The organism is Streptomyces sp. NPDC046349 (assembly GCF_055587885.1).
The window spans coordinates 360248-415484 of sequence record NZ_JBVJFK010000005.1 but is presented as its reverse complement, the minus strand read 5'-3'; the positions used below and the strand labels follow the sequence as shown (position 1 = coordinate 415484).

Sequence of the window (55237 nt, the reverse complement as noted above, 5' to 3'; positions counted from 1 at the left end):
GCCCTCCGGGCCAGGTACGCCGCGAAGTAGCGCCCCGGGGCCCGTGGCCTGGGCCCCCGGGATCTGCCGCGGCCCGAGGCTGGCGGCCTGGCGGCCTGGGGCCTGCCGCGGCCCGGCTCGCGGGGCTCCGCCGCCGCACCCCCGCGCCTCTAACGCCGGCGGTGCTGGTTCTGACGCGGTGCTGGTTCTGACGAGCCCTGGTCCTCCGCCTTGCGATGCACCGCACCGGACGCCGCGCCCCGGCAGGCCTTTCCGCCGCAGCACTAGAGGTAGAGGCCCGCCTCGGAGTGGGGCTGCGGGGGCAGGACCGCGGCCGGGCCCGTGCCGCGACGCAGGGCGAAGAGTTCGGCCAGGGTGGCGCCCTCGCGGGAGACGCCCTCTTCGGTGCCCAGCCAGTCCACCGCCTCCCGGTGGGTCAGCCGGCCGACCTCGATGCGGGCGAGGCAGCGTCCGGGGCGGACCACGGCGGGGTGGAGCCGTTCCAGGTCCTCGTTGGTCGTCACGCCGACCAGGACGTTGCGGCCCTGGCCGAGCAGGCCGTCCGTCAGGTTCAGCAGCCGCGACAACGCCTGGCCGGCCGTGTGCCGGGCCTCGCCGCGGATCAGTTCGTCGCAGTCCTCCAGCAGCAGGAGCCGCCAGCGGCCCTTCGCCGTGCCCTCGTCCTCGCCGATCGCGATGTCCATCAGGTAGCCGACGTCGTTGAACAGCCGCTCGGGGTCCAGGACGCAGTCCACCTGGCACCAGTCCCGCCAGGAGCGGGCCAGCGTGCGCAGGGCGGAGGTCTTGCCCGTGCCCGGCGGCCCGTGCAACAGGAGCAGCCGGCCCGCGATGTCGTCCGGGGTCACCTTCATCAGCCGGTCCATGGCCCCGGCGACCGGTGCGGTGTAGTTGGGCCGCACCTCCGCCCACGTCCCGGCCGCGATCTGACGAGTCGTCCGGTACGGGCCTCGGCGCGGGGAGACGTACCAGAAGCCCATCGTGACGTTCTCCGGCTGCGGTTCCGGCTCGTCCTGCACGCCCTCGGTGGCCTTGCCGAGCACACCGGCGGCGAGTTCGTCGCTGATGGCCGTCACGGTCACGTCCGCCCCCCGGCTCCACCGGGAGACGAGCATGGTCCAGCCCTCGCCCTCGGCGAGGGTGGCGCTGCGGTCGCTGTCGCGCGCCGAGCGCAACACCGTGGCCTCCGCAGGCAGGAGAGTCGCCTCCGCCTTGACCCGCTCGATCGACACGCTGTGCGAGTACGGCTGCTCGCCCGAGGCGAACCGGCCGAGGAACAGAGCGTCGACGACGTCCGACGGTGAATCGCTGTCGTCGACGTTGAGCCGGATCGGCAGCGCGTCATGCGGGTTGGCTGGCATGGCGCCCATGATCCGGCACGAGGTGCCCTCGTGCACCCGTGTTTCGCCGGATCGGGTGCCAAGTTCCCTCTTCAAACGCAGGGCGGGTGAAGATTCCGGCCGCAACTCTGCCCCGAACATTCTTGGCATGGACACTTCCGGCAACCCTCGGCTGCTTGTACCACGGACTCAGGAGTAACCCCCACAAGGAGCCGCACACATGAGCAACAGAATGTCGCGCTTCGCTGCCCTGACCTCCTCCCTCTTACTCGCCGCGGGCGCCGTGCTGTTCGGTGCCGGCCAGGCGGCCGCCACCCAGGCCGACTTCGGCTACGTCGCCCTCGGCGACTCGTATTCCTCCGGCCTCGGCGCCGGCAACTACGACGGCGCCAGCGGCAACTGCAAGCGCACGACCCGCGCCTACCCCGCCCTCTGGGCCGCGGCCCACTCCCCGCAGACCTTCGCCTTCACCGCCTGCTCCGGCGCCCGTACGGGTGACGTGCTCTCCGGCCAGCTCGGTCCCCTCAACTCCGGAACCGACCTGGTCAGCATCACCATCGGCGGCAACGACGCCGGGTTCGCCGACGTCATGACGACCTGTGTGCTCCAGTCCGAATCCACCTGTGTCAACCGCGTGAACCAGGCCAAGGCCTACGTGGACTCCACCCTCCCCGGCCTGCTCGACCAGGTCTACAGCGCCATCGACAGCCGGGCACCCGCCGCCCGCGTCGTCGTCCTCGGCTATCCCCGCTTCTACAAGCTGAACGGCACCTGCACGACGGGTCTGAGCGAGGCCGAGCGCGCCGCCATCAACGGCGCGGCCGACCACCTCAACGCCGCCATCGCCAAACGCGCCGCGAACCACGGCTTCACCTTCGCCTCGGTCGCCGGATCCTTCACGGGCCACGAGATCTGCTCCGGCAGCCCGTGGCTGCACAGCGTCAACTGGCTGAACATGGCCGAGTCCTACCACCCGACCGCCGCCGGGCAGTCCGGCGGCTACCTGCCCGTCCTCACCAACGCCGCCTGATCCGACCCGCCCGCCTCCGGGGTCGCCGCCGCACTCGCCGTCGGCGACACCGGGGACGCGCTCGCGCCGGGGGAGGAGGCCCCGCCCGACGGGGTCGCCCTCTCGCACGCGACGGAGGTCGCCACCCAGTCCGTGGCGGCCTCCGCCGGTCCCCGCACCTCCAGCCGGATCGCGTCCTCGAAGACCTCACCGGGGACGTGCGTGAACTCGGTGTGCTCCAGCCGCCGGCTCTTCGGCCCGGCCGCCTCGTACGTGACGGACTGCCAGCCGGGCCCGGACGTCCGACCGCTCCGCGTGGCCCAGCGGTACTCGAGCACCACCGGGACCCGCTCCACCTCGACCGTCGCGCTGAAGGCGGGCGCGTGCCCGGCGGGCGGCGGACAGCTACCGGTGTACCTGGTGCGCACCGCGTCGACGTACACCGAGACGTGTCGGCCCGCGGTGGGCGAGGTCGGAGCCGAGGGCGATGCGGGCGCGGACGTCGGCGCCCTCGCCGTGGTGGCGGCCGGTGTGGTGGCCGGGCCCGTCGGGGCGCCCCCGGTCCCGCTGCGGCCGCCCTCGTCCCCGAGATCCCTGAGCAGCACCCACCCCAGTACGCCCAGGGCGAGCAGCAGCACCACGATCCCGGCGAAGAGCACCGGCCCGGCCGCGCCCCGGCCCTGCCCGGGCCCGGCCCCCGGCACCGGCCCGCTCGCCGGAACCGGTTCGGGCGCCGGAGCCGGCGACGGCCCGTACGGCCCGCCGCCCCGCGGTTCGTGCCCGAGGCGTGCCGTCGGCATCGGTGCGCCCGGTCCCGACACCGTCCCGCCGGAGACCCGTACGGCACCGCCCGCGGCCACCACCCGCAGCATCCGGGCCGCCTCCGCCGCGTCCAGCCGCTCCGCGGGGTCCTTGCGCAGCAGCCCGGCCAGGGCGGGCTCCAGCGGGCCGGCCCGGCGCGCCGGGGGCGGCTCCTCGTCCACCACGGCCCGCAGCGTGTCCAGTGCGGTGGCCTGCCGGAACGGCGAGACCCCCTCGACGCAGGCGTAGAGCATGACCCCGAGCGACCACAGGTCCGACCCGGGGCCGGGTTCGCGCCCCAACGGCCGCTCAGGAGAGAGGAATTCAGGGGATCCGACGACCTCGCCCGTCATGGTGATGGCGGAGGAGCCCTCCAGACTCGCGATCCCGAAGTCGCTGAGCACCACCCGGCCGTCGTTGGCGATCAGCACGTTGGCCGGCTTCACGTCCCGGTGCAGCACCCCCGAATCGTGCGCGGAGCGCAGCGCGGCCAGCACCTGCTCCCCGATGTGCGCGGCGCGCTGCGGGGTCATCGGCCCCTCCGCCTCCAGCACGTCGGCGAGCGAGAGCCCGCGCACGAGCTCCATCACGATCCAGGGCCGGCCGTCCTCGGAGGCCACGTCGTACACGGTGACCACCCCGCGGTGCGAGACCCGGGCGGCGGCCCAGGCCTCCCGCTCCAGGCGTCGGTACATGCGCCCGAGTTCGGCGGGGTCCAGCCCGGCGGGTGCGCGCACCTCCTTGACGGCCACGTCGCGGGCCAGCACCTCGTCCCGGGCCCGCCACACCACGCCCATCCCGCCGCGGCCGATCTGCTCCAGCAGCCGGTAGCGGCCGGAGACGACACGATCGGAGTTGGATTCCTCACTCACGCGAGCCCCCCGAGTGCTTCCGTGCGCCCATGCGTCATCGACCGGTCACTCCAAGTTAGCGCAGTGGGCGTCGGGCGGCCCCTGTCGTGACGAGACTCGCGCCGAGCTCTTCCGGAGCGTGATGTCCGCGTTCGCTTCTGTGCGGAGAGTAACGGGCGACTCCGCTGAGTAATCGTCAACTCCCTGTCCCCGCAGGGGTAATTCACACCACCGGGATACCCGCGGGCAACGCGGGGGCGATAGGGTTAACCTGCCCGGGCCGGGTGCCCTCGTACGGGTGGGGAGAGATCATGGAACAGATAGCAATGCGCAGCAGGCCGCCTCGCGTGCCTGCCATCACTTGCGGCAGCAGTGCGACCAGCTCGCGCCTCGACCGCCACCTCGCCGTGCTGGGCGGACCCGCCGTCCCGCACCGGGAGACCGCGGAGGCGACGCTGCTGATGCGCGAGCTCACCTCCCGCGACCACACACACCGCCTGCGGAGCCGGAGCGCGCGCGTCTCGCTCTTCGCGCCGCTGCGCCGCCTGCGTCGCACGCTCTTCGGCAGCCGCCGCTCGTAACAGACCCCGCACCCGCGGCCGTTCGCCCTCCCGGCATCCGGCCACCCGGCCCTAAGCGATCACACCGTCCCGGCGCAGTTCCGAGATCCGTGCGCCCGCCATCCCCAGGGCGCGCAGGAGGTCATCGGTGTGCTCACCCAGCGCGGGCACCGCACCCATGTGCGGTGCCGCGCCGCCCGGCAGCCCGATCGGCGGCAGCAGGGCCCGCAGCGGACCGACCGGCGATCCCACCTCCCGCCACCGGTCCCGGGCTGCGAGCTGCGGGTGCCCGGCCAGTTGGGCCACCGAGTTCAGCCGCGCGCAGGCGATGCCCGCGGCCTCCAGTCGCGCGATCGCCTCGTCCGCGTCCAGCCCGCCCAGCGCCTCCGCCACGACCGCGTCGGTCCCCTCCCGGTTCATTGCCCGCGCCGTGTTCGTCGCGTACGCCGGATCCTCGGCCAACTCGGGCCGTTCCAGTACCTGTTGTGTGAGGCGCCGCCACTCGCGGTCGTTCTGCACCGACAGCAGCACCCGGTCCCCGTCCGCCGTCGCGTAGGCGTCGTACGGGGCGATCACCGCGTGTGCGAGCCCCGTGCGCACCGGCTGCTCCCCGCCGTGCATCGTGTGGTGCAGGGGGTGCCCCATCCATTCGGCGAGCGAGTCCAGCATGGACACCTCCACCCGGCCGCCGCGGCCGGTGACGCCGCGCCGCAGCAGCGCGGCCAGCACCCCGGAGAAGGCGTACATGGCCGCCGCGATGTCGGCCGCAGGGATCCCCGCCTTGACGGGCTGCTCCGGGGTGCCGGTCACCGACACCAGCCCCGCCTCGCACTGCACCAGCATGTCGTAGGCGCGCTTGTGGGCGTACGGGCCCTGCGCGCCGTACCCGGACACGTCCACGGCGACCAGCCGCGGGTAGCGGGCGCAGAGTGCGGCCGAGTCGAGCCCGAGGCGGGCGGCGGCCCCCTGGGCGAGGTTCTGTACGAAGACGTCCGCGTCGGCCAGCAGGCCGTGCAGCACCTCACGCCCGCGGGGGTCCTTCAGGTCGAGCGCGATCGACTCCTTGCCCCGGTTCGCCCACACGAAGTGCGAGGCGAGGCCGTGCGCGGCGGTGTCGTACCCACGGGCGAAGTCGCCGCCGTCGGGACGCTCGACCTTGATCACCCTGGCTCCGAGGTCGGCGAGCTGGCGGGTGGCGAAGGGGGCCGAGACGGCCTGTTCGACGGCGACGACGGTGATGCCGTCCAGGGGCAGCGGTTCGGTGGTCATGAAGCCCTGCCTACCGGGTCGGACGGGGGTCTGTCACCACTCGGCGGCCGATATGGGCCGTTGATCGCCTATGAGTACCGCTCTCGGGCCCCGCCGCGGGCGAACCGGCTGGTGGCCAGGGGCACGAACACCAGGAGGAGCAGCGCCGACCACAGCAGCGCCCCGGCCACCGGATGTGCGGCGGGCCAGGCGGCGTCCGCGCCGGCCCGCGCACCGGCGTTGCCGCACAGCTCGCGTACGGCGGTGGCGACGGCACTGATCGGGTTCCACTCGGCGACCGTGCGCACCCACCCCGGCAGGCCTGCGGTCGGCAGGTACGCGCTGGAGAGCATCGGCAGGACGAAGGTGACGCTGCCCAGCTGGCCCGCCGCCTCCTCGCTGCTGCTCAGCAGGCCCAGGTACGTGCCCGCCCAGGCGGTGGCGAAGCGGAAGAGCAGCAGCACCCCCAGGGCCCCCAGCCCGCCGTGCAGGCTCTCGATCCGCCAGCCCATCGCCAGCCCCACCAGCATCAGCGGCACCATCGAAACGGCCGTGGTGAGCAGGTCGGCCGCGGTCTGCCCGAGCGGCACGGCGCTGCGGCTCATCGGCAGGGTCCGAAAGCGGTCCATCACCCCGCGGTGGGCGTCCTGCGCAGCCGTGAACATGCCGGTCATCAGGCCGTTCGCGGCCGTGGCGGCGAGCAGCCCCGGTACCAGGAACTCCCGGTACTCGGCGCCCGGCACGGCGAGCGCGCTGCCGAATACGTAGCCGAAGAAGAGCAGCATCGTGATCGGCATGGTCTGGGTGAGGACCAGGAGCGCCGGTGCGTGCCGGGCCTTCTGCAACTGGCGGGTGAGGACGGCTCCGCCGTCCGACAGCAGCGTGCTCATGCGGCGGTCTCCTGCTCGTGGCCGGCGGTGCCCCTTGCGGTGTGCGCGCGGGTGAGGCGGAGGAACACCTCGTCGAGGGTGGGCGGGCGCAGGCGGGCGTCGGTGACCGGGACGCCGGCGGTGTCGAGCTCGCGGATGATCCGCGGCAGGGTGATCCCGGAGTCGAGGAACGTCACGCCGACGGTCAGCCGTTCCTCGTCGAGCACGGGCCGCCCGCCGGTGAGCCGGTCGAGTACGGCGGCCGCGCCCGCGAGTTCCCCCCGCGCGGTGACGGCGACCTCCGCGCGGGAGCCGATCCGGGCCTTGAGGCGGGCGGGGGTGCCGCCGGCGAGGACGCGGCCCTCGGAGACGACCACGACGTCGTCGGCCAACCGGTCCGCCTCCTCCAGGTACTGGGTGGTCAGCAGCACCGTGGTGCCGTCCGCCGAGAGCGTGCGCACCGCTGTCCAGATGTGCTCGCGGGCGGCCGGATCCAGGCCGGTGGTCGGCTCGTCGAGGAAGAGGACCCGGGGGCGGGTGACGAGTCCGGCGGCCAGGTCCAGGCGCCGGCGCATGCCGCCGGACCAGGTGGAGGCCACGCGGTCGGCGGCCTCGCCGAGTCCGAAGCGCTCCAGCAGTTCGTCGGCGCGGGTTCGGTCCGCGGAGCCCCGCAGTCCGGCGAGGCGCGCGAACAACCGGAGGTTCTGGCGGCCCGTCAGGTCCCCGTCCACGGAGGCGTACTGGCCGGTCACGCCGATGGCGCGGCGGACGGCCGCCGGGTCGCGGGTGACGTCGTGGCCGGCGACGAGGGCGTGGCCGCCGGTGGGCGCGGTGAGGGTGGTGAGGATCCGGACTGCGGTGGTCTTGCCCGCGCCGTTGGGCCCGAGGAGGCCGCAGACCGAACCCTCGGGGACGGCGAGGTCGAGGCCGCGCAGGGCGTGTACCTGCCCGAAACTCTTCTGCAGACCCTCACTAAGTACAGCGTACGTAGTCGTCATGCGTGCCACCGTAGCGCATTACGTACGGCGTACGTAACTAAGATGGTGTCGAGACGACGAGGTGATCTGAGCGATGACAGCCGGCGGGCGACCCGCTGAACCCGAAGTGATCTGGTCCCGCCCCCAGCGGGCCGGCCGAGGACCCAGGCCCGCGCACAGCCGCGAGTCGATCGCGGCCGAGGCCGTGCGGATCGCCGACGCGGAGGGGATCGAGGCCGTCTCCATGCGGCGCGTCGCCGCCGGGATCGGCGCGGGGACCATGTCCCTCTACAACTACGTGCCGCGCAAGGAGGAGCTCTACGAGCTCATGGTCGACGCGGTCGGCGGGGAGTACGACCTCACCGCGCCGACCGGCGACTGGCGGGCCGATCTGCTGGCCCTCGCCCGCCAGACACGGGCGCTGATGCACCGCCACCCGTGGCTGCCGCGCCTGCTGACCCCCGTGTACGGCTTCAGCCCGAACGCCCTGCGCTACCTGGAGCACAGCCTGGAGTGCCTGGCGCCGCTGGACGTGCCCGACGCCGAGAAGCTGGAACTCGTCGCCGCCGTCAACGGCACCGTCGCGACCTACGTGGCGGGCGAGCTGGCGCTGGCCGAGCGGGCCCGCGCGCTGCCCTGGAGCGAGGCCGAGGAGCAGAGCGTACGGACGGCCTGGCTCGGCTCCCGGCTGGCCACGGGGGAGTACCCGCGGCTTGCGGCGGCCGTGTCGGGCAGCGGGCCGGTCCCCGGGGCCGGCCTGGACATGGCCGCGGTCTTCGACCGCTCCGTGAGCCGGCTGCTCGGCGCCTGGGGGACGTGACGCCGGGTGCCGACCTGTACGGCGGCCTGTCCGCTGCCCTGAACGGCTGACGGCGCGACCGGCCGGCCGACGACCGGCAGCGGCGACCGGGGCGCGGCGCGGTGCCTCGGCGCACTGCCGGACGGCGCGTGTGCGTCCGGTGCGAGCCCTGGCGGCGCGGCCCTGCCTCGTACGGTGCGCCCGCCCCGGCGCCGCAACCCCGGCCCTCCCCGTCCTGTCTCGGATTCGCAGCAGGCCGCAGCAGGTCGCAGCAGGCCGCAGCAGGTGGCAGCAGGCTCACAGCAGGGCGAACTGGCCGCCGGGGCCCTCCTCCTGGTGGTCCAGAACGGAGGCCGGGCGCCGGCTCCAGGCCGGCGGCGGCAGCACCCCGGCCGTGCGCAGCTCCGCGGCCGAAAGGCCCGGACCGGGCTCGAACGCGGCCCGCTCCGGGGCCAGTTCCGCCAGCAGCGCCAGCGTCGTCACCAGCGCGAGCAGTTCCGAGGTCCAGCTCTGCGGCCACTCGGCGGGGCCCAGCGCCGCCAGCCCGTCGGCCTCCGGTCCGCGGTGCGCCGTGCGGGCCGCGAACCAGCCCTCCAGCACGCGCACGCCCTGCACCTCGTAATCCCACGCCCCGGCCGGCACGGGGGAGACCGTGCCGCTCCCCAGCCCGAGCGTCTCGGTCTCCGCGTCGTACGACAGCTCGCGGGGCCATCCCCCGACCGCGGAGCGGACGTACGGGCGGCGCCCGCCGGGCAGCCGGGGTGCCTCCCCGCCGCGCGCCCCGCGCAGTTGGACGGTGAGCAGTCGGTGTCCCAGCTCCAGCCCGGCCCGCCAGCGCCCGGGTTCGGCCGCGAGCGGCACCTCGTACCCCCGGGGACCGGGGCGTCCGGCCGCCAGGATCCAGCACAGGACGTCCTCGGGGGTCGCCCAGCCCCCGTGCCGCTCGCCCAGCAGCGTCAGCAGGCCGGGCGCGAGGTTCGGCTCGGTCCCGCCCGGGCGCCGGTGCAGGGGGCGGATCCGGCCGAGCCGGCCGGCCGGGAGGTGCGCGGTGACCAGCGGCTCCGCGGTCTCCAGGAGGAACAACTGGTGCTCGTCGCGGACCCGCCAGAGCTCCGGGCGGGCGGTGTCGATGAGCCGCTGGTCGGGCAGGAGCCACTGCTCGTCGAAGGGCTCACGCAGGACCCGTACGGGGTCGGGGCAGGGGCCGGGGGCGTCGGCGAAGCGGGCCGTGGCCGCCGAGCGCTGCCCGGGCAGCGCGGCCGCCGAGGCGGTGGGCGTGCGGCTGCGGCTCGGGCGGAACAGCCGGTCCTGCTCGGCGCCCTCGGAGCCCGCCAGGACGGCCCAGCGGGTGCGCAGGGCCGCCGGGTCGGGCGCGGCCACCCAGTCCCGGCCCAGGCGCAGGCCGCCCACGGCCCAAGGCATCAGATCATCCAGCAGCGGGCACGGCTGCGGTGTGTCAGCGCTCACGCCGCCGATGGTAGCGACGGGCTCCGATGGCCGGGCTGCGTCCAGGCCGAAGAGCTACGCTCCTTATGTATGGATACGTACGGTATCGACCGAGGAGACGGTCATGAGCCAGTACGACGAATACTCGACCCCGTCCCAGGCCGAGGGCGAACGCCTCGACGAGGACATGGACGAGGCGCAGCGCAGGGAGCGCCACCCCCAGACGATGCGGACCACGCCGTCCCAGGCGGAGGGCGAGCGCACCGCCGAAGACGAGAAGAAGTGACGGCGGGCGGCGGCGACGCCAGGGGTGACGCCGCCGGTCAGTGCGCGTCGACCGTCACCGTGAAGGAGAACCGGTCACCCCGGTAGCGGATCCGCGCGACGTCCACCACCCGGCCGTCCTCGGCGTAGGTCACGCCCGTGTAGTGCAGGATCGGGCTGAGGAGCGGGACCTGGAGCAGGTCGGCCGTCTCGGGGTCCGCGAGCCGGGCCTCCACGGTGTCCGTGATCCGGCTGATGCGCACCCCCACGACGTCCCGCAGCACCTTCGTCATGGGCCAGCGCTCCAGATCGGCGACGTCGACGGCCTCGGCGACCTCCGGCAGGACCGCGTTCTCCGCCCAGTTCGTCGGCTCGCCGCTCTCCCGGTCGCGCCGCAGACGCCGGTACGTGACCACTTCGGACGTGTCCGGGAAGTGGTCCAGCAGCTCCCCGGCCACAGGCGTGCGCCCGTGGCCGAGCACCGTGGTGCGCTCGCCCGACTGCTGGGCCACGATCGCGTCGACCGAGCCCAGCAACCGGACCGGGGTGCTGCGCAGCGCACCCGGCTCGATGAAGGTGCCGCGCCGCCGGTGCCGACTGATCAGACCCTCGCCCTCGAGCTCCTTGAGTGCCTGCCGCATGGTCAGCACGCTCACCCCGTAGTGCTCGGCGAGCTGCTCCTCGGTGGGCAGGCGCAGTGAGGCGTCCGGGGTGCGCCCCAGTATCGAGGCGCGCAGTGACTGCGAAACCTGATACCAGAGCGGGAGCTTCCGGTTCAGGACCAGCGAGTCGGGGGCGAAGGCGGTCACGGGTGGATCTCCGAACGGCTGGACGGGACTGACGTGCGGCGCATGCAGGGTATGCAGTGCAGGTCAGGCACGGAAGTGGCGCTGCAGACCCTGCCACACGTCGTCGTACCCGCGCTGGAGGTGCTCCGCGCCGGCCGCCTGGGCGGTGGCGGTGATCGGCCAGCGGGTCTCGAACATGAAGGCCAGGCCGTCGTCGATCTTCTGCGGCTTCAGCTCGGCGGCGCTGGCCTTGTCGAAGGTCTCGTGGTCGGGGCCGTGCGCGGACATCATGTTGTGGAGCGAGCCGCCGCCCGGGACGAAGCCCTCCGCCTTCGCGTCGTAGGCGCCCTCGATCAGGCCCATGTACTCGCTCATCACGTTGCGGTGGAAGTACGGCGGACGGAAGGTGTCCTCGCCGACCAGCCAGCGCGGCGCGAAGACCACGAAGTCCACGCCCGCCAGCCCCGGGGTGTCCGAGGGCGAGGTCAGGACGGTGAAGATCGACGGGTCCGGGTGGTCGTAGCTGATCGTGCCCAGGACGTTGAAGCGGCGCAGGTCGTACACGTACGGAACGTGTGTGCCGTACCAGGCGACCACGTCGAGCGGGGAGTGGCCGTAAGTGGCCGACCAGAGGTTCCCGCAGAACTTGTTGATCACTTCGGTGGGGCGCTCGACGTCCTCGTACGCGGCCACCGGGGCACGGAAGTCGCGGGCGGCGGCGAGGCCGTTGGCGCCGATCGGGCCGAGGTCCGGCAGGACGAAGGGCTGGCCGTAGTTCTCGCAGACGTAGCCGCGGGCGTCGGCACCCAGCAGCTCGACGCGGAAGCGGACGCCGCGCGGGATGAGCGCGACCTCGCCCGGGCCGGCGGAGAGCAGGCCCAGCTCGGTGCGCAGGAGCAGGCCGCCGCGCTCGGGGACGATCAGCAGTTCGCCGTCGGAGTCACTGAACACGCGGTCCGTCATCGACGCGTTGGCGGCGTAGAGGTGGACGGCCATGCCGGTGCGCTGGGCCGCGTCGCCGTTGCCGCCGAGGGTCCACAGGCCGGCCAGGAAGTCGGTGCCGGGGGCCGGGTCGGGCAGCGGGTTCCAGCGCAGCCGGTTCGGATCGGCGGGCGCCTCGGTGAAGGGGGCGGTGCGCAGCGCGCCGTTGTCGATCCGGGTGAAGGGCGGGTGCGCGGCCGAGGGGCGGATCCGGTAGAGCCAGGAGCGGCGGTTGTGGCTGCGGGGCTCGGTGAAGGCGCTGCCGCTGAGCTGCTCCGCGTAGAGGCCGAGGGGGGCCCGCTGGGGCGAGTTCCGGCCGAGCGGCAGTGCGCCGGGGACGGCCTCGGAGCTGTGTTCGTTGCCGAAGCCGGTGAGGTACTCCAGTGCCTCGGCCGTCTTCCTCGCCCGCTCGCTGCCGGCCTGCTCGCTCATGTGCTGCTCCCGCTCCGTCGAAGGAATCCTATGGTCGACAGTAGGATTCCGCGGCCCGCGCGTCAACGGCGGCGTCCTGGCGGCGCCGACCGCGAGTCCGCCGACGAGGCGGGAGGAAACAGCAGGATTCGGGAGGAAGGCCCGTGGGCGGGCGCGTGGGGCGCGGATCGGCTCGCGGATTCGCTCCCAGGGGGATCACAAAAGATGAACATTGCTCTACTCTCACGCGCATGTCGTGGACCCGCAGGTTCCCTGCCGTGCCGGCGGCGCTCCTAGCCGCCCTCCTCGCCCTCCTGTCCCTCTTCGCCGCCGCGCCCGCCGCCCGCGCGCACGAAGAGCGCCCGGTCACCTTCCCGGACGGATCCGGATCCGTGCCGGAGTACCGCAAGGCCGACCCCGACCTCATCGTCTGCAAGACGGACCGGCCGGCCTTCGAACGCCGGATATCCGCCTTCCCCGAGGAGCTCAGGCAGCGCAACCTCGCCCTGTACGAGCGATGCGAGAAGAGCGGCTACCGGCACCTGCAGGAAGCCGTCGACGCAGTGGACCGCCCCGGGATGAACATCGCCATCCTCCCCGGCCTCTACGAGGAGGAGCCCTCGCTGCCCAAGCCCACGGGCGAGTGCGCCGCGCTCGAGGCGCCCGACTCCGCACTCGGCTACCAGATCCTGTCGTACGAGCAGCAGGTGCGGTGCCGGCACAACCAGAACCTCGTCGCCATCCTCGGCAAGAAGAACCTGCAGATCGAGGGCACCGGCGCCTCCCGCCTTGACGTGGTGGTCGACGCCAAGTACCAGAAGCTGAACGCCATCCGCGCCGACAAGTCGGACGGCGTCTACTTCCGCAACTTCACCGCCCAGCGCACCACCTTCAACTCGCTGTACGTCCTCGCCGCCGACGGTTTCGTCATCGACGACGTGCTCACCCGGTGGAACGACGAGTACGGCTTCCTGACCTTCGCCAGCGACCACGGGCTCTACAAGAACTGCGAGTCCTACGGGAACGGCGACTCGGGCATCTATCCCGGCAGCGCGTCCGACATCAACGACGGCCGCGGCTACGAGGTTCCCCGCTACTCCATCGAGATCACCGGCTGCCGCAGCCACCACAACATGGTCGGCTACTCCGGCACCGCGGGCGACTCGGTGTGGGTGCACGACAACGAGTTCGACCAGAACATGGGCGGCGCCTCGATGGACAGTGCCTTCCCCGGCCACCCCGGACTCCCGCAGAACCATGCCAAGTTCGAGCGGAACCTGATCCACGACAACAACCAGGACTACTACCGTCACGTCGCCGACGGCACCTGCGCCAAGCCGCCGATCGAGCGCGGCTACGAGCGCGGCGTCGTCTGCCCGCAGATCTCCATGCCGCCCGGCACCGGCATCATCACCGCCGGAGGCAACTGGAACCTCTACGAGGGCAACTGGGTCTACGGGCACGAGCGCGCGGGCTTCTTCCTCAGCGCGGTCCCCGCCTTCATCCGCGGCGAGGAGGCCTGGTCGAAGCAGACGGACACCTCCCACCACAACCGCTACGCCGGCAACGTCCTCGGCAAGGACAGGTCCGGCGCCTCCCGCCCCAACGGCATGGACGTCTGGTGGGACGGCCAGGGCAGCGGCAACTGCTGGCAGGCCGGCCCCGACGGCTCCACCCCCGGCACCGTCCCCCGGTGCGGCGAGCGACGGGGCGACGTCACGGGGGCGTCGGCCCGCCTGGTCGGCGAGCCCGTCAAGCTGGTCCAGCTCCTCGTCTGCGCGGACTACAACGTCCAGGCGCGCAAACTCCCGGCCGGCTGCGACTGGTACGGCGCGCGCGGAGTGGAACGGGTGGAGACCCAGCTCGCCCTGGCCGTGGCCGCGGTGCTGCTGCTCGTCGGAGGGGTCCTGTGGTGGCGGCGCCTGCGCGGCTCCCGCCTGGGCACCGCCGCCACACTGGCCGGTCTGGCCGGCCTGGTCCTCGACGTCGCCGGCTCCACCATGGCGCTGAACGCCACCTTCGTCCCCGCCCTCGCCCTCCTGCTGCTCGGCCTGTGGTGGACGGGAGCCGGCCTGGTGCTGCGGCACGACCGCCCCTGGCTGGCGCGGCTGACCCTGCTGCTGGCCGGGCTCACCCTGCTGGACGCCTTCGACAAGGCAGTTCTGATGATCCCGTGGACCCCGCTGAGCCCCGCCTGGGTGCGGGCCCTGGTGGCCGTGGTCTGGGTCCTCTGGGCCGTCGTCGCCTCGGCCCGGCCAGGCGCCGCCCCGGCCCGCCCCGCCGGGCCGGGCGACGACCCCGAGGGCGACCGCGCCCCCGTCCCGCCGGCCCCGGCGCCGACCCTGCACGAGACCCGGGCAGCCGAGCCCGCCGAGGCGGCTCCGGGAGCCCGGGCGCCCCGAGCCGCAGGAGAGCAGACATGATCGAGCAGCGCGAAGCCCGGCCCCACGCGCAGCCCGACGACCGGCCCTGGGGCGGTACCGGTGGCCGGTCCGAAGACAAGGCCGACAACCTCACCCGCTGTGACGCCTGCCGTGCGCCGTCCTGCGCGGCCCGGACGACCCGCGCGGCGCCCGGGCACCCGCGCACCGCCCGCACCGCCCGCACCGCGGTCCTGCTCGCCCTCGCCCTGCTCCTCGCGGGCGGCGCGGCAACAGGCTGCGGCGGGCGGGCCACCACCCACCACAAGCCCGGCACCAGCCACGAGCAGGCCTCCGGCAGCGTCGGCACCCTGCTCGCCACCGCCGACGCGGCCGGCCACAAGCTCCGCGAAGTCCCGGCCGAGGGCGCCCCGCAGGTACGACTGGCCCTCCGCCCCGACGCCGAGGACGGCTGGAACCTACAGCTGAGCGTGGAGAACTTCCGCTTCACACCTGACAGCACCGGCGGCGCCGCCCTCCCGGGCGCCGGCCACGCCCACCTGGAACTCGACGGACGCAAGATCGCCAGGCTGTACGGCCCCTGGTTCCATCTGCCCGCGGCGCAGGTCCCCGAAGGCACGCACACCCTGACCGTCCGTCTCTACGCGGACGACCACACCGCCTGGGCGGTGTCCGGCAAACCCGTCGAGGGCGCGGCGCAGCTCACCGCGCCCGCGCCGGGCGCGTCCGGGGGCCACAGCCACGGCGAAGCCCCTGCGCAGCCGCCGCAGTCGCCGCCTCCGGGCCAGGAGCAGGCGGACCGCACGGTCGGCATCACGGTCCGGGACGGCAAGGTCAGCCCCGCCCCGGCCCGCACCGAACTGCGGCGCGGTGAACGCGTCGCCCTGCGCGTCACCAGCGACCGCGCGGACACCCTGCACGTCCACGGCTACGACAAGGAACTCGCCCTGCCCGCGGGCCAGGAGGCCACCCTGATCCTGACAGCCGACCGCACGGGCCTCTTCGAGGTGGAAACCCACGAGTCCGGCCTCGTCCTGACCCAACTCCTCGTCCGATGACGGCCCGCCACGCTCGGCCCGGCGCCAGCACTCCACCCGCCGCCGGCACTCCGCACGCCGCGAATCCCCCGCACGCCATCAACGCCCCACCCGTCACCGACGTCCCGGCCCGCCCGCCCGGGCTCGGGCCCGAGCCCGGGCGGGCGGGCCGGGACGTCGCAGGCGTGCGGTGCATGGCGGTCCGATGGTGAGCACGAGCCCCCTCGGCCAGGGTTACGGCAACGGTCATGACCCGGGCGTGGTCCTTCACCCGGCCGAACCGTTCACCGCGCTCGCGCACGGCATCGGATCCCAGCACGATCTGCCGATCTCTCCCTTCTACGCCTTCGCCGGCGCCTTCGCCGCGCTGTTCGTCTCCTTCCTCGCACTCGGCCTGCTCTGGTCCACCTCCCGCTTCCGCGGAGAGCACTCGGGCCTCGCCCTGCCCGCCGCCCTCCAGCGGGCGGCCGACGCGCCGGCCACTCGAACCACCCTGCGCGGACTCGGACTCGCCGCCGCGCTCGTCGTCCTCCTGTACCTCCTCCTCGGCCCCGACGACCCCGCGCACAACCCCGCTCCCGGCGCCGTCTACGTCCTCTTCTGGGTCGGACTCGTTCCCGCCTCCCTCCTCCTCGGCCCCGTCTGGCGCCTGCTCAACCCGCTGCGCACCCTGCACCACCTGCTCTCCCGCGCCCTGCACCGCCCCGGCACCGCCCACCACCCCCTTCCCGCCCGGCTGGGGCTGTGGCCCGCCGCCGCCGGACTCTTCGGCTTCACCTGGCTCGAACTCGTCTCTCCCGCTCCCGCATCCACCACCACCCTCCTGATCGCGATCGCCGCCTACACCACCGCCCAGCTGCTGCTCGCCGCCCGCTACGGCGAGAGCTGGTTCGCCGACGGAGACGCCTTCGAGGCGTACTCCGCCCTCCTCGCACGTCTCTCCCCCCTCGGCCGCCGCAGCGACGGCCGCCTCGTTCTCCGCAACCCCTTCCACGGACTCGACGCGACGCCTGAGCGGCCCGGACTCGTCGCCACCGTCTGCGTCCTGCTCGGCTCCACCGCCTACGACGGCTTCGCCGACAACCCCGCGTGGATCAACACCCTCCAGACCTCCCCCCTCGGCCGCACCCCCACGGCCACACTCGGACTGCTCGGCTCCATCGCCCTTGTCGCCACCCTCTACTGCCTGTGCGCCGTGGCCACCCGCCTCGTCGGCGGCCCGCACCCCGGCCCGCTGACCGCCTTCGCGCACTCACTCGTCCCGATCGCCCTCGGCTATCTCATCGCCCATTACTTCTCCCTCCTGGTAGTCGAAGGACCACGCACGGTAAGCATGGCATTCGGCACTGACAACGCCTCCGAACCCGCCCCACCGCTGGGGCCCGGCGGCCTCGCAACCCTCCAGGTGGTCGCCGTCGTGACCGGCCACGTCCTCGGCGTCATCGCCGCCCACGACCGCTCCGTACGGCTCTTCCCGCCCGCGAAAGCGGTGGCCGGACAGCTGCCGCTGCTCACCCTGATGATCATTTACACGATCGGGGGCCTCAGCCTCCTGCTGAACTGAGGCCCCCGCCGCATCCGGAAGCGAGGAGCGGCATGATGGACCCCGTGCCTCCCGCCCACTCCCTGCGCCGTGCGCCGATCCAGCAGCGCAGCGCCGACCGGCTCGCCCGGATCCTCGACGCCTGCGCCGAACTGCTGGACGAGACCGGGTACGAGAACCTCAGCACCCGCGCCGTCGCCCAGCGCGCCGGCGTGCCGATCGGATCCGTCTACCGCTTCTTCGGCAACAAGCGGGCCATGGCCATCGCCCTCGCCCACCGCAACCTGGACCGTTACGTCGAGGGCATCGCGGACCGCCTCGACAACCTCACGGCCGCCGACTGGCGGCCGGTCGTGGACGCCGTACTGGACGAGTACCTGGCGATGAAGCGCAGCGTGCCCGGCTTCGCCCTCGTCGACTTCGGTGTGCCCGCACCGCCGACCGGGGACGCCGAGGGCGACCCCAACCACCAGGTCGCGGCCCGCCTGACCGCCCTCCTCTCCGCGCACCTCGGTCTGACCCCCGACGCCGCGCTGGAGCGGGCCGTCCTCGTCGCCGTCGAGGCCACCGACGCGCTCATCCAACTGGCCTTCCGGACCGACCCGGCCGGGGACCCCGGCATCGTCGCCGAGACCCGCGCGATGATGCACGCCTACCTGGCCCGCGTACTGGACTGAGCCGCCCCTGCGCATCCGCCCGGCCCGCCCGTGTTCCCTGCGGCGCGCCCGCGGTTTCGCTCGACCCCGTGCGGCGCCCTCCCTCGCCACCGTGCCTACCGGTCGGTATGCTCAGGGCTCCCGCGTCTCCGTGCCGCAGCCTGCCGCCCTGGAGGGCCCATGCCCCGCACCGCCCTGCGCATCTGCCCCCTCTGCGAAGCCACCTGCGGCCTCACCCTCACCATCGAGGGCAGTGCGGTCACCGGCGCCCGCGGTGATCGCGACGACGTCTTCAGTCGCGGCTTCATCTGCCCCAAGGGTGCCGCCTTCGGGCAGATCGACGCCGACCCAGACCGTCTGCGCACCCCTCTCGTCCGCCGCGACGGACGGCTCCAGGAGGCCACATGGGACGAGGCCTACGACGTCGTCGCCGCCGCCGTGCCCGGCCTCGTCGGGGAGTACGGACCCCAGGCCGTCGGCGTGGTCCTCGGCAACCCGAACGTGCACACCATGGCCGGCGCCCTCTACCCGCCACTGCTCCTCAAGTCCCTCGGCACCCGAAACCTGTTCACCGCCAGCACGCTCGACCAGATGCCCAAGCACGTCTCCAGCGGATTCCTCTTCGGCGACCCCCTGGCCATCCCGGTCCCCGACCTCGACCGGACGGACTTCCTGCTGCTCCTCGGCGCCAACCCGGTCGAGTCCAACGGCTCACTCTGCACGGCCCCCGACTTCCCCGGCCGGCTCAAAGCCCTGCGCGCCCGGGGCGGCACCCTCGTCGTCGTCGACCCGCGCCGCACCCGGACCGCCGCACTCGCCGACCGCCACCTCGCGCCGCGCCCCGGCACCGACGCGCTCCTGCTCGCCGCCCTCGCGCACACCCTGCTCGCCGAGAAGCTCGCCGCCCCCGGGACGCTGGAGGAACACGTCGAAGGAATCGGGGAACTCGCCGCCGCCCTCGGGAGTTTCACACCCGAGGCCGTCGCACCCGCCTGCGACCTCACGGCCGACGAGATCCGCGGCCTCGCCCGGGACCTCGCCGCCGCACCCACCGCCGCCGTCTACGGACGGATCGGCAGCTGCACCGTCGAGCACGGCACGCTCGCCAGCTGGCTCGTCGACGTACTGAACATCCTCACCGGCAACCTCGACCGGCCCGGCGGAGCCCTCTTCCCGCTCTCCGCCACCGACCGCACCCCCCGGCCGGCCGGTCCCGGCCGGGGCTTCACGGTCGGCCGCTGGCACAGCCGGGTCGGTGGCCACCCCGAGGTCAAGAGCGAACTGCCCATCTCCGCCCTGGCCGAGGAGATCGAGACACCGGGGGAGGGGCGGATCCGCACCCTGATCGCCATCGCCGCCAATCCCGTCCTCTCCGCACCCGACGGTGACCGCCTCGACCGGGCTCTGGCCGGCCTCGACTTCATGGTCTCGGTCGACCCGTACCTGAACGAGACCTCCCGGCACGCCCACGTCGTGCTGCCGCCGCCCCCGCCCGCGCAGAGCGCCCACTTCGACTTCGCGTTCAACGCCTTCGCCGTACGCAACCAGGCCCGTTACTCACCGGCCGCCGTCCCCTTGGAGGCGGGGCGAATGGACGAATGCGAGATCCACGCGCGCCTGATCCTCGCGGTGTCGGGGCTGCACGGCGCCCCGGCCGAGGCCGTCGACGAACGCGTCATCGCGGACACCCTCACCCGGGCCGCCGCAGACGCGCACTCCCCGCTCCACGGCACCGACCCCTCCGCCCAGGCGCGCCGACTCACGGGCGGCAGCGGACCGGAGAGGCGGCTGGACATGATGCTGCGCCTCGGCCCGTACGACCTCGGCCTGGACGACCTGCTGGAGGCGCCGCACGGCATCGACCTCGGCCCCCTGCGGCCCCGGCTCCCGCAAGTGCTGAGGACGCGCAGCGGCAGGATCGAGCTGCTCCCGGACCCGATCGCGGCCGAGCTCCCCAGGCTGCGCGCTGCGCTCGCCGACCGCCCCGCAGCCCTGGTGCTCGTGGGCCGCCGCCATCTGCGGTCCAACAACAGCTGGTTGCACAACGTCCCGGCCCTCACCGGAGGTTCCAACCGCTGCACCCTCCAGGTCCACCCGCAGGATGCGGCCCGCCTGGGCCTCACCGACGGTGGACGGGCCAGGGTCGCCTCCGACGGCGGGAGCCTGGAGGTCCCCGTCGAGGTCACCGAGGCCGTCCGCACGGGAGTGGTGAGCCTCCCGCACGGCTGGGGCCACGACCGCGCCGACACCCGCCTGGGCGTCGCTTCCGCCACGCCGGGCGCCAACGTCAACCAGTTGCTCGACGGCACCCGGATCGACCGGCTCTCCGGCACCGCCGTGCTCAACGGCTTCCCCGTCGAGCTGACACCCCTGCCCTGAGCTGGGGTTTTGCTCGTATTGCTCACGCGCCGACGTCTTGTTGGCGAAAGGAGGCGGCACCTACCTTCCCTCCATGCTGACCTTCCTCGGCTTCGCCATGATCGCGACCTTCCTGGTCCTGATCATGATGAAGAAAATGTCGCCCATCGCGGCGCTCGTCCTCATACCCGCACTGTTCTGCGTGTTCGCAGGAAAGGGCGCACACCTCGGCGACTACGTCATCGAAGGCGTCGGCAAGCTCGCACCGACCGCCGCCATGTTGATGTTCGCCATCGTCTACTTCGGCCTGATGATCGACGTCGGCCTCTTCGATCCGATCGTCCGGGGCATCCTGCGCTTCTGCAAGGCCGACCCGATGCGCGTCGTGGTCGGCACGGCGGTCCTCGCCGCGATCGTCTCGCTCGACGGCGACGGATCGACCACCTTCATGATCACAGTCTCGGCGATGTACCCGCTCTACAAGCGGCTCGGTCTCAGCCTGGTGGTCATGACGGGCGTCGCGGCCACGGCCAACGGCGTGATGAACACCCTGCCCTGGGGCGGTCCCACGGCCCGCGCCGCCACCGCCCTCAAGCTCGACGCCGCCGACATCTTCGTCCCGATGATCCCGGCCCTCGCGGTGGGCCTGGTGTTCGTGTTCGCCCTGGCCTACGCACTCGGCCTGAGGGAACGGCGCCGCGTCGGAGTGCTGGCGCTCCCCGGCAGTAGGAGGCCCGACGGCGCCGAGGACGAGCAGGAGGACCTGGTCGTTGCCCCCGCCGGAAGCACCGCCCGGACGGACGCCGCCGGACCCGCGGTGCCAGGCCCGGCCGCCGGACAGGCGCCCGCCCCCGCCTCCGGTTCCACTTCCACCCCTGGACCCGACACGGGCCCCGGCTCCGACCCCGACCCCGACCCCGACCCCGACCCCGAGGAGGGATTCCAGGGTCTCGACCCCGACCGGCCCACCCTGCGCCCCCGCCTCTACTGGTTCAACGCCGGCCTCACCGTCGCCCTCCTCACCGCGATGATCATGGAGTGGCTGCCCATTCCGGTGTTGTTCCTGCTCGGAGCGGCCCTCGCCCTCACGGTCAACTTCCCGCACATGCCCGACCAGAAGGCCCGGATCGCCGCCCACGCCGACAACGTCCTGAACGTCGCCGGCATGGTCTTCGCCGCCGCCGTCTTCACCGGGGTCCTGACCGGCACCGGCATGGTCAAGCACATGGCCGACTGGCTGGTCGGCGCCATACCCGAGGGCATGGGTCCGCACATGGCGCTGGTCACCGGCCTGCTCAGCCTGCCGCTCACCTACTTCATGTCCAACGACGGCTTCTACTTCGGGGTCCTTCCCGTCCTGGCGGAGGCCGGCGCCGCCCACGGGGTCTCCCCGCTCGAGATCGCCCGCGCCTCCCTCGTGGGCCAGGCGCTGCACATGTCGAGCCCGCTGGTTCCGGCCGTCTACGTCCTGGTCGGCATGGCCAAGGTCGAGTTCGGCGACCACACCCGGTTCACCGTGAAGTGGGCGGCCCTCACCTCTCTCGTCGTCCTCGCGGCAGGGATGCTTTTCGGCATCATCTGACCGCGGCGGCCCCTGGCCGACGAAAACTACCGGCGCTAGTTTGTAGGGTGGCGGGGAGGTGGATCCACGCGCATGTGCGTACTCGGGAGGAATGCCATGAAGGCCCAGGACGGGATGTACATCGACGGCGCATGGCGGCCCGCCGTCGGAACCGGCCGGATCGAGGTCGTCAACCCGGCCGACGGCCAGGTCATCGCCCAGGTCCCGGCCGGCACCGAAGAGGACGTGGACGCGGCCGTACGCGCGGCCCGCGCGGCCCTGCCCGGCTGGTCGGCCACGCCCCCGGCGGAGCGGTCCGCCCGGATCGGTGCGCTTCGCGACGCGCTCGAGGCCCGCAAGGGCGAGCTGACCGAGACCGTCACCGCCGAACTCGGAGCCCCGCTCCCGTTCGCCAAGGCCGTCCACGTCGGCTCGTCGATCGCCGTTGTCTCCACCTACGTCGAGCTCGCCGCCTCCTACGCCTTCGAGGAGCGCATCGGCAACTCCACCGTCCTGCTGGAGCCGATCGGTGTCGTCGGGGCCATCACGCCGTGGAACTACCCGCTGTACCAGATCGTTGCAAAGGTGGCACCCGCTCTCGCCGCCGGCTGCACCCTCGTCCTGAAGCCGGCGGAGGACACCCCGCTGACCGCACAGCTCTTCGCCGAGGCCGTGCACGAGGCGGGTGTCCCGGCCGGAGTCTTCAACCTGGTGACCGGCACGGGGCCGGTCGCAGGCCAGGCCCTGGCCGCCCACGAGGGAGTCGACTTCGTCTCCTTCACCGGCTCTACCGCCGTCGGCAGGCAGGTCGGCGCCACGGCCGGCGCCGCCGTCAAGCGCGTCGCCCTGGAACTGGGCGGCAAGTCGGCGAACGTCATCCTGCCCGGGGCCGACCTGCCCAAGGCCGTCGCGGCGGGCGTCGGCCACGTCATGAACAACACCGGTCAGAGCTGCAACGCGCTCACCCGGATGCTCGTCCACCGGGACGAGTACGAGGAGGCCGTCTCGCTCGCGGTCGCCGCCGTCGCCGACCACCCCACCGGCGACCCCCGCACGGCGGGCACCCGCGTCGGCCCCGTCGTCAACGCCAAGCAGCACGAGCGCGTCCGCGGCTTCATCGCCAAGGGCGTGGAGGAGGGCGCGCGCCTGGTCGCCGGCGGACCGGACGCGCCCTACGAGAAGGGGTACTTCGTCTCCCCGACCGTTTTCGCCGACGTCACCCCCGACATGACCATCGCCCAGGAGGAGATCTTCGGCCCGGTGCTGTCGATCCTCGCGTACGAGGACGAGGAGGATGCCCTGCGGATCGCCAACGGCACCGTCTACGGCCTGGGCGGCGCCGTCTGGGCCGCGGACGAGGAGACCGCCGCGGCCTTCGCGCGCCGCATGGACACCGGCCAGGTGGACATCAACGGCGGCCGGTACAACATCCTCGCGCCCTTCGGCGGCCACAAGCAGTCGGGCGTCGGCCGAGAGCTGGGCCCGCACGGCCTGGCCGAGTACCTCCAGACCAAGTCCCTGCAGTTCTGACCCGCCGCAGCCCGGGCATCCGTACGCTCCCGCAGCCCCGCCCCCGCCCCACCACCGGAAAGACGAGACGACGCCCATGGTCCGCGCCGCCATCCTCCCCGCCGTCGGAGCACCCCTGGAGATACGGCACATCGTGCTGCCCGATCCCGGACCCGGGCAGGTCCGCGTCAGGCTGGCCGCAGCCGGCGTCTGCCACTCCGACCTCTCCCTCACCCACGGCACCATGCGGGTTCCCGTGCCCGCCGTCCTCGGCCACGAGGGCGCGGGCACGGTCCTCGCCGTGGGTGACGGCGTCACCCACGTCGCCCCCGGCGACGGCGTCGTACTGAACTGGGCACCGTCCTGCGGGAAGTGCCACCACTGCGTCATCGGCGAGGTCTGGCTCTGCACGACCGCCCTCGCCGGGGTGGGGAACGTCTACGCGCACGACGCCCAGGGCGCCGCGCTGCACCCCGGGCTGAACGTGGCCGCCTTCGCCGAGGAGACCGTCGTCGCGGCCGGCTGCGTGCTGCCCGCACCGGCGGGGATCCCGCTCGCCGAGGCCGCCCTGCTCGGATGCGCCGTCCTCACGGGCTACGGGGCCGTCCACCACAGTGCGCAGGTCCGCCCAGGCGAGTCGGTGGCCGTCTTCGGCGTCGGCGGGGTGGGGTTGGCCGCGCTCCAGGCCGCCCGGATCGCGCAGGCGGGGCCGATCATCGCCGTCGACGTGTCACCGGCCAAGGAGGAACTGGCGCGCGCGGCCGGAGCCACGGAGTTCGTGCTCGCCTCCGACGCCACCGCCAAGCAGATCCGTGCGCTCACCGGCGGGCAGGGCGCGGACGTCGCCGTCGAGTGCGTCGGCCGGGCCGAGACCATCCGGGGTGCCTGGGATTCGACCCGCCGCGGCGGCCGCACCACGGTCGTCGGCATCGGCGGCAAGGACCAGCAGGTCACCTTCCACGCCCTGGAGATCTTCCACTTCGCGCGCACCCTCACCGGCTGCGTCTACGGCAACAGCGATCCCGCCCGCGACCTCCCGGTCATCGCCGAGCACGTCCGGGCGGGCCGCCTCGACCTGGGCGCCCTGGTGACCGACCGGATCACCCTCGACGACATCCCGACGGCCTTCGACGCCATGCTCGCCGGCAAGGGCGGCCGCTCCCTCGTCGTCTTCCAGACCCAGGCCCGGCACCAACCCTGATCGCGCACCAAGCCTGATCGGGCGCCACCTGAGGGGACGCCGACCTGAGGGGATGCCGACCTGATCGGGCGCCACCCGGACCCGGCACCGAAGCGGACCCGGCACCAAAGCGGACCCGGCACCGATGCCGGGTCCGTCTCCGGGGCCATGTGCCGGATCCGTCTGCCAGGGCCGCGTGTGCGCCTCAGCCGCCCCGGTTCGCGTGCGTCAGCGCCTCGTACTGGAGGGCCAGTCCGTCCAGCAGCGCCTCCAGGCCCGTTTCGAACGCGCCCTCGTCCACCTCGCGCTGCCGTTCGGCCAGCAGGTGGGCCTGGCCCAGGTGCGGGTAGTCCGCCGGGTCGTAGGCCGCGCGGTCGTCGACGAAGCCCCGGGCGAAGGAGCCCACCGCCGAACCCAGGATGAAGTACCGCATGAGCGCACCGATCCGGGTCGCCTGCGACGCGGGCCACCCGGCCTCCGTCATCGCGCCGAACACCGCGTCCGCCACGCGCAGCCCGGCCGGGCGGCGCCCGGGCCCGCGCGCCAGCACCGGCACGATGTTGGGATGGTCCGCGAGGGCGTCCCGGTACGAGTGCGCCCACGCCTGCAGCGCTCCCCGCCAGTCCTGACCACCGTCGAACATCGACAGGTCGACGCGCGAGCTCACCGCGTCCGCCACCGCGTCCAGGATCTCGTCCTTCGTGCGGAAGTGGTTGTAGAGCGACGGCCCGCTGACCCCGAGCGCGGCAGCCAGCCGCCGGGTCGACACCGCCTCCAGGCCCTCCGCGTCGACCAGCGCCCCGGCCGCCTCGACGATGCGGTCCCGACTGAGAAGGGGCTTGCGCGGTCTGGCCATGCGCCACATAGTAAAGCCTGGCCCCAAAAACTACCGGTGCTAGTTAAAGTGAGCGCCGCCCCCCGCCACCCGCCTGGAGGAGGTCCCGGTGAATCTGGAGCTGAGCGAGGAGCAGAGCGCCGTACGCCGGCTCGCCCGCGAGTTCGCCGAGCGCGAGATCGTCCCCCATGCCGCCGAGTGGGACCGGGCCGAAAGCGTGGACCGGGCCATCGTGAAGAAGCTGGGCGCGCTGGGATTCCTCGGCCTGACCGTTCCCGAGGAGTACGGCGGCTCCGGCGGCGACCACCTCTCCTACGTCCTCGTCACCGAGGAGCTCGGCCGCGGCGACGCCGCCGTGCGCGGCATCGTCTCCGTCTCCCTCGGCCTGGTCGCCAAGACCATCGCCGCCTGGGGAACGGAGGAGCACAAGCGCACCTGGCTGCCCCGCCTGTGCTCCGGCGACGCGCTCGGCTGCTTCGGCCTGACCGAGCCCGGCACCGGCTCCGACGCCGCGAACCTCACCACCCGCGCCGCGCGCGAGGGGGACTCGTACGTCCTCCACGGGACCAAGATGTTCATCAGCAACGGCACCTGGGCCGACGTCGTGCTGCTCTTCGCCCGCACCGGAGAGGAGCCGGGCCACCGCGGCGTCTCCGCCTTCCTCGTCCCCACCGACACCCCCGGCCTCACGCGCCGCGAGATCCACGGCAAGCTCGGCCTGCGCGGCCAGGCCACCTCCGAACTCGTCCTCGACGGCGTCCGCGTGCCCGCCTCCGCGATGCTCGGCCCGGCGGGCAAGGGCTTCTCGGTGGCCATGTCCGCACTCGCCAAGGGCCGCATGTCCGTCGCAGCCGGCTGTGTCGGCATCGCGCAGGCCGCACTGGATGCCGCCGTCTCGTACGCCGCCCACCGCGAGCAGTTCGGCAGGCCGATCGCCCACCACCAGCTGGTCCAGGAGCTCATCGCCGACATCTCGGTCGACGTGGACGCGGCCCGGCTGCTGACCTGGCGCGTCGCGGACCTCATCGACCGCGGACAGCCCTTCGCCACCGAGTCCTCCACCGCCAAGCTCTTCGCCTCCGAGGCCGCCGTGCGCGCCGCCGGCAACGCCCTCCAGGTGCACGGCGGGTATGGATACATCGACGAGTACCCGGCCGGGAAGCTGCTCCGCGACGCCCGCGTGGCGACGCTGTACGAGGGAACCAGCCAGATCCAGAAACTCCTCATCGGCCGTGCCCGCACCGGGGTTTCCGCCTTCTGAGTACCGGTATGAGTACGTGCGCGGATGTGTCCCTCCGCCGCCCGCCCGATGCTCGACGCATGAACGAGACACCGGTCAAGCAGCAGAACACGGGGGCGTACTACGGACAGGCCGTCGCCTCCTTCGCCATCGCCCTCGTGGCCGTGGCAGTGGGGATCTATCGTCTCGAGGCCGACGGCTGGGTCCGCGCCTTCCTCGGGATCGCGGTCCTCTACCTCACCACCTCGGCCTTCACCCTCGCCAAGGTGATCCGCGACCGCCAGGAGGTCACGCAGATCGTCAGCAGGGTGGACCAGGCCAGGATGGAGAAGATCATGGCCGAGTACGACCCCTTCGCGCCGAAGTAGCCCCTGGCCGGAGGGCCTCGCCCGAGAACGCTAAGCGCTTGCTCACCCTCCGTGTAGGGTGTTCACTCCCGACCGGTGGAGAGGTGAGTGAGCGATGGACAGCGCGGAGGACACGGCCGACGGCTACCGGCCGTGGTCCGAGGTCACCCCGGACGCCGCGCGGCGGCTGCTGGTCGCCGCCGTCGACGCCTTCGCCGAGCGCGGCTACCACGCCACCACCACCCGTGACATCGCGGGCCGCGCAGGCATGAGCCCGGCCGCGCTCTACATCCACTACAAGACCAAGGAAGAGCTGCTCCACCGGATCAGCCGGATCGGGCACGACAAGGCGCTGGAGATCCTCACCACCGCCGCCGACGGCCCCGGCTGCGCCGCCGAGCGCCTCGACGCCGCCGTGCGGTCCTTCGTACGGTGGCACGCCGCGCACCACACCACGGCGCGCGTGGTCCAGTACGAGCTCGACGCCCTCGCCCCCGAGCACCGCTCCGAGATCGTGGCGCTGCGCCGGCAGAGCGACGCCGCCGTGCGCCGCATCCTCGCCGAGGGGGTCGCGGCGGGGGAGTTCGACGTCCCCGACGTGCCGGGCACCACCCTCGCCGTCCTGTCGCTGTGCATCGACGTGGCCCGTTGGTTCAGCGTGGCCGGACAGCGCACGCCCGACGAGGTCGGCGCGCTCTACGCCGACCTCGTGCTCCGCATGGTGGGCGCGCGGCCGCGCCCTCAGAAGTAGTAGCGGGACACCGACTCCGCCACGCACACCGGCTTCTCGCCGCCCTCGCGTTCGACCGTCACCGTCGCGGTGACCTGTACTCCGCCCCCCGCCTCCGCCACCTCCGTGATCACGGCGGTGGCGCGCAGCCGCGAGCCGACCGGCACCGTCGCCGGGAATCGCACCTTGTTCGTGCCGTAGTTGAGGCCCATCTGCATGCCCTCAACCCGCATGACCTGCGGCACCAGGCTGGGCAGCAGTGACAGTGTCAGATAGCCGTGCGCGATGGTGGAACCGAAGGGTCCGGTCGCGGCGCGCTCCGGGTCCACGTGGATCCACTGGTGGTCGCCGGTCGCGTCCGCGAAGAGGTCGATCCGCTTCTGGTCCACCTCCAGCCACCCGCTCGGGCCGAGCGGTTCGCCGATCCCGGCGTGCAGCTCCTCGGCGGACGTGAAGACCCTCGGCTCGGCCATGCCTGTTCCTGTCTCTCGCGGGACCACTGACGGACGAATAAGCGCTTGCTCAGCATGCTGGGACCGTATGTGTATGTCAACGGACCTCCGGCTACCCTCGGCCGGGTGCCGCAGATTCCCGAGAAAGTCCACGAACTCACCGTCGGTCAGCTTTCCGCCCGCAGTGGTGCCGCCGTCTCCGCGCTCCACTTCTACGAGACCAAGGGCCTGATCAGCAGCCGCCGCACGTCCGGCAACCAGCGCCGCTACACCCGTGACGCGCTGCGCCGGGTGGCCTTCGTCCGCGCGGCCCAACGGGTGGGCATCCCGCTCGCCAGCATCCGTGAGGCACTGGCCCAGCTCCCCGAGGAGCGCACGCCGAACCGCGAGGACTGGGCCCGCCTGTCCGAGACCTGGCGCACCGAGCTCGACGAGCGGATCAGCCGACTCGCCCGCCTGCGCGACCATCTGACGGACTGCATCGGCTGCGGCTGCCTCTCGATGGAGACCTGCGCCCTGTCCAACCCCGACGACGTCTTCGGCGAACGGCTCACCGGCTCGCGGCTCTAGGAGGCCTCTCGCCGATCATGCCGGCCTGGCCGACGAGACACCCCGCAGCCGCCGGCCGGCTCCCGGCGCAGCAGTTCCCGGGCCGCCGCGACCAGTTCGGCGTTCGACCGCGCCGGCCGCCCGTCCGGCAGGTGCAGCACGTCCCCCACGCCGGTGCGCGCGGCCGCGCCGCACCGGGCGGCCAGCCGCAGCACCGGCCAGGAGGCCTCATCCCGCCCGAACAGCAGCACGGCCGGCGGCGGCAGCCCGCGCAGATGGGCCGACAGGGCCGGCCCGGCCGCCCCTTCGTCCGCCGAGCCCGCGGCGAGCTCGGCCACCACGCGGACCCCGCCGCGGCGGCCGCCCGGGCCCCGCACCAGCCAGGCCCGCAGCCGCTCCAGCACCTCCGGCCCGCCCGGGCCGCCCAGCGGCGCCACCGCGTCCACCGGCACCCCCCGCTCCAGCAGCGCCTCGGCGAGCCCGGCCGCCCCCTGCTCCGCGAAGTGCACCACCGCCCGGTCCGGCAGCACCGCCCACGCGCCGACCCGCGCCAGCCGCTCCGCCGGATCCGGCTCGGCCCCGATGCTCACCGGCACCGCCAGTGGTACGCCCACCCCCGCGCCGCGCACCACCTCCAGCACCGGCCCGACCACCCGCGGCGAGAGGCTCTCCCGCCCGCACGGCGTCCGCGGATGCACCAGGACCTCGCCCGCCCCGGCGGCTACCGCCCGCACCGCCGACTCCGCCAGGTCCCGCGGCGACATGGGCACGGCAGGCCCGTCGGCGGCGCCGCGTGAACCGTTGACCGACACCACGGCCGGCCCGACCGCACCCCTCACGCCGCGTCCGTCGAGGGACCCCTCACGCCGCGTCCGTCGAGGGACCCCTCACGCCGCGTCCGTCGAGGGGAAGTCCGCCAGGGCCGGTCTCGGCACCACGATCCCGCAGCCCGCGCACACCGGCCCGTCCCAGGCGAGCGCCCCCTCCCAGGGGCCCACCGGAGCCACGTCCGGCCACCGCAGTTCGGCGTCCCCGCAGACCGGGCACCCCGTCCCGGGCTCGGACTCCAGCGCCCGCACCAGCCGCCGCAGCACCTCGCCCAGCGCCCCTTCCGGCCGCACCCCCGGGTCCGCGCAGCGCACCACCGCGTCCCCGCTCCCGCCCCACGCCCACTCCGGCCGACGCAGCCCGTGGTGCTTCTCCCTCCGGCGCCGCTCCGCGAACTGGCGCTCGTACTCCAGCCAGACCGTCCGCGCGTCCTCCAACTCCTCCAGCGCGGCGACCAGCCGCAGCGGGTCCGCCCCCCGGTCCTCGGGGGCGATACCGTGCCGGTCGCACAGATGCCACCAGGTGGCCCGGTGCCCGTAGGGCGCGAACCGCTCCAGGCAGCGGCGCAGCGAGTGGCGCCGCAGGGCCCGGTCATTGCGCGCGTCGCGCACCTGGTAGGCCAGACTCCGGAATCCCGCCATCACACCATCACCTCCACCGATGTGCCCAACATGCCCGGTCGGGAGCAGGCGCATGCGGGGGCGGACGAGGCGTGCAGGTGGCACATGGCCGGAAGTCAGCGCCCCATGCGCCCCGCGGACACCACCACCCGGGCCAGTTCCTCGTGGCAGATGTCGCTGTGCGCCCCCGACGGGGCACCGCCGCGCCGCACCACGGAGCCCGCGTCCACACTGACGCATCCGGCCGCGGGCACCCCCTCGCGCAGGGCGGTGTCGAGGCTCAGCCGGGGCGCTCCCGGCACCGCCAGGACCCCGTCGTGCCCGATCGCGCCCCACCGCTCGTCGAGGCCGAGCAGACCGGCCGAATCGCCTGCCATCCGGGACGCCAGGGGGTAGAAGACCTTGAGCGCCGAGTCGTGCGGGGAATGGCAGGCGACCACCGGTCCGTCGACCTGGCGGTGGAGGCCGCGCAGGGCCCCGCCGCGACCCTTGTCGTGCGGCAGCCGGTCGGCGAACGCGTAGTGGGAGAAGGCCCCCTGGAGCAGGGTCACCGACCTGACGTACCGGGCGCCGTCCGGTACCGAGCGCAGCGAGAAGGACACCACCCGCGCCCCGAAGCTGTGGCCGACCAGATGGAACCGCAGGGCCGGGCGGGCCGCCGCCAGCTCCGCCAGGACCGGGCCCAGGCCCCGCTCGCCGACCACACCCGCCCTCTTCTTCATCCTGTAGTACGTGGCCTGCCGCAGGAGCTCCTTGGCGCCGCCCCACAGGCCGCGCAGACCGCCGCCTATCGTGAGCCCCTGCCCCTGCCCCTGCCCCTGCCCCTCGGCGCCGGCACCGGCGGCCGCGGCGCCGGCCCGGGCCAGGGCGAGCGAGAGGGCCCTGCAGACCTCCAGCACATCGTCCGTGAAGATCGCGGGTACCGCCGGCGCCGCCACCGCGTGCACCGCGTCCAGGCCGGCCAGCTCCCTGACGAGCGCGCCGAACTCGATGAACGCCGCCGCCGACTCCGGCTGCTCCGCCAGCAGTTCCGCCACCCGGTCCAGCTCCGCGCGCCGCCCCGGCCAGAACTCCTCGAGCGCCTGCCGCGTCAACGGGTCGAGTGCACAGCCGCGGCCTGGTTCCGCGAGGGCACCGGCCGCCTCGAAGTCGGGTATCGGCTCGTCGGAGAACCGCATCGAGGGCCACACGACACCCACGTACCCCAGCCGCACCCCCGGTCCCACCAGGGCGGGGAAGGGCGCGAAGAACCGGTCGTAGAGCCGGGTGGCCGTGGACCGGTCGCTGTTCCAGCCGTGCGCGAAGACGAGCACGTCCGTCGCTTCCATCCGGGACACCGCGCCCTGCGAGGCGCGGTCCACGTCCCCTTCGGAGTCGAAGGTCAGCTCCGCGTACGGCCCCACCCCGATCCCGGTCCTCGTCCCGAAGCCGAACCCGCCACCGACGTCCGCCATGACGTCCCCCTTCACGCCGTGCCTCCGGTGCAGTCAGCATCCTGCTGCGGCGCCCGCCCGGCCAGCCCCCCGACGCGGCCGGCTCAGGAGTAGAGCAGGTACTGCGCGCGCACCGCCTCGAAGCGGGCCAGTCCCGCCGCCCAGTCGCCCGCGACCTCCTCCACGCCGGCGCCCGCGTCCACCAGCCTGCGCACCCGGTCCGAACCGGTCAGCCGGTCGATCCAGTGGTCCGCGCGCCAGCTGAAGCCGCTCCACACCCGGCGGGCGGTGACCAGCAGCCCGATGCCGGCGCGTACCGGGTCGAAGGCCTCCCGGTCGTGCACGATCAGCCGGACCCCGCCGCACACCCTTCCCACGTGCTTGGAGAAGGTCGGCGTGAAGTACGCCTCCCGGAACCACACCCCGGGCAGCCCCAGCCCGTTCGCCGCCTCCGCCCACCGCCGGTCGATCCCCTCGGCACCCACCACCTCGAAGGGCGTGGTCGTCCCGCGCCCCTCGGAGAGGTTCGTCCCCTCGAACAGGCAGGTGCCCGCGTACGCGAGGGCCGTGTCCGGCGTCGGCATGTTCGGGCTCGGCGGCACCCAGGGCAGACCGGTCTCCCCGAAGAAGGACCCGCGCCGCCAGCCGGACATGGCCACCGTGGTCAGCCTGACCGGGCCGGCGGGGGCCGGACCCGCGGCCAGGAACTCGCCGTTGAAGAGCCGCGCCAGTTCGGCCGCCGTCATCCCGTGCGCCAGCGCGATCGGCTCGCGGCCCACGAAACTTGCGTACGGCCGCTCCAGGACCGGGCCCGCCGCCCGCAGGCCGCCCACCGGGTTCGGCCGGTCCAGCACCATCACCGCCTTGCCGGCGAGGGCGGCCGCGCGCATGCAGTCGTAGAGGGTCCAGATGTAGGTGTAGAAGCGGGCCCCGACGTCCTGGATGTCGAAGACGACCGTGTCGATCCCGGCCGCCGTGAACACGTCGGCGAGCCGCTGTCCGCTCTTGTCGTAGGTGTCGTACACGGGCAGCCCGGTCGCCGGGTCCCGCGAGGCCCCCTCGGAGTCCCCGGCCTGTGCCGTCCCGCGGAACCCGTGCTCGGGCCCGAACACCGCGACGAGGTCGACCCGTTCGTCCGCGTGCAGCACGTCCACCAGGTGGCGGGCATCGGCGGTGATCCCCGTGGGGTTGGTGACCACCCCGACCTTCTGTCCGGCCAGGACGTCGTACCCGTCCGCCGCGAGCCGCTCGAAGCCCGTACGCACCCGGCCGGCCGGCCGCGGCGCGGCGGCCCCGGCCATCCCGGCGGCCCCGGCGGTACCCGCCACCGCCAGGGCGCCCACAGCGCCCGCCGATCCCACGGCCCCTGCCAGCCCCAGCACCCCGCGTCGCGACAGCGTCATCCGGTCACGGTAGGAGGCGCGCCCCTTCCGTCCGGACATACCGACTGGTTAGTCTGCCGGGATCCGCTACCCGGCCGTACGAGAGGTGTGATCCCGTGAGCGCGTACCAGGACCAGCGAGTCGTCGTCACCGGCGCGGGCGGCGGCATCGGAGCCGCGCTCGCCCACCGCTTCGCGGCCGAGGGCGCCACGGTCGTCGTCAACGACCTCGACCCCGCCAGGGCCGCCGCGGTCGCGGGCGCCATCGGCACCCGGGCGATCCCCGTGCCGGGCGACGCCTCGCGGATCGTGGCCGAGGCCCGCGAGGCCCTCGGCGGGACGGTGGACGTCTTCTGCGCCAACGCCGGACTCGCCTCGGGCGGCGACGCCTCCGCCGACGAGACCGCCTGGGAAGCTGCCTGGCAGGTCAACGTCATGGCCCACGTCCGCGCAGCACGGCTGCTGCTGCCCGAGTGGCTGGAGCGGGGGAGCGGCCGCTTCGTCTCCACCGTCTCGGCCGCGGGACTGCTCAGCATGATCGGGGCCGCCCCGTACAGTGTCACCAAGCACGGTGCGCTCGCCTTCGCGGAATGGCTCTCGCTGACCTACCGGCACCGCGGTGTCGAGGTCCACGCCATCTGCCCGCAAGGAGTGCGCACCGACATGCTGACCGCCGCGGGCTCGGCGGGCGAACTCGTCCTCGCACCGAACGCGATCGAGCCGGAAGCGGTCGCGGACGCTCTGTTCGACGGCATGGAGAAGGGCCGTTTCTTGATCCTCCCGCACCCCGAGGTCGCCGACTACTACGCGGTCCGCGCCACCGACCCGGACCGCTGGCTGAGCGGTATGAACCACCTCCAGCAGACATGGGAGAGCCGGTGACGTCGACCCCCGCCTCCTCGTCGACCCCTGCCTCCCCCTCGCTCCCCGCCTCCCTGCCGGCCCCCGCCTCCCCCTCCAGCTCCGTCTACGCAGCCCGGCCCTGGCGCGGGCTGCTCTCCCCGGCCCAGCTGGCGCCCGTCGCGCCGCCGCCCACGGTCCTGCACGCCTTCCGTGAGGCCGCCGCCCGCGCCCCCGAGCGCACCGCGCTCGCCTACTTCGACGGCCGGATCGGCTACGCCGAGGCCGACGAGCTCTCCGACTCCCTCGCCGGCCACCTCGCGGTGCGGGGCGTCCGCCGCGGCGACCGGGTCGCGGTCATGCTCCAGAACACCCCGCACTTCGTGCTCGCCGTCCTCGGCGCCTGGAAGGCAGGGGCTGTCGTGGTCCCCCTCAACCCCATGTACAAGTCCGGCGAGGTCGGCCACGTCCTGCGCGACTCCGGGGCCGCCGCGCTCGTGTGCGACGGCCGCGCCTGGACGGCGTACCTGCGTCAGGCGGTGCGGGGCAGCGCCGTGCGGACCGTGCTGACCGCGTCGGACCGGGACTTCCAGACCCGCGACGACCCGCGCGTCTTCGGTCCGGCCACGGCCCCGATCACGGCCACGGCCCCGATCACGGCCACGGCTCCGCTCACGGCCCCCGCTGCCCCGGCCACGGCTCCAGGACCTGTTGCGGCCCCGGCCCCGGGACCTGCCGCGGCCCCCGTACGTCCGCTCGTGCCCGCGCAGCCGGTCGGGCCGGACGCGGTGCCCGGCCGGGAGCGGCCCGCCGTCGCGGACACCGCGGATCCCCTCGCGGGACCCGTCGATCCCGTGGCCGTCGACCTCCTCACCGCGGCCCGCGCCGGGCGCCCCGCACCGCAGGGCCCCGACCTCACCGCCTCCGACACCGCCCTCATCCATTACACCTCCGGCACCAGCGGCACCCCCAAGGGCGCGATGAACCCGCACGGCGCCCTCACCTACAACGCCGTGCGACAGGTCACCTCCCACCCCCTCGTCGAGGGCGCCGGCTACTTCGCCCTCGCCCCCCTCTTCCACATCACCGGCATGGTCTGCGAACTCTCGGCCTGCTTCGTCAACGCCGGCACCCTCGTCCTCGCCCACCGCTTCGAGGCCGGCGCCGTGCTCGACGCCTTTCTGGAACACCGCCCCGCCTACACGGTCGGCCCTGCCACCGCCTTCATGGCCCTGGCCGCCCACCCCGCCGCCACCCCGGACCACTTCGCCTCCTTCCAGGTGATCTCCTCCGGTGGCGCCCCGCTCCCGCCCGCGCTCGTCCAGCGCCTCCGCGCGGCCTTCGGCTTCTACCTCCGCAACGGCTACGGCCTCACCGAGTGCACCGCCCCCTGCGCCAGCGTGCCCGTGCACCTGGAAGCCCCCGTCGACCCCGCCTCCGGCACCTTGTCCGTCGGCCTGCCCGGCGCCGACACCCTCGTCCGCATCCTCGACGAGCAGGGGGCCGAACTCCCCATCGGCGAGACCGGCGAGATCGCCGTCCGCGGCCCCCAGGTCGTGCCGGGCTACTGGGGCCTGCCCGCCGAAACCGCCGAGGCCTTCCCGGACGGCGAACTGCGCACGGGGGACGTCGGCTTCATGGACCCGGACGGCTGGCTCTACGTCGTCGACCGCAAGAAGGACATGATCAACGCGTCCGGATTCAAGGTCTGGCCGCGCGAGGTCGAGGACGTGCTGTACACCCACCCCGCCGTCCGCGAGGCCGCCGTGGTCGGCGTCCCCGACCCGTACCGCGGGGAGAGCGTCAAGGCGTACGTGAGCCTGCGCCCCGGCATCTCGGCCGAGCCGGCAGAGATCTCCGCCTATTGCGCCGAGCGCATCGCCGCCTACAAATACCCGCGCGAGGTCGAGATCCTGCCTGTCCTTCCGAAGACGACCAGTGGCAAGATCCTGCGACGGGAACTGCGCGATCGCGGCTGAAAACAGTCGGACGGTCGTACAGCTGGTCGCACCGACCAGGCAGGAACGAGAAAGGGAGGGTCGGCACCATGGCGGCCAGGACAACGGAACCCGCAGGCACGCACGAAGCCCCGGTACCGCAGCGGCTGCTGGCCGTCGCCACCCGGCTGTTCGCCGAGCGCGGCTACGACCGCACGTCCGTCCAGGAGATCGTCGAGGCGGCCGGGGTCACCAAGGGCGCGCTCTACCACTACTTCGGGTCCAAGGACGACCTGCTGCACGAGGTGTACGCGCGGATGCTGCGCCTCCAGCAGCAGCGGCTCGACGCGGTGGCCGCGTCCGACGCACCCGTCGAGGAACGGCTGCGGGCCGCGGCCGCCGACGTGGTCGTCACCACCATCGAGAACCTCGACGACGCCATGATCTTCTTCCGGTCGATGCACCAGCTCAGCCCGGAGAAGTTCAAGCAGGTACGGGCCGAGCGCCGGCGCTACCACGAGCGCTTCCGGGCGCTGATCGAGGAGGGGCAGCGGACCGGCGTGTTCTCCACCGCCACCCCAGCCGACCTGGTGGTGGACTACCACTTCGGCTCCGTGCACCACCTGTCGACCTGGTACCGGGCCGACGGCCCGCTCACACCGCAGCAGGTCGCCGACCACCTCGCGGACCTGCTGCTGCGGGCGCTGCGGCCCTGATCCCCGTGATCCCCGGTCGGTGCTGCGCCCCGCGGCCCGGTGCTGCGCCCCGCGGCCCGGTGCTGCGCCCCGCGGCCCGGGGCCGCCGGCCGCGCCGGTGCCGGCCCGGGCCAGCGCCCACGAGTGCTGCTCCGCCGGGGGCTAGAGGTACCGCTTCAGCTCCCTGCGGGCCAGGGACCGCTGGTGCACCTCGTCGGGGCCGTCGGCCAGCCGCAGGGTGCGGGCCGCCGCCCACAGCTCGGCCAGGGGGAAGTCCTGGCTCACCCCGCCCGCCCCGTGCAGCTGCACCGCGTCGTCGAGGATCCGCACCACCGCCCGCGGAGTCGCGATCTTGATGGCCTGGATCTCGGTGTGTGCCCCCCGGTTCCCGACCGTGTCCATCAGCCAGGCCGTCTTCAGCACCAGCAGCCGCACCTGCTCCACCGCCACCCGGGCGTCGGCGATCCAGTTCTGCACGACACCCTGCGCGGCCAGCGGCTTGCCGAAGGCCGTACGCTCCACCGCACGCCGGCACATCAGCTCGATGGCCCGCTCCGCCATGCCGATCAGCCGCATGCAGTGGTGGATGCGGCCCGGCCCCAGGCGCGCCTGGGCGATGGCGAAGCCGCCGCCCTCCTCGCCGACCAGGTTCGCCGCCGGGACCCGTACGCCGTCGAAGACGACCTCGGCGTGGCCGCCGTGGTCGTGGTCCTCGTACCCGTACACCGTCATGGCCCGGCGCACCTCGACGCCCGGGGTGTCCCGGGGGATTAGGACCATCGACTGCTGGCGGCGCGGATCGGAGCCCTCCGGGTCGGTCTTGCCCATCACGACGAAGACCTTGCAGTCCGGGTTCATGGCGCCGGAGATGAACCACTTGCGGCCCGTGACCACGTACTCGTCACCCACCCGCTCGATCCGGGTCTCGATGTTCGTCGCGTCCGACGAGGCCACCTCGGGCTCCGTCATCGCGAACGCGGAGCGGATCTCGCCGTTCAGCAGCGGCTCCAGCCACTGCTTCTTCTGCTCCTCGCTCCCGAACTGGGCCAGCAGCTCCATGTTCCCGGTGTCGGGGGCCGCGCAGTTGGTGGCCGTGGGCGCCAGGTGCGGACTGCGGCCGGTGATCTCCGCCAGCGGGGCGTACTGGAGGTTGGTGAGCCCCGCGCCGTACTGCGGGTCCGGGAGGAAGAGATTCCACAGGCCCTGGCGGCGCGCCTCGGCCTTGAGTTCACCGAAGACGGCCGGGGTGTCCCAGGGCGAGGCCAGCCGTGCGCGCTGCTCGGCGGCGACGGGCTCCGCCGGGTGGACGTACTCCTCCATGAACGCGAGCAGCCGCTCGCGGAGTTCCTCGGTCCGGGTGTCGAATGCGAAGTCCATGCTGCGTGCCTCAGCCTTCCTGCAGTTCCTGGAGGGTGGTCAGTCCGTGCTCGATGAAGACCGGAACCAGCTCGCCGATCCGGTCGAAGCCCGCACCGACGGTCTGCCCGAGCGTGTAGCGGTAGTGGATGCCCTCGAGGATCACCGCGAGCTTGAACCAGGCGAAGGCCGTGTACCAGGCGATGGCCCCGGTGTCCCGCCCGGAGCGGGCGGCGTACCGCTCGACCAGCTCCGTGGGCGCGGGATGGCCGGGAGCCCCGCTCGTCGTGCCGACCGGGGACCCGGGCAGGCCCAGGTCGGAGCTGTACATCACGAGCAGCCCGAGGTCGGTCAGCGGATCCCCGAGAGTGGACATCTCCCAGTCCAGCACCGCCCGGATCCTGTCGGTGCCGGAGGGGGACGGGCCGATCAGCACGTTGTCGAGCCGGTAGTCGCCGTGCACCACGGTCGGGCCGGGGGAGTGGGGCAGTCTGCGGCCCAGGGCGCCGTGGAGCTCGTCGATCCCGGCGAGCTCGCGCCCCCGCGAGGCCGCGAGCTGCTTGCCCCAGCGCCGAAGCTGCCGGTCGAGGAAGCCCTCCGGCCGGCCGAAGTCGCCCAGGCCCACCGCCTCCGGGTCCACCGCGTGCAGCTCGACCAGGGTGTCCACCAGGCCCAGCACCGCCCGCCGGGTCCGCTCCGGACCGATCGCGGCGAGCTCTCCGGCCGTGCGGTACGGCACCCCGTCCACGTACTCCATGACGTAGAACGGCGCCCCGAGCACCTCCGCGTCCTCGCACAGCAGCACCGGCTCCGGGACCGGCACGGCCGTCCCGTGCAGCGCCGCGATGACCCGGTGCTCGCGGCGCATGTCGTGGGCGGTGGCCAGTACGTGGCCGAGCGGCGGCCGGCGCACCACCCAGCGGGCGGTCCCGTCGGTGATCTCGTACGTGAGATTCGACCGGCCGCCCTCGATCAGCCGGCCGTGCAGCGCACCGGCGACGAGTCCCGGCCGGGCCCGGTCGAGATGACCGCGCAGCCGCTCCAGATCCAGGCCTCGAGGGTCGGCCGGGGCTGAGGTCATGGTGCGCACCTCCGTGCGGAGAGTCGATGATTTACGGGCGGCGATGCGCAGGCGCACCGCCGCCCGTAATCATGCCGACCAGTCGGTATGCCGTCCAGAGGGCGGGCACGAAAGAACACCTCCGGCCCGCCGGCCTCACGCGTGGCAGAGGATGGGCGCACCGCCGTTCATCAGCGTCATGTCCGCGAGCACCGCCGGTATGTCCAGCGGTGCGCCCTCCGGCTTCCCGGCCAGCTCCGCGTACGCCCGGTGCACGTTCGCCACCAGCCGCTCGCTCTCCCGCCACGCCGCGAACTCGCCGAGGTCGGCCTGCCGGGCCACCTCCAGCGGGGTCAGCCCCTTGGCCAGGCCCTCCCGGGCGAGTTCCGCCACGTACCGCAGGTAGCGCTCGGTGGAGTCGTAGGCCGAGGGGTCGGTCAGCGGTCCGTGGCCCGGTACGACGGTCTCCGCGTCCAGCGACCGCAGCAGATCCAGCGCGCGCAAGGAGCCGGCGAGCGAACCCATCGCCAGGAACGGCGTGCCGCCGGCGAAGACCAGGTCCCCGGTGAAGACCACCCGCTGCCGGGGCAGCCACACGACCGAGTCGCCGGTGGTGTGCGCCACGCCCGGGTGGACGATCCGCACCTCGGTCCCGCCCACGTGCACGGTCGCCCGGTCGCTGTAGGTCAGGTCGGGCGCGGTGATGTCTATCGCGCCGAAGTCCGTCGCGGGCCAGATCATCTCCAGCTGGTGGCCGGCCGCGAGCTGCTCGGTCCGCGCGTTGTCGTGCCCGAGGACCAGGGCCTCGGGTGTGAAGACGGAGTTGCCGTAGGTGTGGTCGCCGTGGTGGTGGGTGTTCACCACGGTCCGCGGGAGCGGCACCCCGGCCGCGACGACCGCCTCGCGCAGCGCAAGGGCTCGGCGCTCGGTGGCGGCGGTGTCGACGAGCAGGGTCCGGCCGCCGTCGCTCACGAAGCCGGCGTTGTTCAGGCACCAGCCGCCGTCGGGCTGGACATAGGCGTACACCCCCGGTGCGGGCTGGACGAGGTAAGGATCGTCTACGGGCATCTGCGCTCTCCCCGGGTCGTTGTGACAGGCGGTCAGCATCCTGTCAGCCGTCACTGCGGCGGGGGGAGGGCGGGTGCCGTCCCCGGCCGGCCGGGGGAGCCCGTGAGGGGGCCGGTCAGGGGCGGCGCCGGTCAGTGGTCGTCGTAGTGCCCGTCGTGCGGGGCGTGCCGGTGCCCGTCGTGCAGGTAGTCGACGTGGTCGCCGTGCTGGACCGTGTCGTGCCCGCAGCCCGCGCCGTGCGCGTGGGCGTGGCCCTCGTGGGCGGTGTGCCCGGCCGGCTCGCACTCGTCCCAGTGCCCCGAGTGCTCCCGGTGCAGGTGGCCGTCGTGCGCGTAGTCGACGTGGTCGCCGTGCGGGACCGCCCGGTGGCCGCAGTCCGCGCCGTGGGCGTGCTGGTGCGTGGGGTGTTCGTGGTGGAGGGTCGTCATGGCGCCGAGAGTAGTGCGAAAGGTCGACTATCGCCCGTTGCATCCCGATTGGCGGGGAAAAGTGGGACAATCCGGCAGGCGGCTCAGAGGATGACCGCCACTGCGAACGCCGCCAGCGCCACCGTGCACGCGACCACGGCCAGCGCCGCCCGGGCCCCGAGCACCCGCGGCCGAGCGGTCGCCAGCGCCCGGATCCGCCGGTGCGCCACCCACAGGAACGCCAGCCAGAGCAGCACGATCACCGCCGCCCCGGCCACCTCCGTCGACGACCCCGAGCCGCGCAGGGCCTGCCGCAGCGCCAGCACCGCAACCACCGAGGACGCCAGGGTCGTGCGCCGCCACGCGAGCCGGGTCCGCTCGGGCTGGAGCCCGGCGTCGCGGTCCGCCCCCGCAGTGCTCACCGCCCCGACGTCCAGCCCAGCAGCACGACCACCACCATCGCCACCGCGACCAGCCCCACGCCCAGGCTCAGCACCACCGGGAAGCGCGACAGCGGCAGGTCCTCGTGCCGCCGCATCGCCCGCTCGCAGCGCACCCAGTGGTTCACCGCCCGCAGCGCGCAGGCGGCTCCGACCGCGAGGAGCGCGAGGGCCATGCCCACCCGCACGCCCCACCGCAGGTCGGGCAGGAACTGGTCGACCGCGAAACCCCCGCCGACCAGCGCCAGCGCGGTCCGGATCCAGGCGAGGAACGTACGCTCGTTGGCCAGCGAGAAGCGGTAGTCGGGAGTGTCGCCCTCGTCCTCCAGCCGCGACGGCGCGAACCACAGGCGTACGTCCTTGACGAAGTCGATCACCTGATCAATCTACTGGCGGGAGTCCGAACGCGCGCAGCCGCCGGTAGGCTTCCAGGCCGTCCGGCACCCAGTCCCACTCCCCGCCCTCGACCCGCCGGTCCAGCTCCTCCCGGGTGAGGAAAGTGTGCCAGTCCACCTCCGAGACCTGCGGGGCCACCGGCAGCTCGCACCGCACCTCGTGCACGGCGGACCACCAGGCCCCGCCCGGGCCCTCGTACAGGAACGTGAACAGCGGCCGCGGCTGCGGCAGCCCCCGTACCCCGAGCTCCTCCTCGGCCTCCCGCAGCGCGGCCTGCGCGTAGCTCTCGCCGGCGCCCAGCACCCCGCCCACGAACATGTCGTAGTGCGAGGGGAAGACGAGCTTCGACGCCGTCCGCCGGTGCACGAAGATCCGGTCCTCCGCGTCCCTGGCCAGGACGAACACACAGCGGTGGATCAGCCCGCGGGCGTACACCTCGCCCCGCGGGGCCTGCCCGACGACCCGGTCGTCCCGGTCCACCACGTCCAGCACTTCATCAGCGGCACTCACGAGTCCATCCAACCACCGCTGTTGACTGGTTACCGCTCCGTAGCAAAGGATCTGCCCCACCATCGACGGAGGACGGGTATCGGCATGACGTACGACGCAGACGTGATCGTGATCGGAGCCGGGCTCGCGGGCCTCGTGGCCACCGCCGAGCTCGTCGACGCGGGCCGCAAGGTCATCCTGCTCGACCAGGAGCCGGAACAGTCCATCGGGGGCCAGGCGCACTGGTCCTTCGGCGGGCTGTTCTTCGTGGACTCGCCCGAGCAGCGCCGGATGCGGATCAAGGACAACCGGGACCTCGCCCTCCAGGACTGGCTGGGCACCGCCGGGTTCGACCGGCAGGAGGACGCCTGGCCGCGCCGCTGGGCCGAGGCCTACGTCGACTTCGCTGCCGGGGAGAAGCGCTCCTGGCTGCACTCCCGGGGCATCCGCTTCTTCCCCGTCGTCGGCTGGGCGGAGCGCGGCGGCTACGACGCCAACGGCCACGGCAACTCAGTCCCCCGCTTCCACATCACCTGGGGCACCGGACCCGCCCTGGTGGAGCCGTTCGAGCGACGGGTCCGGGAGGGCGCCGCCCGGGGCCTCGTCCGGCTGGCCTTCCGCCACCGCGTGACCGGACTGGCCGCGACCGCCGGCGCGGTGGACACCGTCACCGGCGAGATCCTGGAGCCCTCCGGCGCCGTACGGGGCACCGCCAGCAGCCGCGAGGCCACCGGGTCCTTCTCCCTGCGCGCCCAAGCCGTGATCGTCACCAGCGGCGGCATCGGCGGCAACCACGACCTCGTGCGCGCCCAGTGGCCCGCCCGGCTCGGCACGCCGCCGCAGCGGATGCTCTCCGGGGTCCCCGCACATGTGGACGGGCTGATGCTGGGCATCGCGGAGGCGGCGGGCGCCAGCCACATCAACAAGGACCGGATGTGGCACTACACCGAGGGCATCCAGAACTGGGACCCGATCTGGGCCAGGCACGGGATCCGCATCCTCCCCGGCCCGTCCCCGCTCTGGCTGGACGCCACGGGCAAGCGGCTGCCCGTGCCGCTCTTCCCCGGCTTCGACACCCTCGGCACACTCGACCACATCATGAGGACGGGCCACGACCACACCTGGTTCGTGCTCAACCAGCGCATCATCGGCAAGGAGTTCGCCCTCTCCGGCTCCGAACAGAACCCGGACCTCACCGGCCGGTCGGTGCGCGATGTCATCACCCGGGCGCGCCAGGCCGTACCCGGCCCGGTCAAGGCCTTCATGGACCGCGGCGCCGACTTCGTCGTCGAACGCGACCTGTCCGCCCTCGTGCGCGGCATGAACGCGGTCACCGAGGAGGACCTCCTCGACGAGGCCACGGTCCGGGGCGAGATCGTGGCCCGCGACCGGGAGATCGCAAACCCCTTCACCAAGGACCTCCAGGTCACGGCCATCCGCGGGGCCCGCAAGTACCTCGGTGACAAGCTGATCCGCACCGCGGCCCCGCACCGGATCCTCGACCCCGGGGCCGGCCCGCTGATCGCCGTACGGCTCTCCATCCTGACCCGCAAGTCCCTGGGCGGCCTGGAGACCGACCTCTCCTCGCGGGTCCTGACCGGGACGGGCGAAGCGCTGCCGGGCGTCTACGCCGCGGGCGAGGCGGCCGGATTCGGCGGCGGCGGGGTCCATGGCTACCGGGCCCTGGAGGGCACCTTCCTCGGCGGCTGCATCTTCTCGGGCCGCGCGGCGGGCCGGGCCGCGGCCCAGGCGGTGACCTGAGCCGCGGCGCACGGTACGAGACATGCCCGGCCGAGCGGCATGCGGCATGCGGCGTCCGCGGCCCGGCCCTGCCCCGGGTGCCCGGCCCGGTCTGCCCGGCGCCGGCCGGCCGGGGACCGGCGCCGGCGCGCCCGCGGCCGGGCGGGCCCCGACGCGCGGCCCGCGGTCGCCGGGCACGCGCGGGCCGCGGCATGAAGCCGGCCGCCCGGCCCCGGCCTTCCCTGCCCCGGCCGGCCTGCCCCTGCCCGGCAGGGCGGGCCGCCGCGTCAGGCCAGGCGCTCGGTGATCCGGAACCGTTCGGCGATGACGAGGGTGTCGTCGTCGACCGTGAACCCCGGGTCGCCGATCACCGTCCGCACCGGCTCGCTGTGCCAGAACTCCTCGTGGGCCGTGCGCCATTCGGCCACCGACGTGTACCCCTCGCCCTCCTCGAGCGCGTGCTCCAGCGTGACATCGCCGAGCCGCAGCACCTCCACGGCCGTCACCTCCACCACCGCCACCCCGCGCTCGTCGGAGTCGACCAGCAGGGACCGCGAGCCGGGCTCCGGCAGCGGTTCCCGCTCCGCCTCGTACTCGGCGAGCAGGCCGGTGGTGCTGGTCTTCGCCCCGCTCAGCACGGCCGCGACCAGCTGGTCGCGCAAGGGTCCGGGGAACCCCAGCAGGTACGGGGGAAGATCGTCATATGCTGTCATACGCCCACCCTAAGGTGCCGTCCCCGGCCGGCCGGAGCCCCTGTCGACTGCCCAACTGGTACGGCCTCCACAGCAGTTGAAACCCGCCACGCAGTGGACTGGACCTTGACTCGGAGCTGCGCGTACCGCTTTGCTGTGCGTGATCACCGGAGTGCGTACCGGAGTTCCGACCGAATTCCGCCCGTGTCCCCGGCGACCCCTCGCGTTCCACAGCACTTCCACCGGAGTTCCACCGGGGCTTCCGCCGAGCACCTCACGAGCTCCACCGGCACGATCCCCGGAACCCGGCCCGGCCGCGCGCGTGCGCCCTGCGCGCGCCACGGCCGGCACCGACCCCGATCCCCCGTCCGCCCGCGTCCTGGAGGGAAACCCGCGGATGTCCCCGCCTCCGCCGCCCCTCGGCCGCGCCCGCAAGCGGGACGCCCAGCTCTTCGACCCGGCCCTCTGCGACGCCGAACTCATCGACGTACGAACCCAGTTCACCCAGGGGCGCTGGGCCAGGGCCCGTTCCCTCCTCGTCGGCACCGGCGACGACTGGGACCGCCGGGGCCACCGCGTCGTCGTCCTCGCCCAGACCCCGGCGGCCACCGCCTGGGCCCGCGAGTGGCTGCTCGCCGAACCGGACAGCGCCGACGCCGCCACCCTCCTCGCCTGCGCCGCCGTCTTCTCCGCCCTGCGCCACAAGGGCACCCCGGCCGCGGCCGAGGAGGCCTGCCGCCGGGCCGCCGCCCTGCTCCCCGACGACCCCACCCCCTGGCTCGGACTGCTCCTGCTCTCCCGCGCCTTCGGCACCGAGGAGGAGTTCAGCCGCCACTTCGACCAGGTCCGGGCCCGCCACCGCGAGCACCACCACGCCCATCACCTCATGGTCGCGAAGCTGGCCGAACGCACCCTCGCCCCCGGCCAGGACCCGCTCCACGAGGTCTACGACTTCGCCGCCTGGGCAGCCGAGGAATCCCCGGCCGACTCACCGCTGGCCGTGCTCCCCGTCGTCGCGCACGCCGAGCGCTACCGGGTCCTCGCCGCCACCCACGGCCACACCCCCGAGGCCGCCGCAGCGCACTGGGAGGGCCGCCGCGCCCGCCAGGTCCTGCGCTCCGCCTTCGACTGGTGGCTGGAGTGGGAGCGCGACGACCACCCCCGCAACCGGGTCGACCTCAACTTCCTCGCCCACGCGAAACTCTGCGAAGGACGCCCCGCCGAGGCCGCCGCGCTCTTCCACCGCATCGGAAGCCACGCCACCCGCGCCCCCTGGTCCTATCCCGACCGCGACCCGCACAAGGCCTTCCTCGCCGCGCGCAACGTCGCACTCGGCACCGCCTGACCCCACGCACCCCCGGACCCCTCACCTCCCCATCCGCCCCGAAAAGAACCGCGCCCCCGAAAGGACGCCGCCATGCCGACGGGCAGATCCACCACGCTCCAGGAACCGGCCGAGATACGCACCTACAAGGGCCAGGACCGCGCACTGCGCGCCGACCGCCTCGGCACCGCCGGCCTGCTGCTCTCCGTACTCGCCGCGAGCGCCCCTCTGATGGTCGTCGCGGGTGTCATGCCCACGACCTTCGGCTTGATGGGCGTCGTGGGCCAGCCCCTGCTCTTCGTCATCCTGGGCCTCGTCCTCGCGCTGTTCAGCGTCGGCTACGCCGAGATGAGCCGCCACGTCCACAACGCCGGCGCCTTCTACGCCTACATCGCCCGCGGCCTCGGCCCCACCGCCGGCGCCGCCGCCTCGCTCGTCGCCCTCGTCGCCTACAGCGCCATGCAGGTCGGCGTGTACGGCATCCTCGGCTTCGAGATCTCCGGCCTCTTCGCCACCTACCTGGACATCGAGCTCGCCTGGTGGATTCCCGCCCTGCTCGCGGTCGCCGTCACCGGCGCCCTCGGTTGGCTCAAGATCGACCTCAATGCCAAGGTCCTCGGCGCCCTCCTCCTGATCGAGTGCGCCCTGGTCGTCGTCTTCGACGCCGCGGCCCTCGCCAAGCCCGGACCCGCAGGCCTCTCGCTCCACGCGTTCAACCCCGAAACCCTCGGCGGAGCCGGCCTCGGAACCGCCCTGTGCTTCTGCATCGCCGCCTTCGTCGGCTTCGAGCAGTCCCCGGTGTACGCCGAGGAGACCAGCAGGCCCCACATCGTGGTCTCCCGCGTGATGTTCCTCGCAGTCGGGTTCGCCGCCCTCTTCTTCGCCTTCAGCGCCTGGGCCCTCACCGTCGCCACCGGCCCCGGCGAAGTCGTCAAGACCGCCGCCGAGGCCGGCCCCGGCCTGCTCTTCCAGCTCACCGAGGCCCGCCTCGGCACCGCCTTCACGGACGTCCTGCACGTCCTCTTCGTGACCGGCATGTTCGCCGCCATGCTGAGCTTCCACAACGTCGTCGCCCGCTACGCCTTCGCCATGGGCCGCGAGGGCCTGCTCCCGGCCGCCTTCGGCCGCACCAACGCCGGCACCGGCGCCCCCGCCACCGGCTCGCTCCTGCAGACCGGCATCGCGACCGTCGTCGTCCTCGCCTTCGCGGTCACCGACGACCTCCCGGCCGGCGACCCCACCGCGCCCGTGCTGCACCTGTTCACCTGGATGGGCAGCGTCGGCGCCCTCGGTGTGACGCTCCTCATGGCCGCCGCCTCCTTCGCCGTGATCGCCTTCTTCGTCCGCCGCGGCACCGCCGGCGCCCAGGTCTGGCGGCTTGTGGCGGCGGCCGCCGCCGGCCTCGCCCTGCTCGCCATCGCCGCCTACACCGTCAAGGACTTCGGGGTCCTCGTCGGCGCCGAGAAGGGCTCCGCGCTCAGCTGGATCCTGCCCGGCATCATCGGCGCCGCCATCGTGGCCGGCCTGCTGTACGGGGTCCTCCTGCGCCGCAGCCGCCCCGAGGTCCACGCCCGCATCGGGCTCGGCAACGAAGCCTTTCGCCTCGACCAGGCGGCAGAGGGCACTCCCGGCGACTGACCTCACTTTCCAGCCCCCGCGACGCCCCCGACGCCCGTTTCCAAGGTCGTCGGGGGCTTCTGCGTACAGAGCGCGATTTTGGCGGCTGGCCGGGCCTCGTGGTCTCCTATGGCGATCAAAACACCCGGAACGCGTCACAGGGGACACCACCCAGCTCCCCTGCGGAGCCCTCCGGGCTGCCTGTCCCACCCACGAAGGCGAAGTCATACATGAGTGACCCCACCATGACCGAGGCACCGGCCCCGGCGTCATCCCGCCATGTCGACGCCGGTGACGAGGGTTACAGCAAGGACCTCAAGTCCCGCCACATCAACATGATCGCGATCGGCGGAGCGATAGGCACCGGCCTGTTCCTCGGCGCCGGCGGCCGCCTCGCCGGCGCCGGCCCCTCCCTCGCCATCGCCTACGCGGTGTGCGGCGTCTTCGCCTTCTTCGTGGTCCGCGCCCTCGGCGAGCTGGTCCTCTACCGGCCCTCCTCCGGAGCCTTCGTCTCCTACGCCCGAGAGTTCATGGGCGAGAAGGGCGCCTACACCGCCGGCTGGCTGTACTTCCTGAACTGGTCCACCACCACCGTGGCCGACATCACGGCCGCCGCCGTGTTCGCCCACTACTGGTCCGCGTTCACCGACGTGCCCCAGTGGGTCCTCGCGTTCATCGCGCTCGCGATCGTCCTCACCGCCAACCTGATCTCGGTGAAGTACTTCGGCGAGATGGAGTTCTGGTTCTCGATCGTCAAGGTCAGCGCCCTGGTGATCTTCATGCTGGTCGCCGTCTACCTGGTCGCCACCAGCCACCCGATCGACGGCCACACCCCCGGCCTCGCGACGATCACCGACAACGGCGGGCTCTTCCCCTCCGGCGTACTGCCGATGCTCCTGGTGGTCCAGGGTGTCGTCTTCGCGTACGCCTCCGTCGAGCTGTGCGGCGTCGCCGCGGGCGAGACCGAGAACCCGGAGAAGATCATGCCGAAGGCGATCAACTCCATCATGTGGCGCGTCGGAGTCTTCTACGTCGGCTCGGTCGTCCTGCTGGCCCTGCTGCTCCCGTACACCGCCTACTCCGCCGACCAGTCCCCGTTCGTGACCGTCTTCGACAAGCTGGGCATCCCCGGCACCGCGGGCATCATGAACCTCGTCGTCCTGACCGCCGCCCTCTCCTCGCTGAACTCGGGTTTGTACTCCACCGGCCGCATCCTGCGCTCGATGGCCCTGTCCGGCTCGGCCCCGAAGTTCACCGGCGTCATGAACAAGGGCAAGGTCCCCTACGGCGGCGTGCTGTTCACCGCGGCCTTCGGCGTCGCCGGCGTCGGCCTGAACTACTGGATGCCGGGCGAGGCCTTCGAGATCGTCCTCAACCTCGCCTCCATCGGCATCCTCGGCACCTGGGGCATGGTCATGCTCTGCTCGCTCCTCTTCTGGCACCGCTCGAAGAACGGCCTGGTCTCCCGCCCGTCCTACCGCCTGCCCTGGGCCCCCTACACCCAGATCGTGACCCTGATCTTCCTCCTCACGGTCCTGGTCCTGATGTGGAGCGACGGCGGCGTCGGCCGCACCACGGTCATGCTCCTCCCGGCCATCGCCGCCGCCCTGGTGGGCGGCTGGTTCCTGGTCCGCGGCCGAGTGGCCGAACTGGCCGCCGACCGCGACTGAGGCACCCCCGCGCAGCCCCCAAGGCCCTCCGCGCCGGCACACCGCCGGCCCGGGGGGTCTCGCGCATTGCCGTTCCCGCTCTCAGCGGCGGACGCATTGCGGTGGCCGCCCTGGGCGGCGGGGGAGTGGGGACGGTGCTCGCCGGGCGCAGACCCTGCCCGGCCGCGGTCCCCGGACGCACCAGAGGCCGGTCGGGATTTCTCCCGACCGGCCTCTCGCTGTTGTGTCCGAGGGGGGACTTGAACCCCCACGCCCGATAAAGGGCACTAGCACCTCAAGCTAGCGCGTCTGCCATTCCGCCACCCGGACCGGGTGTGTGCCGTTCACCCTCGCGGGTCGTTGCGACGAGCGAAACACTACCAAACATTCCGGGGCCGCCGCCGCGTGCCCGGCGCCGACCGCGGACGGGCCCTCGAACGAAGAAGGACCCCGCCGAAGCGGGGTCCTTCCGTTGGTGTCCGAGGGGGGACTTGAACCCCCACGCCCGATAAAGGGCACTAGCACCTCAAGCTAGCGCGTCTGCCATTCCGCCACCCGGACCGGGTGAGTGCGGTCCGTCCCTCGCGGGCCGTTCCGACGTGGAAAACACTACCAAACGGCGGGGGGTCCTCGATCACGCCCCCGACGGCCGGGGATCGCCCTTGGGGAGAGCGGCCCGGGGGGTGAGGATGGGAACGTTCGGTACCGAGCGGGTTCAGTGGACTGAGTGGACCAGTGGGAGGAAGCAGCGTGAGCGAGTCGAGCGCGGGCAGGACCGTCTCCGGCGAGGACGAGGTCGTCGACCTCTGCCGGGACCTCATCCGGATCGACACCAGCAACTACGGAGACCACTCGGGCCCCGGGGAGCGCAAGGCGGCGGAGTGGGTCGCCGAGAAGCTCGCCGAGGTCGGGCTGGAGCCGCAGATCTTCGAGTCGCACAAGGGCCGCGCCTCGACCGTGGCGCGGATCGAGGGCGAGGACCCCTCGCGGCCCGCACTGCTCATCCACGGGCACACGGATGTGGTTCCGGCCAACGCCGCGGACTGGACGTACGACCCGTTCGCGGGTGAGATCGCCGACGGCTGTGTGTGGGGCCGCGGCGCCGTCGACATGAAGGACATGGACGCGATGACGCTGGCCGTCGTCCGCGACCGGATGCGCAGCGGCCGCAAGCCCCCGCGGGACATCGTGCTGGCGTTCCTCGCCGACGAGGAGGCGGGCGGCATCTACGGGGCCCGGCACCTCGTCGACAAGCACCCGGGCCTGTTCGAGGGCGTCACCGAGGCGATCGGCGAGGTCGGCGGATTCTCCTTCACCGTGAACGAGAACCTCCGGCTCTACCTCGTGGAGACCGCCCAGAAGGGCATGCACTGGATGCGCCTGACGGTGGAGGGCACCGCGGGCCACGGCTCCATGACCAACAACGACAACGCCATCACGGAGCTGTGCGAGGCCGTGGGTCGCCTCGGCCGCCACCAGTGGCCGGTGCGCGTGACCAAGACCGTACGGTCCTTCCTGGACGAGCTCTCGGACGCGCTCGGCACCCCCCTCGACCCGGACAACATGGACGCCACGCTCGCCAAGCTCGGCGGCATCGCCAAGATGGTCGGCGCCACTCTGCGCAACTCGGCCGCCCCGACGATGCTCGGTGCCGGCTACAAGGTCAACGTCATCCCGGGCCAGGCGACGGCGCACGTCGACGGCCGCTTCCTGCCGGGTTACGAGGACGAGTTCTTCGCCGACCTGGACCGCATCCTCGGCCCCCGCGTGAAGCGGGAGGACGTGCACGGCGACAAGGCGCTGGAGACGGACTTCGACGGCCGGCTGGTGGAGGCGATGCAGGGCGCCCTGAAGGCGGAGGACCCGATCGCGCGGGCGGTCCCGTACATGCTCTCGGGCGGTACGGACGCGAAGTCGTTCGACGACCTCGGCATCCGCTGCTTCGGCTTCGCCCCGCTGCAGCTGCCGCCGGAGCTGGACTTCGCCGGGATGTTCCACGGAGTGGACGAGCGGGTGCCGGTGGAAGGGCTGAAGTTCGGGGTGCGCGTACTCGACCGATTCATCGACAACGCGTGAGATTCGAGAAGGTGTGCGCACTCCACTGAGAAGAGTGAATGCACTCATACGCTCGTAGCCCTGGTGATCCTTCCTCGTTACAGGTGTTGCGGTCCGCGGCTGGGACCGCACTTTGCCTACTAGGAGGAACAATGCTCAAGAAGGTTGTCGCCGCTGCGGCTGCTACCGGTGGTCTGGTTCTCGCGGGTGCGGGTCTGGCCGTCGCCGACGCGGGTGCCCAGGGTGCGGCCATCGGCTCCCCCGGCGTCCTGTCCGGCAACGTCGTCCAGGTCCCGGTCCACATCCCGGTCAACGTCTGCGGTAACACCGTGTCCGTCATCGGCCTGCTGAACCCGGCCTTCGGCAACACCTGCGTCAACGCCTGACGCGTCTGAAGTCTTCGGCCCCGGAGTGCAATCCAGCGCTCCGGGGCCACCGGGCTTTTACGACCCGGAACCAACCTATCGGCGTACCAGGCGGGGGAGCCTGGACGGCCGGGCCCCGAGCGCCGGCCGACACGTAGACACCAGGGGACAAGTACAGATGCGACGACCGGCACAGGTCACCAGGAAGACCCTGATCACCATGGCTGCCGCGGGGGGTGTCCTCGCGCTGGGCGGGGGCTACGCACACGCGGATTCCGGCGCTACGGGGCATGCGAAGAACTCTCCGGGCCTGCTGTCCGGGAACACCGTGCAGGCGCCCGTGGACGCGCCGGTGAACGCCTGCGGGAACACGGTGACGGTGGTGGGAGGCCTCAACCCGGCCTTCGGCAACCACTGCGCCAACGCCTCGGGCCCCGGCAAGCCGGGCAACCCCGGTCAGCCCGGCAACCCCGGTCAGCCGGGCGACGACGAGCCGTGCGACGACCACCCGGGCAACCCAGGTAACCCTGGGAACCCGGGCAACCCCGGCAACCCTGGGAACCCGGGCAACCCCGGCAACCCTGGGAACCCGGGCAACCCCGGTAACCCTGGGAATCCCGGCAACCCCGGCAACCCTGGGAATCCCGGCAACCCCGGTAACCCCGGCAACCCCGGTAACCCCGGCAACCCCGGTAACCCTGGGAATCCCGGTAACCCGGGCAACCCCGGTACTCCTGGGACCCCCGGTACTCCCGGCAACCCGGGCACGCCCGGCACCCCGGGCAACCCCGGAAACCCCGGCACCGGTACGGTCACCCCCGGCACCGGAACCGGCATCGGGACCGGGGCGAACCCCGGCCTCGCCGCCACCGGCTCCGGTGACGTCCTGACCGCAGGCCTCCCGATCGCAGGCGGCCTGCTGCTGGCCGGCACCGTGCTCTACCGGCGTTCCAGGAACGCCGCCTGACGGCTGCTCACGACGCGGGCCCCGCCCCCGGGGCCCGCGCTCACCAGGTCGCGCGGACCTGGCGGATGATCCGGCGCCGCAGCCGCACGCGGCGGCTGCCGTCCCGGTGCAGGCTCAGCCGGTCGATCTCCCAGTTCCCGTACTCGGCATGGTCGGTCAGCAGGCGGGTCGCTTCCTTGCGAGGAACCCCGCGGGGCACGTACACGTCGACAAATTCGTATTCCGGCATCGCATCTATTGTGCGGGCAGAGCCCTGCTACGGATAGCGTCTGCTCTATGTCTGATGCCGCTCTGCCCACTGTTGCCGAGGTCCGCGCCGCCGCCGAGGCGGTCAAGGCCGCGCTCGACCGCCACCTCGCCGCGGTCGAGCGCAGGATCGGGGACGAGGATCCGGACGTCTACGCCGCCTTCAACGAACTCGCCGCCGCCGCCGAGGAGTACGACGAACTCCTCTACGACCGCTACGACGAGGTCACGCCCTTCGAGATCCCGACGCCCGAGGACGGCGTCCCGTACACCGGGCCAGCCGAACCCGCCGCCTTCAGCGTGCTCATCCGCCGCGACTACGCCGTCGTCGAACCGGCCCGGCTGATCGCTCAGGCCGAGCGTGTCGCCGCGCACGACCGGGACGCCGACTTCGTCCACGACGGCGGCACCGCCGACGCCCTCGGCGTGCTCTTCGGGGAGTACGAACCCGACGAGATCGCCTCCCGCTACAAGGACTTCGGGCTGGAGGAGGGCGACTCCACGCTCTGGATCGCCGCCTCCGAGGACATGGCGGAACCGGGGGAGTGGCTGGGCTCGCCCTTCGGGCACATCGACCCGCAGGACGTCCTGCACCGCTTCGACGTCAGCTCCGTCTTCGACGAGGAAGCGGATGAGTTCGACGACGTCGAGGACGAGGGCGAGGGTGAAACCGCCCGGCCTGGCCTGACCACCGCCTGAAATCCGTGACCGCGCCCGGCGTGGCACCACAGCGCGGCCTCCCGCCCCTCGGGGCGGGAGGCCGCGCCCCCTACCGCTCCTGCTGTTCGCCCGCCGCGGCCAGGGCCTTCAGCAGACCCGTCAGTCGCGTCGTACGCGGCTTGGGCAGCACCTCGGCGACCGCGCGCGGCAGAGCCTGGTCGACCCCGTGCACCACCGACAGGTGCCGCTCGGCCCGCCCGAACGCCGTGTAGACCCAGTCCCGCGACAGGGCCTGCGCGGCGTCGCCCGGCAGCACGACGACCACCGCCGGCCAGCGCGAACCCACCGCCTGATGTGCCGTCACCGCCCAGCCGTGCCGCACCTGGGACTCGACGAGCTCCTTCGGCACGACGATCCGCGCGCCCGCGCGGTCCAGGTGCAGCCCCTCGGTGTCGGCCGACACCACACGGGCCGGCAGGGCCCGCCCCGGGGACGGCACGTGGACCACCCGGTCGCCGGGGTCGAAGCCGCCGAACCGGCCCGGCCCGGGGTTGAGCCGCTCCTTGAGAGAGGCGTTCAACGCCCGCGTACCCGCGGGCCCGCCGTGCCCCGGAGTGATCACCTGGACGCCGTCCGCCGGGATCCCGAAGGCCCGCGGCACGGACTCGGCCACCAGTTGCACGGCGCGGTGCACGGCCTCGCCGGCATCCTGCACCGGGACGATGACGACCTCCTTGCCGGGCGCGTCGACCTGGTTCAGCTCGCCGATCCCCACCCCGGAGACCAGCTCGCCGAGGGGGCCCGGGTCAGGGGTACGGGAGACCAGCTGCGGGCAGGTACGCGCCGCCAGCAGATCGGCGAACACCCGTCCCGCTCCGGCGGACCCAAGGACTCCGGGGTCCCCGGACAGGACCAGCCGGGCCCCGTCGGGCACGCCCTCGACCAGCGCGGCCGCGCTCTCCACGTCCAGCTGCGGCGCGTCCAGCACGACCAGCAGGTCCAGTGCGAACTGCCCGTCCGCGTCCCGCCCGGGGCCCTCCTGACCGGACAGCAGCCCCGCCACCGTCACCGAGTCCGGGGCGCCCGGCGCGTGCGCTGCCACGCAGACGCGCAGGCCCAGCCCACGGGCCGCCGCGGCCAGCGCGAGCGGTTCGGCCCGGGCGGCCTCACCACCCGTGTGGGTGACCAGGCCGTGGCCGGCGACCGCGCGGACCAGTTCGCCGGCGGACCGGTCCGGCACCGCGGCGGCGGCCTGCTCCCAGTCCGCCGGGCCGCCGAACGTGCCGGCCAGCCGTGCCAGGCCGTCGGCCAGGCTCTCCTCGGCCATCGCGGCGCCCTCCAGGCCCACGAGAATCCGTACCGGCTGCTCCTCGCCCTCCTCCACCGGCGGGCCGAGGGGCTCGTGGAAGACCAGTACCGAGGCCTCCGCGATGGCCTGCTCCAGCGCCTCGGCCGGATCCGGCACTCCGTACTGGGCCAGGGCCTTCTCCAGGACCGGGGCCTCCAGCGCGGTGTGCCCCTTCAGGCCCGCCTGGTCGAGCAGCCACCCGACCAGGACACCCGTGCGGCGCTCGTCCCCGGGGCCGGCCCCGGGGCCCAGCAGCGCCCGGGCGAAGCCGTCGGCCTGCGTGGGGCGCACGGCGGGGACGGCCAGCAGCCGCCACGGGTTCTGCGCGAGTTCCTCCGCCGCTCCGTCGCCGAGGGCCGCCGCCACGGGGCCCGCCAGCGACTCGGGAGCGCCACCGCGGGCCAGGACGGCCCGTACGCCCTCGACGGCTTCGGCGGATGGTGCGGGGGCAGCCGTCGGCGCGGGAGCGGCCGGACGCGGCGCCGGGGGAGCGGGGGCCGGCCTGCGGGGCGCGGCCGGCGCCTCGTCGAAGTACACGGCGGAGGGCTTCGCACCGCTCTCCACGGCCCGTACGGCGGCCAGCAGGTCCGCAGCCTTCCCGCTGAGCCCCGCGCCGGCCTCGACGGGACGTTCCCGCTCGGCCTTGCGCCGGGCGATCCGCTCCCGCTCGATCTTCTGCGCGGCCAGCTCGGCCTGGGCCTCGCTGAGTCCGCCGCCTGCGGCGGGCTCAGCCCCGGCGTCGTCCTCGGCCCCACCGTCAGGTCCGGCCTCGGCCGTGGCGCCGGCTGCCGCCGGGGCCTGCGGACCGGGCTCGGGGGCGGGCCCTGCGGGGCTCTCCCCCACCCCGTCCCTTCCCGAGACCGGGAGCTCCGCCCCCGGGCCCCCGTCACCGGCGGGGCCGTCCA

Annotated in this window: 52 protein-coding genes and 2 tRNA genes (2 of these 54 cut by a window edge); 28 read left to right on the top strand and 26 right to left on the bottom strand. The window is 73.3% G+C overall.

The annotated features are described in order from the left end of the window. On the top strand, positions 1–30 hold the end of the coding sequence (locus ACZ6JS_RS14965; protein ID WP_031154007.1) for a GntR family transcriptional regulator. It extends 360 nt beyond the left edge of the window; only the last 30 of its 390 coding nucleotides appear in the window; its start codon lies off the left edge, out of view; it ends in the stop codon at positions 28–30. A gap of 233 nt (positions 31–263) precedes the next feature. Here ACZ6JS_RS14965 and ACZ6JS_RS14960 read toward each other — a convergent pair whose 3' ends face one another. Further along, positions 264–1358: a DUF5925 domain-containing protein gene (locus ACZ6JS_RS14960; RefSeq protein ID WP_469298003.1), complete on the bottom strand. Its 1095-nt coding sequence runs from the start codon at positions 1356–1358 to the stop codon at positions 264–266. A gap of 199 nt (positions 1359–1557) precedes the next feature. Here ACZ6JS_RS14960 and ACZ6JS_RS14955 point away from each other — a divergent pair, with 199 nt between their 5' ends. Continuing rightward, a complete protein-coding gene (locus ACZ6JS_RS14955) occupies positions 1558–2367 on the top strand; it encodes an SGNH/GDSL hydrolase family protein (RefSeq protein WP_469298002.1) in 810 nt (269 codons plus the stop codon). On the opposite strand, the gene ACZ6JS_RS14950 is transcribed toward ACZ6JS_RS14955, so the two are convergent. Next, entirely contained in the window at positions 2337–4019 is a 1683-nt protein-coding gene (locus ACZ6JS_RS14950) for a serine/threonine-protein kinase (protein ID WP_469298001.1), read from the bottom strand. The genes ACZ6JS_RS14955 and ACZ6JS_RS14950 overlap by 31 nt on opposite strands. Before the next feature lie 290 nt (positions 4020–4309). Here ACZ6JS_RS14950 and ACZ6JS_RS14945 point away from each other — a divergent pair, with 290 nt between their 5' ends. Continuing rightward, entirely contained in the window at positions 4310–4579 is a 270-nt protein-coding gene (locus tag ACZ6JS_RS14945) for a hypothetical protein (RefSeq protein ID WP_076046471.1), read from the top strand. Positions 4580–4630: 51 nt separating this feature from the next. Here ACZ6JS_RS14945 and ACZ6JS_RS14940 read toward each other — a convergent pair whose 3' ends face one another. The 3 genes from ACZ6JS_RS14940 to ACZ6JS_RS14930 form a co-directional block, all read right to left on the bottom strand. Continuing rightward, positions 4631–5827 (bottom strand): CaiB/BaiF CoA transferase family protein, encoded by a 1197-nt coding sequence (locus tag ACZ6JS_RS14940; protein WP_469297999.1) that lies wholly within the window; start codon positions 5825–5827, stop codon positions 4631–4633. 68 nt (positions 5828–5895) lie between these two features. Continuing rightward, the gene (locus ACZ6JS_RS14935; protein ID WP_469297998.1) at positions 5896–6696 is read right to left on the bottom strand and encodes an ABC transporter permease; all 801 of its coding nucleotides are present in this window, start codon (positions 6694–6696) and stop codon (positions 5896–5898) included. After that, positions 6693–7673: an ATP-binding cassette domain-containing protein gene (locus ACZ6JS_RS14930; RefSeq protein WP_469297997.1), complete on the bottom strand. Its 981-nt coding sequence runs from the start codon at positions 7671–7673 to the stop codon at positions 6693–6695. Before ACZ6JS_RS14930 ends, ACZ6JS_RS14935 begins: the two co-directional genes overlap by 4 nt. A gap of 73 nt (positions 7674–7746) precedes the next feature. Here ACZ6JS_RS14930 and ACZ6JS_RS14925 point away from each other — a divergent pair, with 73 nt between their 5' ends. Further along, positions 7747–8472: a TetR/AcrR family transcriptional regulator gene (locus ACZ6JS_RS14925; RefSeq protein WP_469297995.1), complete on the top strand. Its 726-nt coding sequence runs from the start codon at positions 7747–7749 to the stop codon at positions 8470–8472. 276 nt (positions 8473–8748) lie between these two features. Here ACZ6JS_RS14925 and ACZ6JS_RS14920 read toward each other — a convergent pair whose 3' ends face one another. Beyond that, complete coding sequence (locus tag ACZ6JS_RS14920) at positions 8749–9873, bottom strand: type ISP restriction/modification enzyme (protein WP_469298123.1); 1125 nt, start codon at positions 9871–9873, stop codon at positions 8749–8751. A gap of 148 nt (positions 9874–10021) precedes the next feature. On the opposite strand from ACZ6JS_RS14920, the gene ACZ6JS_RS14915 reads away from it, so the two are divergent. Further along, positions 10022–10183 carry a hypothetical protein gene (locus tag ACZ6JS_RS14915; RefSeq protein ID WP_469297994.1) on the top strand — a complete coding sequence of 54 codons (162 nt, stop codon included), beginning with the start codon at positions 10022–10024 and terminating at the stop codon, positions 10181–10183. A 37-nt stretch (positions 10184–10220) separates the two neighbouring features. Here the strand turns inward: ACZ6JS_RS14915 and ACZ6JS_RS14910 are convergent, their stop codons facing one another. Beyond that, positions 10221–10970 carry a GntR family transcriptional regulator gene (locus ACZ6JS_RS14910; RefSeq protein ID WP_469297993.1) on the bottom strand — a complete coding sequence of 250 codons (750 nt, stop codon included), beginning with the start codon at positions 10968–10970 and terminating at the stop codon, positions 10221–10223. Between the two features lie 63 nt (positions 10971–11033). Continuing rightward, the gene (gene hmgA / locus ACZ6JS_RS14905; protein WP_469297991.1) at positions 11034–12362 is read right to left on the bottom strand and encodes a homogentisate 1,2-dioxygenase; all 1329 of its coding nucleotides are present in this window, start codon (positions 12360–12362) and stop codon (positions 11034–11036) included. A 230-nt stretch (positions 12363–12592) separates the two neighbouring features. Here hmgA and ACZ6JS_RS14900 point away from each other — a divergent pair, with 230 nt between their 5' ends. The 8 genes from ACZ6JS_RS14900 to ACZ6JS_RS14865 all read left to right on the top strand — a co-directional run bounded on the left by ACZ6JS_RS14900 (position 12593) and on the right by ACZ6JS_RS14865 (position 24587). Beyond that, positions 12593–14764: a right-handed parallel beta-helix repeat-containing protein gene (locus ACZ6JS_RS14900; protein WP_469297989.1), complete on the top strand. Its 2172-nt coding sequence runs from the start codon at positions 12593–12595 to the stop codon at positions 14762–14764. Continuing rightward, positions 14761–15780 (top strand): cupredoxin domain-containing protein, encoded by a 1020-nt coding sequence (locus ACZ6JS_RS14895; protein ID WP_469297987.1) that lies wholly within the window; start codon positions 14761–14763, stop codon positions 15778–15780. The genes ACZ6JS_RS14900 and ACZ6JS_RS14895 overlap by 4 nt, the downstream gene beginning before the upstream one ends. Before the next feature lie 184 nt (positions 15781–15964). Continuing rightward, complete coding sequence (locus ACZ6JS_RS14890; protein WP_469297985.1) at positions 15965–17323, top strand: hypothetical protein; 1359 nt, start codon at positions 15965–15967, stop codon at positions 17321–17323. A 35-nt stretch (positions 17324–17358) separates the two neighbouring features. Further along, positions 17359–17979, top strand: coding sequence for a TetR/AcrR family transcriptional regulator (locus tag ACZ6JS_RS14885; RefSeq protein ID WP_469298121.1), 621 nt, complete (start codon positions 17359–17361; stop codon positions 17977–17979). 159 nt (positions 17980–18138) lie between these two features. Next, entirely contained in the window at positions 18139–20337 is a 2199-nt protein-coding gene (locus ACZ6JS_RS14880) for a molybdopterin-dependent oxidoreductase (RefSeq protein WP_469297983.1), read from the top strand. A gap of 73 nt (positions 20338–20410) precedes the next feature. Further along, positions 20411–21898: a CitMHS family transporter gene (locus ACZ6JS_RS14875; RefSeq protein ID WP_469297982.1), complete on the top strand. Its 1488-nt coding sequence runs from the start codon at positions 20411–20413 to the stop codon at positions 21896–21898. A gap of 96 nt (positions 21899–21994) precedes the next feature. Continuing rightward, complete coding sequence (locus tag ACZ6JS_RS14870; RefSeq protein ID WP_469297981.1) at positions 21995–23407, top strand: aldehyde dehydrogenase family protein; 1413 nt, start codon at positions 21995–21997, stop codon at positions 23405–23407. Positions 23408–23483: 76 nt separating this feature from the next. Next, positions 23484–24587 (top strand): Zn-dependent alcohol dehydrogenase, encoded by a 1104-nt coding sequence (locus ACZ6JS_RS14865; RefSeq protein WP_469297979.1) that lies wholly within the window; start codon positions 23484–23486, stop codon positions 24585–24587. A 184-nt stretch (positions 24588–24771) separates the two neighbouring features. On the opposite strand, the gene ACZ6JS_RS14860 is transcribed toward ACZ6JS_RS14865, so the two are convergent. Beyond that, positions 24772–25422 carry a TetR/AcrR family transcriptional regulator gene (locus ACZ6JS_RS14860; protein WP_469297978.1) on the bottom strand — a complete coding sequence of 217 codons (651 nt, stop codon included), beginning with the start codon at positions 25420–25422 and terminating at the stop codon, positions 24772–24774. An 88-nt stretch (positions 25423–25510) separates the two neighbouring features. On the opposite strand from ACZ6JS_RS14860, the gene ACZ6JS_RS14855 reads away from it, so the two are divergent. The 3 genes from ACZ6JS_RS14855 (at position 25511) to ACZ6JS_RS14845 (ending at position 27739) form a co-directional block, all read left to right on the top strand. Next, positions 25511–26662, top strand: coding sequence for an acyl-CoA dehydrogenase family protein (locus ACZ6JS_RS14855; RefSeq protein WP_469297977.1), 1152 nt, complete (start codon positions 25511–25513; stop codon positions 26660–26662). A gap of 59 nt (positions 26663–26721) precedes the next feature. After that, positions 26722–27009: a YiaA/YiaB family inner membrane protein gene (locus tag ACZ6JS_RS14850; protein ID WP_030661476.1), complete on the top strand. Its 288-nt coding sequence runs from the start codon at positions 26722–26724 to the stop codon at positions 27007–27009. A gap of 94 nt (positions 27010–27103) precedes the next feature. Further along, positions 27104–27739, top strand: a complete 636-nt coding sequence (locus tag ACZ6JS_RS14845) for a TetR/AcrR family transcriptional regulator (RefSeq protein ID WP_469297976.1) — start codon at positions 27104–27106, stop codon at positions 27737–27739. Here the strand turns inward: ACZ6JS_RS14845 and ACZ6JS_RS14840 are convergent. Continuing rightward, positions 27730–28191, bottom strand: a complete 462-nt coding sequence (locus ACZ6JS_RS14840; protein WP_469297975.1) for a MaoC family dehydratase — start codon at positions 28189–28191, stop codon at positions 27730–27732. The genes ACZ6JS_RS14845 and ACZ6JS_RS14840 overlap by 10 nt on opposite strands. A 105-nt stretch (positions 28192–28296) precedes the next feature. On the opposite strand from ACZ6JS_RS14840, the gene soxR reads away from it, so the two are divergent. After that, a complete protein-coding gene (gene soxR, locus ACZ6JS_RS14835; RefSeq protein ID WP_469297974.1) occupies positions 28297–28740 on the top strand; it encodes a redox-sensitive transcriptional activator SoxR in 444 nt (147 codons plus the stop codon). Here the strand turns inward: soxR and ACZ6JS_RS14830 are convergent. From ACZ6JS_RS14830 to ACZ6JS_RS14815, 4 genes are all read right to left on the bottom strand, one after another. Then, on the bottom strand, positions 28737–29558 hold the full coding sequence (locus tag ACZ6JS_RS14830) for a 3-keto-5-aminohexanoate cleavage protein (protein WP_469297973.1): 822 nt from the start codon (positions 29556–29558) through the stop codon (positions 28737–28739). The genes soxR and ACZ6JS_RS14830 overlap by 4 nt on opposite strands. A 48-nt stretch (positions 29559–29606) precedes the next feature. Then, the gene (locus tag ACZ6JS_RS14825; RefSeq protein ID WP_469297972.1) at positions 29607–30188 is read right to left on the bottom strand and encodes a hypothetical protein; all 582 of its coding nucleotides are present in this window, start codon (positions 30186–30188) and stop codon (positions 29607–29609) included. 95 nt (positions 30189–30283) lie between these two features. Continuing rightward, positions 30284–31621 carry a serine-threonine protein kinase gene (locus ACZ6JS_RS14820; protein WP_469297971.1) on the bottom strand — a complete coding sequence of 446 codons (1338 nt, stop codon included), beginning with the start codon at positions 31619–31621 and terminating at the stop codon, positions 30284–30286. Positions 31622–31704: 83 nt separating this feature from the next. Continuing rightward, positions 31705–33003: an exo-beta-N-acetylmuramidase NamZ family protein gene (locus ACZ6JS_RS14815; protein WP_469297970.1), complete on the bottom strand. Its 1299-nt coding sequence runs from the start codon at positions 33001–33003 to the stop codon at positions 31705–31707. Between the two features lie 95 nt (positions 33004–33098). Here ACZ6JS_RS14815 and ACZ6JS_RS14810 point away from each other — a divergent pair, with 95 nt between their 5' ends. From ACZ6JS_RS14810 to ACZ6JS_RS14800, 3 genes are all read left to right on the top strand, one after another. Beyond that, positions 33099–33863: an SDR family oxidoreductase gene (locus ACZ6JS_RS14810; RefSeq protein WP_469297969.1), complete on the top strand. Its 765-nt coding sequence runs from the start codon at positions 33099–33101 to the stop codon at positions 33861–33863. Then, entirely contained in the window at positions 33848–35800 is a 1953-nt protein-coding gene (locus ACZ6JS_RS14805; RefSeq protein ID WP_469297968.1) for an AMP-binding protein, read from the top strand. The genes ACZ6JS_RS14810 and ACZ6JS_RS14805 overlap by 16 nt, the downstream gene beginning before the upstream one ends. A gap of 68 nt (positions 35801–35868) precedes the next feature. Beyond that, positions 35869–36474, top strand: a complete 606-nt coding sequence (locus ACZ6JS_RS14800) for a TetR/AcrR family transcriptional regulator (protein WP_030661506.1) — start codon at positions 35869–35871, stop codon at positions 36472–36474. Between the two features lie 141 nt (positions 36475–36615). Here the strand turns inward: ACZ6JS_RS14800 and ACZ6JS_RS14795 are convergent, their stop codons facing one another. From ACZ6JS_RS14795 to ACZ6JS_RS14765, 7 genes are all read right to left on the bottom strand, one after another. Beyond that, the gene (locus ACZ6JS_RS14795) at positions 36616–37830 is read right to left on the bottom strand and encodes an acyl-CoA dehydrogenase family protein (protein ID WP_469297967.1); all 1215 of its coding nucleotides are present in this window, start codon (positions 37828–37830) and stop codon (positions 36616–36618) included. Between the two features lie 10 nt (positions 37831–37840). Next, positions 37841–38890 (bottom strand): phosphotransferase family protein, encoded by a 1050-nt coding sequence (locus ACZ6JS_RS14790; protein ID WP_469297966.1) that lies wholly within the window; start codon positions 38888–38890, stop codon positions 37841–37843. Positions 38891–39025: 135 nt separating this feature from the next. Next, positions 39026–39937: an MBL fold metallo-hydrolase gene (locus tag ACZ6JS_RS14785; RefSeq protein ID WP_469297965.1), complete on the bottom strand. Its 912-nt coding sequence runs from the start codon at positions 39935–39937 to the stop codon at positions 39026–39028. 131 nt (positions 39938–40068) lie between these two features. Then, the gene (locus tag ACZ6JS_RS14780; protein ID WP_469297964.1) at positions 40069–40365 is read right to left on the bottom strand and encodes a hypothetical protein; all 297 of its coding nucleotides are present in this window, start codon (positions 40363–40365) and stop codon (positions 40069–40071) included. An 83-nt stretch (positions 40366–40448) separates the two neighbouring features. Further along, on the bottom strand, positions 40449–40766 hold the full coding sequence (locus ACZ6JS_RS14775) for a DUF202 domain-containing protein (RefSeq protein WP_469297963.1): 318 nt from the start codon (positions 40764–40766) through the stop codon (positions 40449–40451). Then, positions 40763–41161 (bottom strand): YidH family protein, encoded by a 399-nt coding sequence (locus ACZ6JS_RS14770; protein ID WP_469297962.1) that lies wholly within the window; start codon positions 41159–41161, stop codon positions 40763–40765. Before ACZ6JS_RS14770 ends, ACZ6JS_RS14775 begins: the two co-directional genes overlap by 4 nt. A 4-nt stretch (positions 41162–41165) precedes the next feature. Continuing rightward, on the bottom strand, positions 41166–41690 hold the full coding sequence (locus ACZ6JS_RS14765; protein ID WP_469297961.1) for an NUDIX hydrolase: 525 nt from the start codon (positions 41688–41690) through the stop codon (positions 41166–41168). An 84-nt stretch (positions 41691–41774) separates the two neighbouring features. Between ACZ6JS_RS14765 and ACZ6JS_RS14760 the strand changes: the two genes are divergently transcribed. Then, positions 41775–43430 carry an FAD-binding dehydrogenase gene (locus ACZ6JS_RS14760; protein ID WP_469297960.1) on the top strand — a complete coding sequence of 552 codons (1656 nt, stop codon included), beginning with the start codon at positions 41775–41777 and terminating at the stop codon, positions 43428–43430. A 266-nt stretch (positions 43431–43696) separates the two neighbouring features. Here ACZ6JS_RS14760 and ACZ6JS_RS14755 read toward each other — a convergent pair whose 3' ends face one another. Then, the gene (locus ACZ6JS_RS14755) at positions 43697–44122 is read right to left on the bottom strand and encodes an ASCH domain-containing protein (RefSeq protein ID WP_469297959.1); all 426 of its coding nucleotides are present in this window, start codon (positions 44120–44122) and stop codon (positions 43697–43699) included. A 376-nt stretch (positions 44123–44498) separates the two neighbouring features. Here ACZ6JS_RS14755 and ACZ6JS_RS14750 point away from each other — a divergent pair, with 376 nt between their 5' ends. From ACZ6JS_RS14750 to ACZ6JS_RS14740, 3 genes are all read left to right on the top strand, one after another. Beyond that, positions 44499–45446 carry a hypothetical protein gene (locus ACZ6JS_RS14750; protein ID WP_469297958.1) on the top strand — a complete coding sequence of 316 codons (948 nt, stop codon included), beginning with the start codon at positions 44499–44501 and terminating at the stop codon, positions 45444–45446. Positions 45447–45518: 72 nt separating this feature from the next. Further along, the gene (locus ACZ6JS_RS14745) at positions 45519–47063 is read left to right on the top strand and encodes an APC family permease (protein ID WP_469297957.1); all 1545 of its coding nucleotides are present in this window, start codon (positions 45519–45521) and stop codon (positions 47061–47063) included. Between the two features lie 209 nt (positions 47064–47272). Next, complete coding sequence (locus ACZ6JS_RS14740; RefSeq protein ID WP_469297956.1) at positions 47273–48712, top strand: amino acid permease; 1440 nt, start codon at positions 47273–47275, stop codon at positions 48710–48712. Between the two features lie 224 nt (positions 48713–48936). Here ACZ6JS_RS14740 and ACZ6JS_RS14735 read toward each other — a convergent pair. After that, positions 48937–49021 (bottom strand) — tRNA-Leu (locus tag ACZ6JS_RS14735). Between the two features lie 143 nt (positions 49022–49164). Then, positions 49165–49252 (bottom strand) — tRNA-Leu (locus tag ACZ6JS_RS14730). A gap of 189 nt (positions 49253–49441) precedes the next feature. Between ACZ6JS_RS14730 and ACZ6JS_RS14725 the strand changes: the two genes are divergently transcribed. From ACZ6JS_RS14725 to ACZ6JS_RS14715, 3 genes are all read left to right on the top strand, one after another. Then, the gene (locus ACZ6JS_RS14725) at positions 49442–50767 is read left to right on the top strand and encodes a M20/M25/M40 family metallo-hydrolase (RefSeq protein ID WP_469297955.1); all 1326 of its coding nucleotides are present in this window, start codon (positions 49442–49444) and stop codon (positions 50765–50767) included. 131 nt (positions 50768–50898) lie between these two features. Then, positions 50899–51132: a chaplin ChpH gene (chpH, locus tag ACZ6JS_RS14720; RefSeq protein ID WP_030963738.1), complete on the top strand. Its 234-nt coding sequence runs from the start codon at positions 50899–50901 to the stop codon at positions 51130–51132. 157 nt (positions 51133–51289) lie between these two features. Further along, positions 51290–52078, top strand: a complete 789-nt coding sequence (locus tag ACZ6JS_RS14715) for a chaplin (protein ID WP_469297954.1) — start codon at positions 51290–51292, stop codon at positions 52076–52078. A gap of 40 nt (positions 52079–52118) precedes the next feature. Here ACZ6JS_RS14715 and ACZ6JS_RS14710 read toward each other — a convergent pair whose 3' ends face one another. Beyond that, a complete protein-coding gene (locus ACZ6JS_RS14710) occupies positions 52119–52307 on the bottom strand; it encodes a DUF5703 family protein (protein WP_030037337.1) in 189 nt (62 codons plus the stop codon). A 47-nt stretch (positions 52308–52354) separates the two neighbouring features. Between ACZ6JS_RS14710 and ACZ6JS_RS14705 the strand changes: the two genes are divergently transcribed. Further along, entirely contained in the window at positions 52355–53023 is a 669-nt protein-coding gene (locus ACZ6JS_RS14705; RefSeq protein ID WP_469297953.1) for a hypothetical protein, read from the top strand. Positions 53024–53093: 70 nt separating this feature from the next. Here the strand turns inward: ACZ6JS_RS14705 and ACZ6JS_RS14700 are convergent, their stop codons facing one another. Beyond that, a protein-coding gene (locus ACZ6JS_RS14700; RefSeq protein ID WP_469297952.1) for an ATP-binding domain-containing protein crosses the window boundary here: on the bottom strand, positions 53094–55237 show its 3' portion. It continues 292 nt past the right edge of the window; the window shows 2144 of its 2436 coding nt (coding positions 293–2436); the start codon falls outside the window, past its right edge; its stop codon occupies positions 53094–53096.

Bases quoted from the DNA above. Each gene is read 5' to 3' on its own strand.
- ACZ6JS_RS14930 (WP_469297997.1), bottom strand. From the start codon at position 7,673: ATGACGACTACGTACGCTGTACTTAGTGAGGGTCTGCAGAAGAGTTTC.
- ACZ6JS_RS14800 (WP_030661506.1), top strand. From the start codon at position 35,869: ATGGCGGCCAGGACAACGGAACCCGCAGGCACGCACGAAGCCCCGGTA.
- ACZ6JS_RS14790 (WP_469297966.1), bottom strand. From the start codon at position 38,890: ATGACCTCAGCCCCGGCCGACCCTCGAGGCCTGGATCTGGAGCGGCTG.
- ACZ6JS_RS14795 (WP_469297967.1), bottom strand. From the start codon at position 37,830: ATGGACTTCGCATTCGACACCCGGACCGAGGAACTCCGCGAGCGGCTG.
- ACZ6JS_RS14750 (WP_469297958.1), top strand. From the start codon at position 44,499: ATGTCCCCGCCTCCGCCGCCCCTCGGCCGCGCCCGCAAGCGGGACGCC.
- ACZ6JS_RS14940 (WP_469297999.1), bottom strand. From the start codon at position 5,827: ATGACCACCGAACCGCTGCCCCTGGACGGCATCACCGTCGTCGCCGTC.
- ACZ6JS_RS14880 (WP_469297983.1), top strand. From the start codon at position 18,139: ATGCCCCGCACCGCCCTGCGCATCTGCCCCCTCTGCGAAGCCACCTGC.
- ACZ6JS_RS14740 (WP_469297956.1), top strand. From the start codon at position 47,273: ATGAGTGACCCCACCATGACCGAGGCACCGGCCCCGGCGTCATCCCGC.
- ACZ6JS_RS14860 (WP_469297978.1), bottom strand. From the start codon at position 25,422: ATGGCCAGACCGCGCAAGCCCCTTCTCAGTCGGGACCGCATCGTCGAG.
- ACZ6JS_RS14825 (WP_469297972.1), bottom strand. From the start codon at position 30,188: ATGGCGGGATTCCGGAGTCTGGCCTACCAGGTGCGCGACGCGCGCAAT.
- ACZ6JS_RS14850 (WP_030661476.1), top strand. From the start codon at position 26,722: ATGAACGAGACACCGGTCAAGCAGCAGAACACGGGGGCGTACTACGGA.
- ACZ6JS_RS14955 (WP_469298002.1), top strand. From the start codon at position 1,558: ATGAGCAACAGAATGTCGCGCTTCGCTGCCCTGACCTCCTCCCTCTTA.
- chpH (WP_030963738.1), top strand. From the start codon at position 50,899: ATGCTCAAGAAGGTTGTCGCCGCTGCGGCTGCTACCGGTGGTCTGGTT.
- ACZ6JS_RS14715 (WP_469297954.1), top strand. From the start codon at position 51,290: ATGCGACGACCGGCACAGGTCACCAGGAAGACCCTGATCACCATGGCT.
- ACZ6JS_RS14845 (WP_469297976.1), top strand. From the start codon at position 27,104: ATGGACAGCGCGGAGGACACGGCCGACGGCTACCGGCCGTGGTCCGAG.
- ACZ6JS_RS14780 (WP_469297964.1), bottom strand. From the start codon at position 40,365: ATGACGACCCTCCACCACGAACACCCCACGCACCAGCACGCCCACGGC.
- ACZ6JS_RS14935 (WP_469297998.1), bottom strand. From the start codon at position 6,696: ATGAGCACGCTGCTGTCGGACGGCGGAGCCGTCCTCACCCGCCAGTTG.
- ACZ6JS_RS14890 (WP_469297985.1), top strand. From the start codon at position 15,965: ATGGTGAGCACGAGCCCCCTCGGCCAGGGTTACGGCAACGGTCATGAC.
- ACZ6JS_RS14945 (WP_076046471.1), top strand. From the start codon at position 4,310: ATGGAACAGATAGCAATGCGCAGCAGGCCGCCTCGCGTGCCTGCCATC.
- ACZ6JS_RS14895 (WP_469297987.1), top strand. From the start codon at position 14,761: ATGATCGAGCAGCGCGAAGCCCGGCCCCACGCGCAGCCCGACGACCGG.
- ACZ6JS_RS14785 (WP_469297965.1), bottom strand. From the start codon at position 39,937: ATGCCCGTAGACGATCCTTACCTCGTCCAGCCCGCACCGGGGGTGTAC.
- ACZ6JS_RS14710 (WP_030037337.1), bottom strand. From the start codon at position 52,307: ATGCCGGAATACGAATTTGTCGACGTGTACGTGCCCCGCGGGGTTCCT.
- ACZ6JS_RS14815 (WP_469297970.1), bottom strand. From the start codon at position 33,003: ATGACGCTGTCGCGACGCGGGGTGCTGGGGCTGGCAGGGGCCGTGGGA.
- ACZ6JS_RS14760 (WP_469297960.1), top strand. From the start codon at position 41,775: ATGACGTACGACGCAGACGTGATCGTGATCGGAGCCGGGCTCGCGGGC.
- ACZ6JS_RS14755 (WP_469297959.1), bottom strand. From the start codon at position 44,122: ATGACAGCATATGACGATCTTCCCCCGTACCTGCTGGGGTTCCCCGGA.
- ACZ6JS_RS14960 (WP_469298003.1), bottom strand. From the start codon at position 1,358: ATGCCAGCCAACCCGCATGACGCGCTGCCGATCCGGCTCAACGTCGAC.
- ACZ6JS_RS14875 (WP_469297982.1), top strand. From the start codon at position 20,411: ATGCTGACCTTCCTCGGCTTCGCCATGATCGCGACCTTCCTGGTCCTG.
- ACZ6JS_RS14805 (WP_469297968.1), top strand. From the start codon at position 33,848: ATGGGAGAGCCGGTGACGTCGACCCCCGCCTCCTCGTCGACCCCTGCC.
- ACZ6JS_RS14820 (WP_469297971.1), bottom strand. From the start codon at position 31,621: ATGGCGGACGTCGGTGGCGGGTTCGGCTTCGGGACGAGGACCGGGATC.
- ACZ6JS_RS14915 (WP_469297994.1), top strand. From the start codon at position 10,022: ATGAGCCAGTACGACGAATACTCGACCCCGTCCCAGGCCGAGGGCGAA.
- ACZ6JS_RS14920 (WP_469298123.1), bottom strand. From the start codon at position 9,873: ATGCCTTGGGCCGTGGGCGGCCTGCGCCTGGGCCGGGACTGGGTGGCC.
- ACZ6JS_RS14925 (WP_469297995.1), top strand. From the start codon at position 7,747: ATGACAGCCGGCGGGCGACCCGCTGAACCCGAAGTGATCTGGTCCCGC.
- hmgA (WP_469297991.1), bottom strand. From the start codon at position 12,362: ATGAGCGAGCAGGCCGGCAGCGAGCGGGCGAGGAAGACGGCCGAGGCA.
- ACZ6JS_RS14870 (WP_469297981.1), top strand. From the start codon at position 21,995: ATGAAGGCCCAGGACGGGATGTACATCGACGGCGCATGGCGGCCCGCC.
- ACZ6JS_RS14705 (WP_469297953.1), top strand. From the start codon at position 52,355: ATGTCTGATGCCGCTCTGCCCACTGTTGCCGAGGTCCGCGCCGCCGCC.
- ACZ6JS_RS14745 (WP_469297957.1), top strand. From the start codon at position 45,519: ATGCCGACGGGCAGATCCACCACGCTCCAGGAACCGGCCGAGATACGC.
- ACZ6JS_RS14900 (WP_469297989.1), top strand. From the start codon at position 12,593: ATGTCGTGGACCCGCAGGTTCCCTGCCGTGCCGGCGGCGCTCCTAGCC.
- ACZ6JS_RS14865 (WP_469297979.1), top strand. From the start codon at position 23,484: ATGGTCCGCGCCGCCATCCTCCCCGCCGTCGGAGCACCCCTGGAGATA.
- ACZ6JS_RS14840 (WP_469297975.1), bottom strand. From the start codon at position 28,191: ATGGCCGAGCCGAGGGTCTTCACGTCCGCCGAGGAGCTGCACGCCGGG.
- ACZ6JS_RS14885 (WP_469298121.1), top strand. From the start codon at position 17,359: ATGGACCCCGTGCCTCCCGCCCACTCCCTGCGCCGTGCGCCGATCCAG.